Below are 57,671 nucleotides of genomic sequence, written 5' to 3' on the forward strand. Positions count from 1 at the left end.
GCCAACTCAATTCCCCCAGAGCGCCCAACTACCCAGACCCAAGAACCCGATAAAACCCACCTCAACCCCCACTAACACCGCGAAAAAATCCCCAGCAAATCAAGCTGCCAACCTCAGGCCTGCACAGACGCCACCTGCTTCCAATCCAGCGCAAACCGCGCCAGGTACTTACGCAAACGGTCCGCGTCATTCGGTTGCGCCTTGGCCTGACGCGACACGCCGAACAACCGGCGCCCCGCATCCGAGAGGCTGTCGGACTGCCGACACACCTCAATCACCGCCTTCAGTTGCACCTGATCAAACAGATCCAGCTCCGCTGGCAGCAAGGCTTGCCACTCAGCCTGCGGCGCAGACAACCCCCAGGCATAACGCAAACGCTGAATTTCCTCTTCAGCCTGCGCCTCATCAATACGCCCACTGTCCGCCAGCGTGGCCATGCGCGTGATCGAGGCCGACAACTCACGAAAGTTACCCAGCCAGGCGGCTTCGCTGGAGCAGGCAAACGCCAGGTAACGCCGCCGCGCCTCCAGGTTGAAACGCACGCGCCGGCCTTGCTCGCGGGCATGGCGCTCCAGTTCGAAATCGATATTGGGTTCGATATCCTCACGCCGGCCCGCAAGGCCCGGCAGGTCAAAGGTCCACAGGTTGATCCGCGCGTAAAGGTCTTCACGAAACAACCCTTGCGCCACCCGCTCGCGCAGGTCGCGGTGGGTGCCGGCGATGATCAGGAAGTCGCTGCCCACCTCTTGGTCGGCACCCAATGGGTAGAAGCGTTTTTCTTCGATGGCCTTGAGCAGCATCGCCTGCTCATCCAGACCCAGTTCGCCGATTTCATCGAGAAACAGCATGCCGCCATCCGCCGCGCGCAGCAGGCCGTCGCGGGCATTTTGGGCGCCGGTGAAAGCGCCCTTGATGTGACCGAACAATGCCGACATCGCGCCATCGCCGCGCAATGTCGCGCAGTTCACCTCAACAAAACGCCCCTGGAGTTGGTGGCGGCTGTGCTTGAGTGCGTAGATGCGCCGGGCGAGGAGTGACTTGCCGGCGCCGGTGGGGCCGATCAGCAGCATCGGCGCCTTGGAGCGCACGGCCACGCGTTCGATCTGCTCGATGGAGTGGTTGAAAGCGCTATTGCGCGTGGCGATGCCTGACTTGAGAAACGCCAAGCCCTCCAGGCGCTTGTGGGCAAAGCGCGACGCGATGCGGTCGTAGCGCGACAGGTCGAGGTCGATCAGCGTGTGCGTGCCGGTGGCGGGCGCGGTGTCGTCACGGCGGCGGGCCGGTGCGGTCTGGATCAAGCGCGCCGGCAGGTTGCGCGCCTCGGTCAGCAGGAACCAGCAAATCTGCGCCACGTGCGTGCCGGTGGTGATGTGGACCAGGTAGTCCTCGTGCTCGGTGTTAAAGGCATAGTCGGTGGTGAAATCGTGCAGCGCGGCATAGACCTCTTCGAAATCCCACGGGTTTTGCAGCGGCATCGCGTGCAGGCGCACCTCGGTGTGCGGGGAGATCTGCAGGATGTCGGCGCGCACCCGTTCGGCGAGGCTGACGTCGCGGGCATCGACGTCGTGGATCAGCTCCAGGCGATCAATCAGCACATCGGCCTGCTGGCACAGACCGACGCTGGGGCGCCAGTGGTTCCAGCGGTTGGCGCCTTTGCCGACGCGGTCCAGCTTTGACCCGATAAACCCGATGGCCACGGTGCGCTTGTGCTTCATGGCTAGACCAAAATATAAGTGACGATAAGCAAGGATATGAATTGGCAAAGATGCTTGCCATCGATTTTCAGCGTTTAAATTCCATATAGGATGAATATCTATACAAAACAATGAGATAAAGATTTTATCTGGGTTTCGTAAAAAGCTGGCACGCCCGCTGCTATAGCCTGTTCAACGCCGCGATGACGGCTTTCCAAAAAAAGAATCGAGATCATGCAAGAGAAAACCTACCAACTGCTGGAAGTGGCTAACGGCAAGCCGATCAAACTCTGGACCCAAGGCGTGCCGGTTGAGCCTGAAGCCCGCCAGCAATTGATGAACACCGCCAAGATGCCGTTTATCTTCAAGCACCTCGCGGTGATGCCGGATGTGCACCTGGGCAAGGGTTCGACCATCGGCAGCGTAATCCCCACGGTGGGCGCGATTATCCCGGCGGCGGTGGGCGTGGACATCGGCTGCGGGATGATTGCCGCGCGCACCACGCTGACCGCCAGCGATTTGCCCGACAACCTCCACGGGCTGCGTTGTGCCATCGAGGCCGCCGTGCCCCATGGTCGTACCCGCAGCCGTAAAGGGCGTGACAAAGGCGCCTGGGAGGACGTGCCGGCCCAGGCCGATCAGGTATGGGCGATGCTGCACCCCAGGTTCAAGGCAATTACCGATAAGTACCCGCAGCTTGAGCACAGCAACAACCGCCAGCATTTGGGCACGCTCGGCACGGGTAACCACTTTGTCGAGGTGTGCCTGGATGAAGTCAACCGTGTCTGGTTCATGTTGCACAGCGGTTCGCGCGGCGTGGGCAACGCCATCGGCAACCTGTTTATCCAGTTGGCGCAGGCGGACATGCGCCAGCACCTGGCCAATTTGCCGGACCGCGACCTGGCCTATTTCGAAGAGGGCAGCCAGCACTTCGATGACTACGTGCAAGCCGTGGGCTGGGCGCAGGATTTTGCCCGGCAGAACCGCGAATTGATGATGCGCGCGGTGGTTCAGGCCACGCGCCAGGTGATCAGCAAGCCGTTTGAGGTGGTGCTGGAAGGGGTGAACTGCCATCACAACTACGTGCAGAAAGAGCGGCACTTTGGTGAAGAGATCCTGGTGACGCGCAAAGGCGCGGTGTCGGCGAAAAAGGGCGAGCTGGGGATTATTCCGGGCTCCATGGGCGCAAAAAGTTTCATCGTGCGCGGCCTGGGCAACGAAGAGTCGTTCTGCTCGTGCAGCCACGGCGCCGGCCGCACCATGAGCCGCACCAAAGCGAAAAACACCTTCACGGTGGCCGACCAGATCCGCGCCACGGCCCACGTGGAGTGCCGCAAGGACGCCGATGTGATCGATGAAATTCCGATGGCCTACAAGGACATCGACGCCGTCATGCATGCCCAGCGCGAGCTGGTTGAAGTGCTGCACACCCTGCGTCAGGTGGTGTGCGTAAAAGGTTAAGAGGAGCACAACGATGGAAAGGGAAGAACGCCACCCACTCAGCGACGCCATGCGCGCGCGGGTGCTGGATGAGTTGGAACGCATAGAGCGCGAGCGCAACGTGAGCGTGCTGTATGCCTGTGAGTCGGGCAGTCGCGCCTGGGGGTTTGCGTCTACCGACAGCGATTACGACGTGCGCTTTGTCTACGTGGAAAAACCTGATTGGTTTATGCAGGTGGATGCGCCGCGAGATGTAATCGAGCGCCCGCTGGATGACGAGCTGGATGTCAGCGGATGGGAGCTGCGCAAGACCTTGGGGCTGTTGCGCAAGTCCAACCCTACGTTGCTGGAGTGGCTGGATTCGCCCCTGGTGTATCGCCAGGAAACTGAGGCGACGGCGCAATTGCGGGCCTTGGCCGAAACGTTCTACAGCCCGCCGGCGGCGCGTAATCACTACTTGTCGATGGCCAGGAAGAATTTTTGTGGTTACCTGCAAGGCGAGGAGGTGCGGTTCAAGAAGTACTTCTACGTGCTGAGGCCGTTGCTGGCAGTGCGTTGGATCGACCTGGGCCTGGGACGCCCGCCGATGACCTTCGCCGACTTGCTTGGCACGGTGGATGACCCGCAACTGCTCGACGAAGTGGCAACGTTGCTGGCCCTCAAGCGCAATGCCGGCGAGGCCGCTTATGGACCACGGCGCCCGGCGCTGCACGCATTTATCCAGCGCGAGCTGGAACGCGAAGTGCCGGTTTTGCCACGCACGCAGGCAGACGCAAAGCGCCTGGATCATTACCTTCGACACACGGTTAACCGCTACGCATAAGGACGAACATGAAACAGGACGTGATTGAACTCGACGGCGCCATTGGCGGTGGCCAGGTGTTGCGCAGTGGCTTGAGCCTGGCAATGGTGACCGGGCTGACGTTGCGCATCAAAAACATCCGCGCCAGGCGCAGTCGGCCAGGCTTGATGCGCCAACACCTGACCGCCGTGCTGGCCGCCGCCCACGTGTGTGGCGCCAAGGTGCAAGGGGCTGAGCTGGGCTCGCAGAGCCTGCTGTTCGAACCCGGGCCGATACAAGGCGGCGAGTACCGCTTTGCGATCGGCACGGCCGGCAGCTGCACCCTGGTGCTGCAGACGTTGCTACCGGCGCTGTTGCGCGCGCCAACCGCCAGCCGCGTGACGATCAGCGGCGGCACCCATAACCCGCTGGCGCCGCCGGTGGACTTTTTGCAGCGGGCCTGGCTGCCGCTGTTGCGGCGCATGGGCGCGCGCGTCGAATTGAACCTCATACGCCATGGTTTCGTCCCGGCAGGCGGCGGCGAAGTGGAGGCGTTTATCCAGCCATCGGACCTGCAGGCGTTGCAGCTGATGCAGCGCGGCAAGCTGCTGGAAAAACGCGCCATCGTCCTGAATGCCGGGCTGGCGGATCAGGTGAGTGAGCGTGAATTCAAGCGCGTCCGCCAGCGCCTGGGGTTTACCGAGGCGCAGCTGTTCCCGGTAGACATTGACCCGCAGCAAGGACCGGGCAATGTGCTGATGCTGGAATACGTCCACGCGCAGGTCACCGAAGTATTCAGTGCGTTCGGCATGACCACCGTGCGGGCCGAGGCCGTGGCCGATGAGGCCATCAACCAGGCGATGGAGTGGCAGGGCACCGACACCGCGGTGGGTGAGCACCTGGCGGATCAACTGCTGTTGCCGATGGCGTTGGCCGGCGGCGGACGTTTTACCACGCCACACATGAGCGAGCACTTGCACAGCAATATGACGGTAATTCAACGCTTCCTGCCGGTGGTGATCGAAAGCCGTGTGCGCGAGGAGGGCGGGTTGCTGGTCGAGTGTCGCAGGGTCTGATCTGCTAACCTGTGCGGGTCAAAACCGCCCTTAGCCTGTGGATGTTCATCATGAATACGTGCCCCGTTCAGCCACCCCTTGAACCGCAGTCCGTCTGCCACCCCATCACCAGCAGCGCGATTTTCATGGTCGCCACCCTGACGCCCGGCAATCTCGACACTGTGCGGGCCTGGTGCGGTGACATAGCCGGGCTGGTGCGTTCGGTCGGCAAGCGCGTACCGGCAGGCAACCTGACCTGCGTCTGCGGGTTTGGCTCGGATGCCTGGGACCGGCTGTTCGGCGCCCCGCGCCCGGCGGCGTTGCATCCATTTCGCGAGTTTGGTGTGCAAGGGCGCAAGGCCGTCTCGACCCCTGGCGACATCCTGCTGCACATCCGTGCCGAGCAGATGGACCTGTGCTTCGAGTTGGCGACCCAACTGATGGCGGCCCTGGGCGACAGCGTCCAGGTCGTGGATGAGGTCCAGGGTTTTCGCTACTTCGATATGCGCAGCATCATCGGCTTTGTCGATGGCACCGAGAACCCGGTGGGGCGCAAGGCGGTGGGTTTCACAATCGTCGGCGACGAAGACCGCGAATTCGAAGGTGGCAGCTACGTGCTGGTGCAGAAATACCTGCACAACATGGCGGCCTGGAACGACCTGACCGTGGAAGCGCAGGAGAAGGTGATCGGGCGCACCAAGCTGGCGGACATCGAACTGGATGAAGAGACCAAACCGAGCAACTCACACAGCGCGTTGACCGTTATCACCGACGAGCACGGTGAAGAAGTGAAGATCCTGCGCGACAACATGCCCTTTGGCCGCCCGGGCGCCGGTGAGTTCGGCACCTACTTTATCGGCTACGCGCGCTCGCCGAAGCCGCTGGAGCAGATGCTGGAAAACATGTTTGTCGGCCGCCCCGTGGGTAATTACGATCGCTTGCTGGACTTCAGCACGGCGGTCACCGGCGGCCTGTTTTTCGTGCCCTCGGCCGACCTGCTCGAAGCGTTGGCCGACCGCCAGCCTGGGGCTTAGCTCGGCACGGTTTAACTCAAAAAGCCGGTGCTGACCGCCACGATCAGGAAAATCCCCAGCAGCGCGCGGTAGATCACGAACGGCCAGGTGGAGAACCGCTCCAGAAACTTCATCAGGCCCCAGATGGCGAAGAATGCCGAGACGCTGGCGACCACCAGCCCAAAGATCAAGTGCGACCAGGCGTGGGCGGGCATGTCGGCGTGCAGCAGCACCCACAGTTCTTTCAAACCGGCGAGGGCGATGGCCGGCAGGCCCAGCAGGAAGGAAAAGCGCGCAGCTTCTTCACGCTTGAAGTTCAGGAACAGCGCGGCGGTGAGTGTCGAACCGGAGCGCGACACTCCAGGAATCAGCGCGCCAATCTGCGCGATACCGACAATCAGCGCATCGCGCAGACGCATTTCGCTCATCTCACGGGTGTGGCGCGCGCGCACTTCGGCCACTGCCAGCAATACCGCCATCACCACGCAGGCAATCCCGATCACCATCAGGCCGCGTAGCGGCGAGTTGCAGGTATTCAAGGTCGAAGACAGCGCCAGGCCGGCAATCCCAATCGGGATAGTGGCCAACACAATCGCCACGGCCAGTTTGAACCACCGGTCGTTGTAGTCGCCGCGGCGCACCGCACTGATGCTGCCGGTGGTCACCTGGCGCACGTCACGCCAGAAATAACTGACCACCGCCGCCAGCGCCGCCAACTGCATGGCCGCGGAAAACGCCGAGCCCGGGTCTTGCCAGCCGAGCAGGGCGGGCACCACTCGCATATGGGCTGTGGACGACACCGGCAACAGCTCGGTAATGCCCTGGATTACGCCCAGGATGAAGATCTGCAGGTAGTCCAGGGAGGCAAAGCCCACATCCAGGCCGGCGGAACAGACGTTTGTCAAAATACGTGTCCTTGAAAAAAGGGGCTTTTGAAGAATCAGTGGGCGAAGTTTATTCTAAATGTTTCAGGATATTGGACGCGGAAAAGCAAATTCGCAATCGGTTCAGCAAACAGAAAGGTTATGCAATGTATTGGCGTGTGTATCACTTTTGTGAACAATGGGGCCTTGCGTATTTTCACCGAGAGCCCAATGCCTGAAACCACCGTCGAATTGATCCAGACCGGCCCCGATGCGTCTGAGCTGATCCGTAATCTTTACCAGTACTATGCCTATGAGTCGTCAGACTGGGAGCAGGAAGATGTGGAGTCGGATGGCCGTTTCTACATCCATGACGAACACCTGACCCGCTACTGGCAAGACCCGCAATGGAGCGCCAACCTGCTGCTGGTGGATGGCTACATCGCCGGTTTCCTGCTGATCGAAGGCAGCGAACTGCCGGGCATCGACGCGCTGGAACTGGCCGACCTGTTCATCCTCAAGCGCTACCGCCGCAAGGGCATTGGCCGCGCTATCGCCACCCAAGTGCTGCGCAGTGGCGAGGCCAATTGGCTGGTGCGGTTCTACGATCAGGATGAAGTGTCGCAGGCGTTCTGGCGCGCGGTGCTCGATGACCTGCCGCGCCCGGTGCAGATGCTTGAGCTGGATGACGATCCGCAGTTGGTCAGTTACTTGATTACGCGGGCCGCGCTGCATTAAACACGATGTTGAACTTAGCCGGGCACGGCCGCACTTGAACTCGTCGGCCGGTTTCGCCCTGAATGGCACACGCCCAAGGGCGTCGCATCTGTCTATTCGCAGTGCGTTTTGCCTGAATATCCGAAGGGCACGGTGACCAGCCCTGACCGGGATACGGGTAAAAAACCTAAAAGCCAAGCCCTGGTCAGTGCCGCTAGGCACCCGCGTTGAACAACACTTGCTGCATCGCTTGCGGCGGCTGCCCGAATGCGCGCAGAAACGCCTGGCGCATGCGCTCGCGGTCACCGAAGCCGGTTTCGCGGGCCACCACTTCGACCGGGTGACGGCTGGTTTCCATCATTGCCCGGGCAGCTTCCACCCGCAGCGACTCGATGGCCTTGGCCGGCGTTTGCCCGGTTTCTTCGCGGAATACTCGGCTGAATTGACGTGGGCTCAGCCGGGCCACCTCGGCCAAGGCTTCCACCGACAGGTCGTGGGTCAGGTTTTCGCGCGCGTAGGCCAGGGCCAGTTGCACGCGGTCGGATTTGGGGTCCAGTTCCAGCAACGCCGACAATTGCGATTGCTCACTGCCGCGGCGCTGGGCAATCACCAGCTTGCGGGCGATACGCCGGGCGAGGTCGCTGCCCAGGTCGGCTTCCACCATGGCCAACGCCAGGTCGACTCCGGCGCTCATGCCGGCGCCGGTCCAGACCTGGCCGTCAACCACGAACAGTTTGTCTTCTTCGAGCTGAATATCCGGGTAGCGCTTGCGAAACGCCGGCGCGTGGATCCAGTGGGTGGTGGTGCGCTTGCCTTCGAGCAAGCCGGCTTCGGCCAGCACAAAAATGCCCATGCACAGCGAGGCCACGCGCCGCGACTGCGCAGAGGCGGCTTTGACCAATTCCAGCAGGTTGGCCTCGGGCAGGCGAAATTCCAGGTAGCCGCTGACGATCAGCGTGTCATAACCCTGTGGCCGAATCGGGCTGGTATTCACCGAAAAGCCCTGGGAGGTCATGACGGCGCCGCCGCTCTCCGAGACCAGATGAAACTCATAAGCCGGTTCACCGCGCAGCAGGTTCGCGCACTCGAACACCGAACCCAGGCTGAGGCTCAGGGACTGGAAATTCGGGTAAACCATCAGCGCAACGCTGTGCATCGTCATTCTCCAAAGGGCGCGGGAGAGGGGATTGTCGGCGGGTGCCAGGCAAACGGCAACCGACTTTGTGCCATGTCCGAAATCCTTGCGGATATGACATTGTTGAAGTTTTTTTCGACGCCTAACATCCCCTCAACGAACTAGACGACTGGTCTAATCGGGACGGGATAAATAATGACTAACGCGACTAACAGTACAAGGCAGACCATTCTGGATACGGCGCAATTGATTGTGAGCCGCAAAGGATTTTCTGCGGTGGGGTTGAACGAAATACTTCAAGCCGCCGATGTACCCAAAGGTTCGTTTTATCACTACTTCCATTCCAAAGATGCATTCGGCGTGGTCTTGCTCGACACCTATTTCGACCAATACCTCAAAGGCATGGAGCAACTGTTCCAGCAACCCGGACTGTCCTGGGCCGCCAGGTTGATGCGCTATTGGCACACCTGGATCGACAACCAGACCGGCTGCACCGCCGCGGGCAAATGCCTTGCCGTCAAACTCGGTGCCGAGGTGTCAGACCTTTCAGAGCCAATGCGTTTGTCCCTGCAGCGCGGCACCACTCGCACCATCGCCTTGCTGGCCGAGGCCTTGCAGCACGGCATCCAGGACGGCTCGCTGGCGGTTCGGCAACACCCCGACAGCCTGGCTCGGCGCTTGTATGCGCTGTGGTTGGGGACCAGCGTCATGAGCAAGATCACCCGAACATCCGCGCCTTTTGACGAGGCGCTGCTGCTGACCCGACAGTTATTGGGCTGCCCTGAACTGCTGATGCATACACCTACTGAAACCATCGATCGAGGCACTGGAAAATGAAAGTATTAATGGTACTGACCTCTCACGACCAGCTTGGCAATACCGGTCGTAAAACCGGCTTCTGGCTCGAAGAATTTGCGGCGCCCTATTACACCTTCAAAGACGCCGGTGCCGAACTGGTACTGGCATCCCCGGCCGGCGGCCAACCACCGCTGGACCCGGTCAGCGATCAGCCGGATGCACAGACCGAGCAAACCCGTCGTTTCGCTGGCGACCCGGCAGCCCAACAGGCCCTGGCCAACACCGTCAAGCTGGACACGGTCAACGCCGACGACTTCGATACCGTGTTCTACCCAGGCGGTCATGGCCCGTTGTGGGACTTGGCCGAATCGCAAACGTCGATCGCACTGATCGAGGCCTTTGAGCGTGCCGGCAAGCCGATCGGTTTTGTCTGCCACGCGCCGGGCGCTCTGCGTCATGTCAAGGCCGTGAATGGCGAGCCGCTGGTCAAGGGCCGTCGCGTTACCGGCTTCTCCAATGCTGAAGAAGCTGCGGTTGGCCTCACCGATGTGGTGCCGTTCCTGATTGAAGATGATTTCAAGGCGCTCGGCGGCCACTATGAAAAGGGCGCTGACTGGCAGTCTTTTGTGCTCGAAGACGGCTTGCTGGTGACCGGGCAGAATCCTGCCAGTTCCAGTGCCGTGGCCAAGGCCCTGCTCAAACTCACCGCCTGAATTAATCACACACTTTATTGATTGGCGGCTCCTTGGAGCCGCCAATGCTTTTGCTCGCCCTGAATTTGGAAGTTTCACATGACTCATCATTTAAATACCCCGGTAAAACTGGGTCATCACACGCTCAATAACCGTGTTGTCTTGCCGCCTCTGACGCGTCAACGCAGCGCGCAACCCGGCAATATCGCCACCGACCTGATGGCCGAGTATTACCGCCAGCGCGCCACGGCCGGTTTCATGGTCAGCGAAGGCACGCAGATCGAACCGCGCGGCCAGGGTTACGCCTGGACGCCGGGTATCTACAGCCCGGCGCAAATCGACGGCTGGCGCAAAGTCACCGACGCCGTGCATGCCGAAGGCGGCGTGATCTTCGCCCAGCTGTGGCATGTGGGGCGTGTGTCCCATAATGCGCTGCAACCGGAGGGCGCCGCACCGGTCGCGCCGTCGGCCATTGCGGCGGAACAGGCGAAAGCCTTTATCGAAACCGGGCCTGGCGTCGGCGAGCTGATGCAGCCGCCCGTGCCGCGTGCCTTGAGCAGGCTGGAAATTGAAGAGTTGGTAGGGCACTACGCACAGGCGGCGCGTAATGCGCTGGACGCCGGTTTTGACGGGGTGGAAATCCACGCCGCGAATGGTTACCTGGTCAACCAGTTCATCTCCGCCCACGCCAACCAGCGTGACGATGAATACGGTGGTTCGCTGCACAATCGCCTGCGCTTTCTGCGCGAGATCGTCGAAGCCGTGACCGCCGTGGTCGGCCCGCAACGCCTGGGTGTGCGTTTTTCTCCGTTGTTCAGCGGCACGGACCAGGACCGCGTGTACATCGGCCTGGTCGAGGAAGATCCGCATCACACCTACATTGAGGCGATCAAGGTGCTCGAGGCATCGGGCATTGCCTATGTGTCTATCGCCGAGGCTGACTGGGACAACGCTCCCGACCTGCCCGAAACTTTCCGTCAGGCGGTGCGCAGCACGTTCAGCGGGCGCATCATCTACGCCGGTCGCTATACCGCTGAGCGCGGGGCAACACTGGTGGAGGCGGGGCTGGCAGACTTGATTGCCTTCGGCCGTCCGTTCATTGCCAACCCGGACCTGCCGCAGCGACTGTTCAACGGCTGGCCGCTGAACCCGCTGCGGGCGCAGGGCATGTACGGCGGCTCGGAACAGGGCTACACCGACTACCCGGCGTTCGCCGAGTAACCATTCGATGCCCCGGCACAGCTGCGTTGTCGGGGCCGTCGAGCAATAGCACGGCGGCGAAGGCGGCGGGGCAGGCAACAACAGGGTGACCCTGCCGCCGCCATCGCAGCCTTGCTGGCTCTACAGCTGCCACCGTTGATCTTCAGCAGGGCAGATGAGCGTCATTCCACGCGCAACACGATCTTGCCAATGTGATCGCCGCCTTCCATCCGCGCATGGGCCTGGGCGGCGTCGGTGTATTCGTACACCTTGTCGATCATCGGCAGGCAGCGTCCGGCGGACAGCACCGGCCACACGTATTCGCGCAGTTGTTCGGCAATGGCAGCCTTTTCGTCCTTGGTGCGTGCGCGCAGCAAGGAGCCGGTGATGACTGCGCGCTTGCCGAGGATGGTCAGCAGGTCGACGTCATTGGCCTTGCCGCCGCCGAGGAAGCCCAGCATCACCAGGTGCCCGTCCATGGCCAGGGACTTGAGGTTATTGTTCAGGTACGAGGCGCCCATGATGTCGAGGATCACATTCACGCCCTTGTTGTCGGTCTTCTGCGCGATGACCTCGGCGAAGTCCTGCTCGCGGTAGTTGATCGGCTCGGCGCCCAGCTTGGCGATCGCCGCACATTTGTCGGCGCTGCCGGCGGTGGCGAACGCCTGGATACCGTACTCGCGGCACAGCATCAAAGCGGTGGTGCCGATGCCGCTGGTGCCGCCGTGGATCAGCACGCGCTGGCCGGTATGAGCGTCACCCAGGCCAAACAGGTTGGCCCAGACGGTGAAAAAGGTTTCCGGCACGGCGGCGGCTTGAATCCAGTCCATGCCATCCGGAATCGGCAAGGCCTGGCTGGCAGGCACTGCACAAAATTGTGCATACCCACCGCCGTTGGTCAGGGCACACACCTTGTCACCCAGCGCGTACTCGCTGACACCTTCGCCCAATGCAACCACTTCGCCGGCCACTTCCAAACCTGGAATGGGGCTCATGCCGGGCTTCATCGGGTATTTGCCGGCGCGTTGCAACGCATCCGGGCGGTTGACGCCGGCTGCGTGCACGCGAATCAGGATTTCACCGGGACCTGCCACCGGCACATCGGCCCGGCGTGGTTGCAGGACCTCGGGGCCGCCAGGGGCGGTGATTTCGATCAGGGTCATTTCTTTTGGCAGTGACATGTGCGATTACCTGCAGCGATGAGCGTATGGGTTGGGACCGCGTCGGGCAGTCGCCGGTTCAGCCGCATCATACCGAGGGTCAGCGCCGGTCGAAAAAAAAGCCGGGCAAGCCCGGCAAAATAAGGAGAGGGTGATTCACTCGCTTCAGCGATTGAGGAACGCCAACAAGTCTTCGTTCAACTGCTGGGTGTGGGTGGCGGCAAAACCGTGCGGCGCATCCTTGTACACCTTCAGTTGCGCGCCCTTGATCATCTCGGCCGCGACTTTGCCGGTGGTTTCGAACGGCACGATCTGGTCGCCGTCACCGTGGATCACCAGGGTTGGCACCTCGATCTTGGCCATGTCAGGGCGGAAGTCGGTCTCGGAGAACACGGTGACACAATCCACGGTCGATTTAAGCGACGCCAGCAGCGCGACCTGCAAGGTCTGCGTCAGCACGCCCTGGGAGACTTGCTGGCCCTTGTTGATGCCATAGAACGAGACATTGAAGTCGCTGATAAATTGCGCGCGATCCTTCAGCAGCCCGGCCTTGATGCCATCGAACACTGCGGTAGGCACGCCCTGCGGGTAATCCGGTTTTTGGCCGAAGATCGGCGTGACGGCGCCCAGCAGCACGAGGCCGGCCAAACGCGAGTTGCCGTGGCGAGCGATGTAGCGCGCCACATCGCCGCCGCCCATCGAGAAGCCCACCAGGGTCACGTCTTTAAGGTCCAGGTGTTCGATCAGTTGGGCGATATCGTCGGCGAAGGTGTCGTAGTCGTTACCGGTCCACGGTTGGTCCGAGCGGCCAAAACCCCGGCGGTCGAAGGCGATGGTGCGAAAGCCACGGCTGCTCAGGTATTCCATCTGGTATTCCCACATGTCGGCATCCAGTGGCCAGCCGTGGCTGAACAGCACGGGCTTACCGCTGCCCCAGTCCTTGAAATAGATCTGGGTACCGTCTTTGGTAACGAATGTGCTCATGGAAAACTCCTTGGGGGTCAGGGGGCAAATGCTAAATCTCACTATCGCGTTAAACCGGCCCAGGGGCTTGTACGGATGTGCTCGGTTGAACGCTTGCGCGTCTGCGTTGGTCCACTGACCTCTACCGTCAGTTCAACAGGTGAACCAAATGGCCAAGACTTACAGCTACGCCGCTCGGGATTCCAGGGATGCACTCAAGCCTTTTACCTTCGAGCGCCGCGCGCCGGGGGCGGACGACGTTCAGATCGATATTCTCTATTGCGGCGTGTGCCACTCCGACCTGCACACCGTGCGTAACGAATGGCACAACACCTTGTACCCGTCGGTGCCCGGCCACGAAATCGTCGGCCGCGTCACGGCAGTCGGTGCCAACGTGAAAAAATTCAAGGTCGGTGACCTGGCCGGTGTCGGTTGTATGGTCGACAGCTGCCAGCACTGCGCATCCTGCGCCGAGGGCGAGGAGCAATACTGCGAGAACGGGTTTACCGGCACCTACAACGGCCCGGTGTTCGGCGGCGAAAATACCTTTGGCGGCTACTCGGACAATATCGTGGTCAAGGAGAAGTTCGTGCTGCGCATCTCCCACGATGATGCGAACCTGGCGGCCGTGGCGCCGCTGCTGTGCGCCGGCATCACCACTTACTCGCCGCTGCACCACTGGAAGGTGGGGCCCGGCAAAAAAGTCGGGGTCGTCGGCCTCGGCGGGCTAGGGCATATGGCGGTGAAGATCGCGCATGCCATGGGCGCGCATGTCACGCTGTTCACCACCTCGCCGAACAAGCGCGAAGACGGCCTGCGCCTGGGTGCCGATCAAGTGGTGGTGTCGAAGGACCCGGACGAGATGGCCAAGGTCGTCAACAGCCTGGACTTCATCCTCAACACCGTTGCCGCGCCCCACGACCTCGATGCGTTCCTCAACCTGCTCAAGCGCGATGGCACCATGACGCTGGTCGGCGCCCCCGACAGCCCGCATCCATCGCCGACGGTGTTCAACCTGATCTTCAAACGCCGCAGCCTGGCCGGTTCGTTGATTGGCGGTATCCAGGAAACCCAGGACATGCTGGACTTCTGCGCCAAGCACAAGATTGTCTCGGACATCGAGATGATCGACATCCAGGGCATCAACGAGGCGTACGAGCGGATGCTCAAGGGCGACGTGAAGTATCGCTTCGTGATTGATATGGAGAGCTTGAAGAAGGAAAGTCACGCGGCTTAAAACGCTGCAGACCTGCTGTGGGAGCCGTTAAGCCGACAAATGCTCGTAGAGAATCGTCGCACCCACCAGCATCAACACCACGCCGCCGACCATTTCGGCGCGCTTGCCCACCACCGTGCCCAGCACCCGACCGAGCATCATGCCGATGGTTACCATGGTCATGGTCGCCAGGCCGATGGCTGCCGACGCCACCAGAATATTCACATCAATGAAGGCCAGGCCCACCCCGACGGCCATCGCATCAATGCTGGTCGCAAAGGCGGTGAGGGCCAGGATCATGAAGGAATGCTGGGTAGGCTTTTGCGCCTCCTCATCGTCCGCCTTGAGCCCGTTATAGATCATGTGCAAGCCCAGCGCGACCAACAGGGTAAAGGCGATCCAGTGATCCCAGTCCTGCACCCAACGCGTGGCCGCATGGCCGATGGCCCAGCCGATCATCGGCGTAATGGCTTCGATCACACCAAAGATCAGGCCGGCGCGCAGTGCTTCGACCAGACGCGGTTTGTGCAGGCTGGAGCCTTTGCCGATGGCCGCCGCAAAGGCGTCCGTGGACATGGCCAGGGCGAGAAAAATCAGAGAAATGGGGTTCACGGTGAGGCTTCCAGTCGGGCTGTATGAGTCAACGACACAACCACACGCCCGACTTTAGGCATGGATGTGTCGCTGGTCTCACCAACCTCAACGGTGTTCGTACCACGGCAGGTTGCCGAATATGTTGATACGAACGCTTCTGAGCGGGTCAGAAGCCGGTTACTCCCCAACGAAGGGGCGCATCATAGACAGCCCAATATGAAAATTGCGTCAACGCCCTTCAAATACCGGTGGACGGCGCTCGGCGAACGCCGCCAGCCCTTCACCGAAATCAGCACTGGCGCACGCCTGGCGGCGCAGTTCGGCGATGTGCTCCATGGCTTGCACGGGCATCGGCTGCAGGTCTTCGAGGATGCGCAGTTGTTCCTTGACCGCCTGAATCGCCAGCGGCGCCTTGGCCGCAATGCCCTGGGCGTATTCCAGGGCGGTGGCCTCGAGGGCATCGGTAGGCACCAGCCGGTTGATCACGCCAAAGCGCTCGGCCCGTTGGGCGTCGAGTTTTTGCGCGCAGAAGAACATTTCCTTGAGCACATGAATCGGCAGGTTATTGAAGAACCGCAACAGGCCGCTGGTGGTGTAGGGCAGGCCGATGTTGGCCGGGGTCATGGCGAAGCTGGCGCTGGGGTCCGCCACCACCAGGTCGCAGCTCATGGCCAGGTCCACGGCGCCGCCCCAGGCCGAGCCCGAGATCAGTGCGATGACCACGCCAGGGTAGGCGCGGATACGCCGCAGTACTTGCTCCAGCGGTTTGCCGTAGGCGACGGGGTCGCGGTCACGTGCCACTTCGCCGATATCGTGGCCGGCGCTCCATACGCTTTGGCCGACGTCGGCGCCGAGGATCACCACGCCGACGCGCTGGGCGGCGAGGGCGACCAGGCTTTCGTCCAGGCTGTCGAGCAGCTGCGCGCTCAGGGCATTGCGCTGGCTGGGGTTGCTGAAGGTCAAGCGCGCAATGCGCGTGTCGATGAGCTTGAGTGACACAGTGGCAGTCATGGTGCAGTTCCTGTTGAACGGTCGGGTGGAGTGGCCTGCAACAGCACGTTGGCCTGCAGCAAGGTTTGCACCGAGGCCGGATCAAAGCCGGCTTCGAGCAACACCTCGACGCTGTGTTCGCCTAACAACGGCGGTGGCCGCTGCGCGCCGGCCTGTGCGGCCTCGGTGAACACCGGCGTCACCACCTGGCGTAATGCGCCCAGAGTGGGATGGTCCAGGGTTTGGGTCAACCGGCTGTGCAGCACCTGTGGGTCGGCGAACACTTCGTCAAGGGTGTTGATGGGGCCGGCGGGCAAGCCGGCGGCGGTGAAACGCTCGGTCCAGTCGCGTTTGCCGCGGGTTTTCAAGCGGCTCTCCAGCAGCGCTTTCAACGCATCGCGGTGCTCCACGCGCGCTTCGTTGCTGGCAAAACGCGGGTCGTCCGGCAGCTCGGGCAGGTCCAGCAGCACACACAGCTTGCTCCACATGGCCGAGGTGATCGGCGCCAGGTTCAACGGGCCGTCCAGGGTCTGGAACACGCCGTATGGCGCGATCACCGCGTGGGCATTGCCGGTGCGCCGTGGGACATCGCCCAGGCTCAGGTAGCGCTGGCCGTGCACGCTGAGCAAACCCATCAGGCTGGCAAGCAGCGAGGTGTGTACGTGTTGGCCACGACCGCTGCGTTCGCGCTCCAGCAGCGCAGCGAGGATGGCGGTCACCAGCCACATGCCCGACGTCAGGTCGCCGATGGCGGTGCCGGTACGGGTAGGGTCGCCGTCGCTGAAACCGGTGAGGCTCATCAGCCCGGAGTAGCCTTGGGCGATCTGATCGAAGCCCGGCCAGCTGCTCATCGGGCCGTCACTGCCAAAGGCGTTGATGCTGCCCAGAATCAGCCGTGGGTTGCGGGCGCTGAGCACCTCGAAACCCAGGCCCATGCTCTGCAGGGTGCCGGGTTTGAAATTCTCGATCACCACGTCGGCGCCGTCGATCAATTGCTGGATCGTGTCCAGGCCGCGGGGGTTGCGAAAGTCTACGCACAGCCCGCGTTTGTTGCGGTTGCACGACAGGTAGTACGTGCTCACGCCACGGTCGAACGGGCCCCAGGTGCGGCTCATGTCGCCGGCGGGGCCGGGTTCGACCTTGATCACGTCGGCGCCCAGGTCGGCCAGCACCATGCTGCAGAACGGGCCGGACAACGCGCGGCTGAGGTCAATGATCTTGATGCCTTGTAACGCTTGCATGGGCGTCTCCAAATAGGGTTACTGCGGCAGGGTCTGGTGGCGGGTTTCAACCGCAAACGGCAGGATCAGCACGCCCAGCACGAAGGCGGCGGCGGTCCAGGCAATGGGTACGCCGATAGAGCCGTACGCATGGATGGCCGCGGCCAGCAGGAAGTTGACCCCGGCACCGATAAAGCGCCCCACCGAGGCATTGAACGCAAAGGCTGTGGCGCGGATGCGGGTTGGGTATTGCTCGGGCAACCACAGGGAAAAGATCGCGAAGTTGCCGCCGAAGAACCCGAGGAACACCAGCGAAATCATGAATAGATGCAAGCCGTCGTCGAGGTAGAACACCCAGCCGAACGCAAACACGATGGCCGCCGCCATGCCGGTAAAGTACAGGCCCAAGGCGTTGCGTCGGCCCACGCGTTCCGCCAGCCATGGCGCCACCAGGCAGCCCAGAATCGTGCTCAGCGACAACACCGCCGCGCCGATGGACGCCAGGTGCACGGCGCCGACGTGATCGATACCGGCGCGGGTGGCCAGGGTGACCACGGCGGTGGCTTCGTACACCGAACCGGCCCACAGGCCGACAATCGCCACGCCGACCAGCGCTGAACTGGTCAAGGTGCGGCGGCGAAAGGCGGGCGCAAAGATTTCCCACCAGGGCGTGCGCGGGGCGGCCTTGACGATGTGGCGCTGCGGTTCCTTGACCTTCAAGGCGGTGTAGATCGCGACCACCGCCGGGAACAACCCGCACAGGAACATCACGCGCCAGCCATAGGCGGCGCCGACGGTGTAGTTGAGCAACGCGGCGATGAAGAAGCCCAGGTAATAGCCGGTTTGCAGGTAACCGGCGCCCATCTTGCGGCGGTCCTCGGGCCAGCTCTCGGCCACGTAGGTGCCTGCCAGCGCCCATTCACCGCCCACACCGATCCCTGCGATCAAGCGGAAAATCGCCAGTTGCCAGAGGTTGTCGGAAAACGCCGCCGCGCCGGTAAACAGCGAATACACCAGAATGCTCGCTGCCAGCACCTTGACCCGGCCGAAGCGGTCGGCCAGCGGTCCCCAGATGAACGACAAGCCCCAACCGACCAGAAACAGCCCGAACATGATCGAGCCGTACATGGCGATATTCGCGGCAGTGGGGGCCAGGCCCGAGCGCGGCAGCAGTTCGGTAAGGGCGGGGATCAGCACCAGGGCGAAGATGACGGAGTCCACGCCGTCCAGGACCCAGCCGAGGTACACCGCCCAGAAGCCGCGAATCTGCTCGCGGGACAACGGTGTTTTGTAGGGTTTTACCCGCATCGCCGACGCGGTTAACGTTTTGGACATGACGACCTCCCATGGCCCTGAGCGGGCCTTTTTGTTGTGAGGTCAATCTAGGCTTGAGGGTCATAAGCAACAAATATGAAATTCCTTTGGTGACATCGGATTTTTATATAGAGTCGAGGCTTTCCGGGAGGCTCCCATGGACCTGCGCCAGTTGCGGTACTTCGTCAAAGTGGTCGAGTGCGCCAACATCACCCGCGCCAGCGAGGCGTTGCACATCGCCCAACCGGCGATCAGCCAGCAGATGCGCAACCTGGAGCAGGACATGGGCATGCAATTGCTGGAACGCAGCGCCCAAGGCGTGGTGCCCACCGCCGCCGGCCAGACCTTGTACCGACACGCCGTCGACCTGTTGCGCCAGGCCGATGCTACCCATGAACTGTTGCGCCAGGACGCCGAGTACCCGCAGGGCAAGGTCTCGGTGGGCATGCCCTCGAGCACTGCGCGGATGCTCGCGATGCCGCTGGCACGCACGATTCGCAGCCGTTATCCGGGGATCAAACTGGAGCTGATCGACGCGCCAAGCGCCGACCTCGCAGGTTTGATCACCGTGGGGCGCGTGGCGCTGGCGGTCGAAGTTGATGGCGTGCCGACACGCGGCGTGGTGTCCCAGCGGTTATTCAGTGAAACCCTGTACCTGGTGGCATGGCCGGAATTTGAATTGCCGCAGACGTCGGTGAGCCTGCAGCACCTGGCGCAGATGCCGTTGGTGTTGCCTTGCGTGCCCAACACCATTCGCAGCCGCGTAGAGTCCGCCATGCAGGAAGCCGGGCTGCCATTCGCCGTGGAGTTTGAAGCCAATTCCACTGATCTATTGTTCTCGGCGGTACGGGCGCGGCTTGGGGTAACCATCCTGCCGTGGGCGGCGGCGCACGTGGAGTTGGCGCAACAGTCGCTTAAGCTGGCGAGCATCGATCACCGCTTGTTCAGCCGCGAACTGTCGTTGTGCTGGCCGGATACGGCGGTGCACAGCAATGCCGTGCAGAAAGTCAAAGAGACGATTCTGGAATTGTTCGAAGCGTTTGAGCAGCAACAGGGCTGGGCGGCGGCCAGCTGATTGCGAACCGGCCGCCACTGCCCCTTGGATCACTTGGGTTTTTGGGTGTCGAGTGCCGTTGCAATCACGCTGCCCATGGGCGTCGGTTTGGGCGACTGACGGTGCAGCACGGCATTTACCGCCCACTCTTCTAGGCGTACGCGGTCACGCTGGAACACCATCATGTGAGTCGAGCCGCCGAACTCGAAGTGACCGATTTCGGTGCCGCGTGTGATCTTCACCGGCGTGCTGCCTTCGTCGACGATAAACCCCGGTTCGATGATGCAGGTCGACACTTCAACCATGCCAATGCAGATCAGCGCCACGTACCCGCAGGTGGGGTGTTCGAAGATGAAAATGGCGCGCGCAGCCACATGGCCCAGGTAGGGCTGCGACTCGGTGCCTTCCCACGTGCCCGGGCCTTCTTTCTGCGCCGGGCGTTGGGCGAAGTAGGTGCCAGGTTGCACCCACGAACGCAGCAGCGTGCCGTCCAGCGGCGCGTTCCAGCGGTGGTAGTGGGTGGCGGAAAGGAAACCCTGATACAGCTGCCCACCTTCAAAGTGCCTGGCCCAGTCACGTTGGCCGGCGAACAAGTCCAGCAGTGAGTAGTTGACGTCCTTGATCCAGAAGTCGCTTTCGAAGGCGATGTTGTTCTGGTACGCCCACGGGGTGGTTTCGCAGCCGATATCGACCTGCGTCTGCGCGTTGCCCTGGAACGGTCGGGCGCCGGGCACGAACTTGCGGATGAAAAACGCGTTCCAGGAATCGTAGCCGTAGCCGGGCTTTTTCGGGTCGCATTCCATCTGGTCCCATACACCGGCTGCCCAGGCGGCCTTGGAGATCCACGAGCCGGGTTTTTCCGGGTTGTTGATGTCGAGTTTGTCCAGGGATTGCGGGCTTTTGAGGTAGGCGTTCCAGGTGTTGAGCACGTTCTTGAATTGCTCATTGAAGGTGGTGTCATGGAACAGCGCAACGCCGGCTTCGGTGGCCATGGAAATCGCCAGGAAGGCATTCATGGGCGTGCCGACCTGGGCGGTGTCGTTGAACGAGGACGAGGTGGTGACAATTTCGTTGAGGATCTCGAAAAAACTGTCGTAGTCCTTGATCCACACGACGTCGCCGTCCTGGGTCTTGATCTGGTCGCGAGTGTGCGGCGGCAGGGTCAGCACGAACGCGTTGGACTGCTCGATCAACGACATGACCCACATGCGGTACACGCTGTGGGTGGTCACCCAGTGTTTGAATTCCACCAGTTGCGGCTGCATCGGCGCGAGGGTGCCAGCCTTTTTCATGGCGTCGATGTAGTCGCGCAGCGGCACCAGGAAGTTGGCGGTGGCCCACACGCGGTTGGGCACCCAGAAGCCCATTTGCACGGGGCCGGCGTTGTCCAGGGTGAGCAGGTTTGAACCGCTGCCCTCGACGGGTGGCGGAGTCTTGCGAGGTTGGGTGGCGGGCGAAGAACGGTCGGAGTGCGCCATATCATTAGTCCTTTAAGCGTAACTGCGTGGGAAAGCTCCTTTTGAGCATTCTCAGCGTAGCTAGCGCGGGACCGGGGTTTGTAATGGTTGGCTATAACCAGGCGCGCCCGCCGACGAAAATCATTTTCGACACCAGCTCCACGATGTTTTTCACCTCGAGTTTCTTCATCAGCCGTGCCCTGTGCACTTCCACCGTACGGTGAGAGATCGCCAGGCGCTGGGCGATCTCCTTGGATTTAAGGCCGTTGACGATGTGCATGGCGATTTCCCGCTCACGTGGCGTCAGGTCGCCGGTGCCTTGGTGCGTGCGGTCCAGGCGCTCGAAGTGCCAGATCATCAGCTTGAACGGGTCTGTGGGCGTGAGGGTGTAGCCGTGGGACTTGGCCCAGAACACCTCGCCGCTTTTGTGCTGCATGAAGCGTTCATCGGAGTAGAAGCCGTTCTCGCTCTCCAGCAGCCAGTCGTGGCTACGCTTGCCGATGGCGTGATAATCGGCCTGGGACGGGTAAATCAGCAGGGTCAGTTGGTTGACCAATTCGTCGCGCGAATAGCCGAACAACTGCAGGAAGGCCTCATTGCAATCGACCATCACGCGGTTGCGCGTGACCAGTTGCGGGGCCGGGGAGAGCTGGAACGCCAGGCGTTCGATATCTTGAAGTTGCTGGGTAAACGCGTTCATTGGGCATCCTGCCTCGTTGCTTTTCTCACCGGGCCTACTTATCCATGTAAGTAGTTACACGAATTGGCGAGCGCTCAGCGGTGCGTCATTGTAGGTAAATGTCCGCATCAAAAATAGAAGAAAATTGATTATGCCAGCTGATTGCGTCTCCATTGTTGCCGCCGGTCATTCGCGTTTTGGTCGCCTGGAAGGCACCACCCTTGAAGACCTGATCGTGCAGGTTACCCGCGAAGCCCTGGCCGACGCGGCCATTGATGCGTCACAAATCGATGCGTTGTTCCTGGGTCACTTCAACTCGGGGTTGGTGCCTGACGGGTTTGCCAGCTCCTTGCTGTTGCAGGCCGACCCGGGCCTGCGCTTCAAACCGGCCACGCGCTGTGAAAACGCCTGCGCCTCTGGGTCGGCGGCGATCCAGGCCGGGGTCAATGCGATCCTCTCCGGCAGCGCCGACCTGGTGCTGGTGGTCGGCGCCGAGAAGATGACCCACACGTCCACCGCCGAGGTTACCCAGGCCCTGGCCGGCGCCGGTTATCAGAATGATCCGGCCGAAGCCGGCTTGAGTTTCCCGCAGCTGTTCGGCCGTGCGGCGCGCCAATACACCGAACGCTACCACTGCCCGCTGGGCTCGATGGCCGCCATCGCCACCAAGAACCACACCAATGCCATGGCCAACCCGTTGGCGCAAATGCACCGGGTAATGGATTTTGAACACTGCAACAACGTGTCCAAGAGCAACCCCTTTGTGGCCGAGTCGCTGCGCCTGACCGATTGCTCGTTGATCAGCGACGGCGCCGCCGCGATCATCCTGGCCTCACCCAAGCGGGCGCGCGCGTTTCGTCGGGATGTACAGATTCGCGCAATGACCCAGGTCAACGACTGCTTGCCCATCGCCCAGCGCGACATCCTGGCGTTTGAAGGCCCGCAACGGGCCATCCACTCGGCGCTGCGCGGGGCGAATATCACCCTGGCCGACCTGAGTTTCGCCGAGGTGCACGACTGCTTCACCATCGCCGAACTGCTGATCTACGAAGCCATGGGCCTGGCGCCCAAGGGCGAGGGCCATCGCGTGCTCGACAGTGGCGTGGTGCGCGCCGGCGGGCGGCTCCCGGTGAATCTTTCGGGTGGGCTCAAGGCCAAGGGGCATCCGGTGGGGGCCACCGGCGTGTCGATGCACGCCTTGGCGTTCCGCCAATTGACCGGCGAACCGATTGGCCTGGCGGTGCCCAACCCGGAGTTTGGCCTGGTGTTCAACATGGGCGGCATGGCAGTGGCCAACTACGCCTCGGTCCTGCACGCGCGCCGGTACTGACCCATGAACATTGCCAACTGGTTGCACGACACCCAGCGCCGCGACCCGCAGCGACCGGCATTGTTCGAAGGCACGCGGCAAGTGGCCGACTACGCCACCTTTGTTGCGCATGTTCGCCAGCGCGCCGCGCACTTGGTAGACCAGCACGGCGTGGCGGCCGGTGATGCGGTCGCCGTGCTGATGAAGAACAGCTGCGATTACCTGGAAGTGCTCTACGCCATCTGGTGGCTGGGCGCAGTGGTTGTGCCGATCAACGCCAAATTGCACCCGGCTGAGGCGGCCTGGATCGCCGATAACGCCCAGGCGCGCCTGATTTTTACCGACGGCGGCCGAGTATTTTCGGCGTCGCGGGACTTGCCCCCGCCCTGTAAGGAACTGGACGGCCACACACTGCCGCCGACACGTGGCTGGCCATCCCTGGCACAGCCCGAGCCACGCCAGGACCAGGACCTCGCATGGCTGTTTTACACCTCCGGCACCACCGGGCGCTCCAAGGGGGTGATGCTGTCGCATGGCAACCTCATGGCGATGTCGTTGTGTTACCCCACTGACGTGGATCCGGTCAGCGCCGATGACGCGGTGCTGTATGCCGCGCCAATGTCCCACGGCGCCGGGCTCTACAACTTCATTCATGTGCGCTGCGGCGCGCGGCATGTGGTGCCGGCCTCCCACGGTTTCGACGCCGCCGAGCTGTTTGGCCTGGCGGCCGAGCTGGGCAACCTCTCACTGTTTGCAGCGCCGACGATGGTCAAGCGCATGGTCGAACAGGCGCGGCGCCAGGGCTATCGCGGCGAAGGCATCAAAACCATCGTTTACGGCGGCGGCCCGATGTACGTGGCCGATCTGTGTGAGGCCGTCGACACCTTCGGCCCGCGGCTGGTGCAGATCTACGGCCAGGGCGAGAGCCCGATGACCATCAGCGTGCTGCCTCGCGCGCTGATCGCCGACCGCCAACGCGCAGACTGGGCCACGTTGGCTGCCTCCGTCGGCCACGCGCAATCGTGCGTTGAAATCCGCATTCTCGACGCACAGCACCAGCCGGTGCCGACGGGCGAGCGCGGCGAAATCGCCGTGCGCGGTGCCACGGTGATGCAAGGCTACTGGCGCAACCCCGAGGCATCGCGCCAAACCCTGGTCGAGGGCTGGCTGATGACCGGTGACGTCGGCTTTCTCGACGCGGCGGGTTACCTCACCCTCACGGACCGTTCCAAGGACGTGATCATCAGCGGTGGCAGTAACGTGTACCCGCGTGAAGTCGAGGAAGTGTTGGCGCAACATCCTGAGGTGTTCGAGGTGTGCGTCGTGGGGGAGCCGGATGCGCAATGGGGCGAATCGGTGGTGGCGTTTGTGGTGACGCGCAGCGGCCAGCCCCTCGATGAAGCCGAGCTGACGGCATGGTTTTTACAGCGCATGGCCTCGTTCAAGAAACCCAGGAAGTACCTGTTTCCCGGCGAATTGCCAAAGAACAGTTACGGCAAAATCCTCAAGACTGACTTGCGGCAGTGGCTGAAAGAAGCGAGTATCGCCGCGCTTCCCTAGACCCGTTTTTCATGGACAGAACATCAGACAAGGAGTCCCTTCGATGGGCAATCAAGCGCAAGACACGGTCCGCAAGCGGCGCCGTGCGTTTCTCGGTGCCACTTCCGGTCACTTGATCGAGTGGTACGACTACGGCGTCTACGGCTTTCTCGCCGTGTACATCGGCCAGGCATTTTTCGTCTCCGATGACCCGACCACCAGCTTGCTGGCCAGCTTCGCAGCGTTTGCCCTGAGCTTTTTCATCCGGCCACTGGGCGGGCTGTTCTTCGGTCCGCTGGCGGACAAGATCGGGCGCCGCAAAACCCTGATCATGGCGCTGGTGATGATGACCGGTTCCACCGTCATGCTCGGCCTGTTGCCCACGTACGCCACGCTGGGCATTGCTGCGCCGGTGCTGCTGATTCTGGTGCGCTGCGTGCAGGGTTTCTCGGCGGGCGGCGAGATCGGCACGGTGACCAGCTTTATCTCCGAATACGCCGGCCCCGGCCGACGCGGCTTTGCCACGTGCTGGCTGATGGTCACCGCCGTGCTCGGCCTGTTGCTGGGCGGCGCCGTTGCCAATGGCATGACCTGGATCCTGGGCGCCGAGGTGATGCAGGAATGGGCCTGGCGCGTGCCGTTCCTGATCGCCGCACCGTTGGGTTTTATCTCCATGTACATCCGCCTCAAGCTGGAAGACAGCCCGGAGTTTCTCGCCTTGCAGCGCGCCGGGCAGACTTCCCGTGCACCGTTGCGCGAAGTCTGGCAGTGGAAGCGCGCGATTGCCCTGGTGTTCTTCATCATCACCTTGCACAGCTCGATCTTTTACCTGGTGCTGACCTTCGCCTCGACCTACATGGCCAAGATCCTCAAGTTCGACAGCGGCACCACGCTGCTCTATGTGTTCGTCGCGAGTTTCTCGGCCGCGTTCGTGATGCCGTTTGGCGGTGCGTTCACCGATAAATACGGACGTAAGCCGTTTCTGATGGTGATCGGCACCCTGGCCACGCTGGCGATGTTCTGGCTGTTCAAGTCGGCGCCGACCGCCACTGCTGCATCGTTCTTCGCGCCATTGATGGCAGTGGCGATCCTGTTCGGGCTGTATGCCTCCTCGACCTATGCGCTGATGAGCGAGCTGCTGCCCACGCGCATTCGCTCCACCGGGATTGCCGTGGCGTACAACGTGCCGGTCGCGGTGTTTGGCGGCAGCGCGCCGCTGATCTCCACCTGGCTGATCAAGGTGACGGGCGACATCACCTCACCCTGGTATTTCTATGTGGCAACCGGTGTGGTGTCGTTGATCGCTCTGGTGGTGCTGCGCAAGGAAGATTTCGTCGCCAGTGGCAGCCCGTTGGTGGCGCCGGCGGGGGCCGTGCTGGCCACCGCCGCCTGATCGACTGCGGTTTTCGAAAACCCGACTACGCTGTTTCAGGCGCCTATCATTGATCTTCAAGGAAGACCTGACCATGAGTGAACTGATCAACAGCGTTACCCCGAAAAGCCTGACTGAATTGCTGCAGGAAGCCGGCTATCGCGTCAACCAGACCGAACAGAACGGCATCGTGCAATTGCTCAGCGCGAGCCAGGGTATCGGCTTTGCCGTGCGCTTCGGCAACCCGGCGGCAGAGCAGGGCAGTTACGTCGACTTCACCTACAGCTGCGCCCTGCGCGTGCAAGGCGAATTGCCCGAAGGCCTGGCCCAGGTATGGAACGCATCGCGCCGTTTTGCGCGGTTGTCGGTGCAGGGTGAGTTCCTGCTGATGGAAATGGATGTGGTGGTGGCCGGTGTAGGCACCACGCACCTGCGCAGCCAGCTGGAACTGTGGGATCGCCTGCTGCAGGAATTCATCGTCTACCTGCGTGACTACAGCCAGCAGGCGGCTCAGTTGCAGGCCCAGGCCGCCACCGCTGTGGCCAGCGAAGAAGCGCCCGTCGCCTGACACTCAGCGCTGCAGCACGCCGCGAAACGTTGCGCTCAACGCGCGCAACGTTTCGCGCGAGCGTGCATCACTGATCCGGCTGTACAGCAGCACTTCACTGACGGGTAATGCGGGCAGGCCGTATTGCTCGCTCACGTCCACCGCCCCGGCCGGGGCCACGCGTGGGGCGAGGGCGGCGACCCCCAATCCGGCGCTCACGGCCGCGCCTACCGCCATCACACCACCGCCGACAAACACTTCGGTCCAGTCGATACGCGCTGCATCCAATGCTCTGACCGCCAGGTGCCGAACACCACAGGGCGCGGCCATGGTCGCCATGCGCAGCGGTGTGCCGGGGCTGTGTTGCCAGTGGGGCGCGGCGAACCAGCCAAAGCGTTCGACCGCCAGCACTTCGCCGTCCTGGCGATCGCCTTCGTTGCGCACGATCACCGCGTCCAGTTCATTGCGATCAAACGCGGCCACCAGGTCGCGGGACGAGGCGATGCGCACCTCGAGAATCACCAGCGGGTCGTAGGCCGCGAGGCGGCTGAGCCAGGTGGGCAAGTCCGGCCCGGCCACGTGGTCGCTGATGCCGATCACCAAACGCCGTGGCGCGTGGGTGCCCAGGTCCGCCAGTGCCCGCTCATGGGCATTGAGCAGGGCACGCGCGGCCACGATGAACTGCTCGCCCTGGGGCGACAGTTGCACATGGCGAGGCGTGCGTAGCAACAGGCGGTAACCGAGGCGTTCTTCCAGGCGCTTGAGCTTCAAGCTGATGGCGGCCTGGGAGGTGTCGAGCGCCTCGGCGGCGCGGGTGAAGCTGGCAAAATCAGCCACCAGCACGAAGGCGTGCACGGTGTCGATGTCCAGGGGTTTGAGCGCGTCAGTCATATCCAATCCTTATCGCACTTATATTCGGCCATATCTTGTTGAAATCATCGCCAGTGCGCAAGCTCAGACCACATCTTGCACAGGAGCTTTGCCATGTTTGCCAAACAGTATTCACACCGCCTGCCTGCCGACTACGACATGGACGTGATACGCCGGCGCGCCGCGCAATTGGGGCCGTTGTGGGACGACGCGCAAGGGCTGCTGTTCAAGGCGTTTATCGCGCAGACGCGTGGGCAGGCGCCGGGCAATGTGTATGCGTCGGTGTACCTGTGGGCCGACCCGTTGCAGGCCGCCGACTTTCTACTGGGCGAGCGTTTTCAAAAGGTGCTCGACAGCTTTGGCCGTCCGCACATCGAAAGCTGGTTGCCGCTGGATGTGCAGCGTGGGCCCGCGCAGCATGCGTTGAGCCTGTACCGAGAAGAGTGGCCGCTGGTGCCGGGCGCGGATCGAGCCGGGATCGTCGCCGAGGAGAAACGGCGCAATCAGCAGGTGGCCGACAGCCGCGACACATTCGCGGTGTGCCTGGCGCTGGATGTGCAGGCGTGGCGGCTGGTGCGCATCACCTTGTCGGGCAAGGCGCTGGATGCGGCGCATCCCGGAACGGGCTATGAGGTGTTGTACCTGGCCCGCCCCGGGAGTCAGTTCAAGGGTTGAAGCGCGCTTTTGGCTGGCTGAGCTTGCGCTCGGCCACCGCGCCAAACACCAGGCCGAGGGTGGTCCACAGCACCAGCTGGATACCCAGCGACGCTACGCGGAACTTCCACAGCAGCACGGCCGAAAACGCCTCCGGCACTTCGTTGATCACCGGGAACAGGCTGCCGGCCACCGACACAATCACGATGTACAACGCCACACCCAGAATCGCCCCGGCCCAGATGCCACGGCGGGCAATCAGCTTGCGTGCGGCGTTGATCGCAATCACCGCGGCCGCCACTGACACCAGCAGCATGAGGAAGAACAGCTTGGTGCGCTGCGCGATGGTTTCGGGGTCGCCCACCGATGGCGGGTTGGCCGGGTACTTGAGCCCTGGCACCACGGTAATTGCCACACATGCCGCCAGTGCCAGCAGCGCCGCCAGACCACGCGGGCCGACCTTGCCGATGCGGCCCAGGGCGTAAGCGAACACCAGGGCGAAGAGGCCGCCCAGTGAGACGCTGTACACGACCACGCCGGTGAACAGGCCAAAGGTGCTTTGCACCTCGCGGCTCACCAGTTCCTCTTCCGGCGCATCGCCGTGCATCTGTGCCATGTGGTCTTCAAAGGCGATGGCCTTGTCGATCTGCGGTTCACCAAAGGCCTTGGCGAAGCCGAAAGCCAGCACGCCGGCGAGCAAGCCCACCAGCATCCCGCGTAGGAGTAAATGCCCTGTCATGTCGTGTCTCTCTTATCGATTAATGGCAGGGGAAACCCAGCAGGTGGCGGCCGTCGTGCACAAATTCATGCACATACATGCCTTTGAACACAGTGGTGGCGCCTTGCTCGGCGCCGACAAAATAGAGCGCCAGCAGCAACAACAGGCCACCGAAGATCGCCCAAGGCAGAATTTCGCCCAAGGGCAGGGTGGGTCCATACACATCAGGGTTCGTTGCAGCAGTGTTAGCCATGAAAACCTCCAGGGATGACGCGTCCCGAAATGGATTGCGATTGGGCTGAAACAGGGTCTGGCTTACGGCTAAAAGGCCGAATACAGTGGCGCGACCGCGCCGGATTCGAACCGGCTTCCTCCTTCATGTTCGTTGTAACATGTTGAAACAACTTTGCCAGTCTACGCCGACTGCGCGTCGAAACAGAGTGAATTGTGATGCAGGCCACCCGCTTGACCTTGATATGCCATGCCGCCACGCCGTTGCAAAAACAGGGGCGGTTTCCCGATGACGAATCGGTGGCGATGCAGTGGCAGCCCGCGGCGTTGTCCCTGGCGGGGCGTTTCAAGAAAAGCTCGCGACTGGTGTGTGGGCCCGAGGCCCGAACCCGACAAACCGCGGGCTTGTTCGGTGATAACGCGCAGGTCGAAGACGCGTTGCGCGACGGTGATTTTGGCACCTGGAAAGGCCAGGCCATCGCCCAGCTCGACAGCCATGCATTGAGTGACTGGATGACCAACAGCGCCAGCGCGCCTCACGGCGGTGAGTCGGTGGAGCAGATTTGCGTGCGAGTCGCTGACTGGATGAAAAGTCTCGAAACCCAGCTCGGGCACGTAGTGGCCATCACCCACCCGTTTGTGATTCGCGCCGCGATGCTGTACGTGTTGCAGTTCCCTGTCTCGATGTTCTACCTGATTGACGTCGAGCCGCTGTCCGCCACTGAACTGCGCTTTAACAACGTGTGGCGCCTGCGTCTGGAAACTCACGCCTGAGCGCGTGAACATGGCAAAATCCACGCCCCGCAATGAGAGCAACCCATGAAACGCATCCTGATCATCGGCATTGGCGCCGGCAACCCTGACTACATCACGATGCAAGCCGTCAAGGCGCTGAACCGCACTGACGTGTTTTTTCTGATGGACAAGGGCCAAAGCAAAGACAAGCTGATCGACCTGCGCCGCGAGATCTGCCAAACCTATATCACCGAGCCAGGCTACCGTTTCGTCGAGGCCGACTGCCCCGAGCGCGTGCGCGGCGATATCGATTACACCACCGCCGTGCAGGACCTGAATCGCGACAAGCAGCAGACCTTCGAGCACATGATCAACGAGCAGATGGCTGACGGTGAAGTGGGCGCGTTCCTGGCCTGGGGCGACCCTGCGCTGTACGACAGCACCATCCGCATCCTGCAGGCGATTCTGGCCAGTGGCCGCAGCGTCTTCGAGTTCGAAGTGATCCCCGGCATCACCAGCGTGCAGGCCCTGGCCGCCCAGCACAAGGTGGCGCTGAACCGCATCGGTCGGTCCATCGAGATCACCACCGGGCGCCGGTTGGCGGCGGGGCAGGCGAGTGATGCGGACAGTTTGGTGGTCATGCTCGACGCCGAAGATTCCTACCGCAGCGTGGCCGATCAGGATATGGATATCTACTGGGGCGCCTACCTGGGCACGCCGGACGAAATCCTCATCAGCGGCAAGGTCAGTGAAGTGGCTGAGCAAATCCAACAGGTGCGCAAGGCGGCGCGTCTGGAAAATGGCTGGATCATGGACACTTACTTGTTGCGCAAACCCTGAGGTCACTTTCCCATGCTCAAACTGTTTGCCCTGGCACTGACCCTGATGGCCAGCGCCGCCCACGCCGACTCCACGCTGCACACCGATCTGCCCCTGCCTTATCTGGAACAGACCCAGAGCGATGCGCGCAATCAGCCGTTGGTGATTTTCCTGCACGGTTTTGGCAGCAACGAGGAAGACCTGTTTGGCATCAAGGACGCGCTGCCGTCCACCTGGACCTACCTGTCGGCACGTGCGCCGATGCCCGTGGACCCCCAGGGTTATCGCTGGTTTACCAAGACGCCGGGTGACGGCGACTACAATGGCGAAACCGCCGACCTGCAACGCAGCGCCGCGCTGATCGAAGATTTTGTCGGCAAGGCCACAGCCAAATACCACACGCACAGCGATCGGGTGTTTCTGGTGGGGTTCAGCCAGGGCGCGATCATGTCGTACGAGGTGGGCTTGCGAAAGCCCGCGTTGGTGCGCGGCATCGCGGCCTTGAGCGGCAGTGTATTGCCGGTGCTCAAGGCTGAACTCAAGCCCAGCGAATCCTTGGGCAAATTGGCGATCTTTATCGGTCACGGCACTCTCGACCAGGCGCTGCCGTATGCCTCGGCGACGCAGGCCAATGAAGTACTGGTGGGCCTTGGATTGACGCCGGAGTTTCACGGGTATCCGGGCATGCCGCACACCGTCAGTGAGACCGAAGTGCAGGACCTTAAAGCCTGGCTGGCGAAAAGCCTGAAGTGAACCGGCGGGTGAGGGCTGCTGCCATAGTCATTATTCGTTTGCTAGCTTTGAGTGCCTGCTGGTTGCTGCGCTAATGGCCGTTCTGTGCGAGCAGGCTTGCCCGCGATGCAGGCGCCTTGGTGCATCAGGCATACCCAGTGGATGCCTTCGCAGGCAAGCCAGCTCCCACATTGTCCGGGTATACCCTTGATTGGGTGCACAAAGATCCAACTGTGGGAGCGGGCTTGCCCGCGATGCGAGCGCCTCGGTGCATCAGGCATACCCAGGTGATGCCATCGCAGGCAAGCCCGCTCCCACAAGTTGACCGCGTTCAACTGCCAGTAGCGCAGTGCTTGGCTTTTTTGTGGGAGCTGGCTTGCCTGCGATGCAGGCGCCTTGGTGCATCAGGCATACCCAGTGGATGCCATCGCAGGCAAGCCAGCTCCCACCTTTGATTGAGTTTAGCCTTCAAGGTCAGGTCGGCTGTCAGGCCGCCTCGGCTGTGCTTTTGCTTCTACCACTCAGGTCGGCTACTAGGCCGCCGTGCTGTAGATTTTGATCTTGATCTTAGGCGCCCCGTTAAACCACGCTGGCCGAACGCAGGTAGTACGGAGCGGCTAAACCGGCAGGACGCCGGTTTAGCCGCGACGGGGCAGGGACGCCCCGTCGCGGCGGCCCGCTGCGTAGTACCTGCGTTCGGGCACACCGAGCCTAGGCGAGGTGCCGAGTGGTGGGGCAAGAGCGTTTTGGTTACTTTTGCGCTTTTCAAAAGTGACCCGCTGTAAGAGCGGAACCGATATCCGCCATCACCCCCACAACGGATATGCCCCCGGCCCCCTGCAACACCCCGCACTACTCACCGCCCATCACCCCTCAATCACCCGCAAAACCCGACTACTTACTCCCAGTAATCTGCTTCACCAACTCCGCATGCCCCTTCACATCATCCGCCCGCGAAATCGCCTGAATCACCAGCAAGTGATTGCCCGAGCCACCCAGGAATGTCGAGTTCAACGTCTTGCCGCCACCCTGGGTGGCCGTGCTGTCGACCTGACGCAGGCCAAGACCTTTGAAGGTCAGTTTCTTCTCGTTCTGCTTCTTGAAATCAGGCAGGGCAGCGCTCTGGTCCTTGACGAAATCAGCCACGGCGCCATCCAGAAACTGCGGGTCATTGTCTTTGATTGTGGCCCCGTCGTTGCGCACCGTTTCAGCCACGATCACCACACTTTTCGTGGTCGAGTTGGCGTACAGCGTGCCCTGGGTGTCGGCGGTGCCATCCTCAACCTTGCCGGTCGGCAGCGTGTCGGCGACGTAAGCCTTGGGCAAGTTGAAGGTGAACTTGCCACCCAGCGTCGAAATGGTTTGTGTAGCGGTCGGCTTGGTTGCCGCGAACACGCCGCCGGCGGTAAGCGCCAGGGCCAGCAGGACGGCGGTCTTGGTGAAAGTGGCCATGAAGCGCTCCAGTGGATGAACGAAATTGCGGCGTATTCTGTCAGAAAACTCGCCAGATCGTTCATCCCTGTCCTCACACTTTGTCGGACTCTTCCTCAAGCCGATCCATCTCAAACAGCCGCGCCAGTTCCGTACGCGCTTCCTGGGCGGTTTGCATGACCTTGGCCGCATCGTCATATACCGCGTGTTGCGCAGCGAGCACTTGCAGGTCGTGGTTTTTGAAACGGGTGATGCGCGCATCGGCCTGGGCCTGGGTCAGACCGAGACCCACCAGGGTGCGGCGGCTCATTTCCAGGCTGGAGTAAAAGGTTTCGCGCACCGGTGACGCGTCCAGGTCGACCAGGCGGTGTACGTGTTGGCGGTTACGTGCACGGGCGATGATTTTCATGTGCGGGTAGAGGTTGCGCACCAGTTCGGCGGTCTTGATGTTGATCTCCGGGTCGTCCATGGCAATCACAAAGAACTCGGCCTGATCGACCTTGGCCGCGTGCAGGATTTCCGGGCGCTGCGGGTCGCCGTAGAACACCGGCATACCGCCGAAACTGCGGGTCAGCTCGATGGTTTCCACCGAGGTGTCGAGGGCGATAAACGAGATGTTTTGCGCACGCAGAATCCGCGCCACGATCTGGCCCATACGGCCCATGCCGGCAATCACCACACGCGGTGCATCGCTTTCGATGGCGCGGTATTCCTCCGGCACTTCCACCGGTTTGACCTTGGGCTTGAACAGCTTTGGGCACACCAACAGCAGCAGCGGCGTCACGGCCATGGACAGCGTGATGGTCAGCACCAACACATCGTAGAGGTGCGGTTCGAACAGGCCCTGGTCGCGCCCGATCTTGAACACCACAAAGGCAAACTCACCGCCGGCGGCCAGCACCACGCCCAGGCGCAACGCGCTCTCGCGATTGAGGTCGCCTGCCATCCGGCCAACCGCATACAGCAGCGGCAGCTTCAAGCCGATCAACAGCAGGGTCAGGCCGATCACCACCAACGGCGAACTGAGCAGCAGGCTGAGGTTGGCGCCCATGCCCACACTGATGAAAAACAGGCCGAGCAACAGGCCCTTGAACGGTTCGATCTGCGCTTCGAGTTCGTGGCGGTATTCGGAGTCAGCCAGCAGCAGCCCGGCGAGGAAGGCGCCGAGGGCCATCGACACGCCCACCAGCTCCATCAACCAGGCCGTGCCGATCACCACCAGCAGCGCGGTGGCGGTGGACACTTCGCGCAGGCCGGTCTTGGCGACAATGCGAAACACCGGACGCAGCAGGTAGCGTCCGCCGATGATCACCACGGCAATGCTGCCGAGTATCTGCAGCACGTGTTGCAAGCCCTGGGCTTCAGTGGTCGGGTGATCACTGCCGGCCAGCAGCGGCACCATCGCGATCAGTGGAATCGCAGCGATGTCCTGGAACAACAGAATCGCAAACGCCAGGCGCCCGTGCGGCTGATTCAGCTCTTTGCGTTCGGCCAGGCTTTGCAGCCCAAACGCGGTGGAGGACAGCGCCAGGCCCAGGCCCAGCACAATGGCACTGTTCCAGGCTTGGCCAAACAGCCACAACGCCACCACCGCCATCACCAGCCCGGTCAGCAGCACTTGGGCCAGGCCCACGCCGAACACCGCTTTGCGCATCACCCATAAACGCTTGGGCGACAGCTCCAAACCGATGATGAACAGCAGCAACACCACGCCCAATTCAGAGAACTGCGCCACGCTTTGCGGGTTGCCGATCAGACCCAATACAGAGGGACCGATGATCACACCCGCGAACAGATAACCCAGCACTGCGCCCAGTTGCAGACGCTTGGCCAACGGCACGGTCAGCACGGCGGCGAGCAGGAACACCACAGCTGCTTGTAACAGGTTGCCTTCATGGGGCATTGCGAACTCCAGGATCTTTAAAGCTAATCAACAGGGCGCCATTAGAGCGCTTTTTTACATTTCGAAACTTGTATTTTTGACGCGACAGGCAATGGATATTGGCTGTAGTCCCATTCTTACCGGGCGCTTACGAAAGTATTAATACCATTTAATTCAATGACTTTTCTGTAGGTCTACTACCGTTTCGACAAACTAGATCAGTTGTCACCACGGTCAGGTATTTCGAATTCGATGCGTGTGGGTCAATAGCGTTGGGCTTCTGCGCATTCATGGATGAAAGCTTGAACCACGAAGGAGTTGGACGTGGATAGAAGACTTGCTGCTGCCGGTGTATCGCGTATCGCCCCTCTGAACATGGCCATTCGACTCGGGATTGTCGGGTTGATGGTTGGCCTGGCAAGTCCTGAGGCATTAGCCACCTGCTCGACGGCAGGTTCTACCGTGACCTGTACGGGCGTGCCGAGCCTGCCGCTGTTTCTGAATAACTTCAGCAGCGCCACCAACGGCTTGACCGTGAACGTCAACGCGGGCGCGCAGATGAATGCGACGCTGGGCGGCCACGTGCTGGACCTCACCGGCGTCAACATCAGCCTGAACAACTCGGGCACCCTCGACCCGGCACTTCTGGGCCTCGTGTCGGTACTCAGTGGTGGCGCTTTCATCGGCACTGGCGCGTCGAGTACGGTCAGCGTACTCAACAATGCCAGCGGGATCATGCGCGGCACCGGGATGTTGCTTGGGCTCAATCTCACGAGCCTCGGCGGCCTGGCGCTTTCAGTTAACAACGCAGCGACCGGCACCACGAGCATCACCAACAACGGCACGATTACCTCCACCGGTTTGTCGGTGGGCGGCATAACGCTGGCCGACACGCCGGTGGTCGGGGTATACGGCGGTTCCCAAGTCAACATGGTCAACAGCAGCACCGGCGTTATCAATGGTCGGGTGGCGTTCGAAACCTCTGCGGCGGGCAACACGTTCACCAACGCCGGTGCGATCACGGGCGGCGTCTCGATGGGGGCGAACGGCACCAACACCTTCACTGCCGTTACCGGCTCCAGCGTGAGCGTGGGCGACGGTGTCCAGGTCAGTGTGGGGTTGGGCGGCCTGGCTGGGATCAATTTGACCTTTGGCCCGACGGGCACGGTCGATGGCGGTGCGGGGGGCGTCAACTCGCTGATTCTGCAGAACCCTGTCGGCGTCGGCGGCGGTACTACGGGTGTGGGCACTGCGTCGAGCGCCAATTACGTCAACTTCAACAACCTGACGATCAACAGTGGCACCTGGACCCTGCAAGGTCCGCTGGTGTCGGGCAGTACCACGCTCAATGGCGGGGTTGCGCAGTTCAATAACAATGCGTCATTTGGCAGCGGCGTGCTGACCTCCAACGGCGGCGTCCTGCAGGCGAGCAACGCGGGCTTGAACGTCAGTAATCTGGTGTCGCTCGGCGCGGGCGGTCTCACGGTCCAGGGTACCAACGCCACGACGTTGTCCGGCGTGGTCTCAGGCGCCGGGGGCTTGATCAAGGTCGGCAGCGGCCAACTGTCCCTGACCGGCATCAACACCTACCTCGGTAACACCACGCTCAACGGCGGCACGGTGCAACTGGGCAATAACCAGGCTTTCAGTACCGGCACGGTGACGTTCACAGGCGCGACGTCACTGTCGGCGCCCGGCACGATCAACCTGAACAACCTGATCACCCTCAACGGTGCCATGACGGCCACCGGCACCGGCGCCCTGACGCTGGCCGGCGCGATCAGCGGCGCGTCGGGCATCAGCAAAACCGGCGCTGGCAACCTGACCCTCAGCGGCAACAACAGCGGCTACACCGGCACCACCAGCCTGGGCGCCGGTACGTTGGTGTTGACCAGTGGCAATGCCCTGGGCAGCGGCGCCTTGAGCGTGACGGGCAATGCCAGCCTGGACGCCAGCGGGGCGCCGACACTGAACAATAACCTGGCCCTGACCGGCGACCTGACGCTGACCGGCACCAACCCGCTGACCCTCGCTGGCGTGATGTCCGGCGCCGGTGGCTTGATCAAAACCGGCGCAAGCCTGCTGACCGTGACCGGCAACAACACTCGCAGCGGGCTCACCTCGCTTAACGGCGGTGGCCTCGTGGTGGGTTCCAACACCGCCTTGGGCACGGGCGCGCTGAATACCGCAGCGGGCACCTCGCTGGACGCCAGCACCGCTGTCACCCTCGGCAACGCCGTCAATCTGACGGGCGCGTTGACGGTTGGCGGCACCCAGGCGCTGGGCCTTGGCGGCATCATCTCCGGCAACGGAGGCCTGATCAAAAACGGCGCTGCTGCATTAACCCTCACGGGTGCCAACACCTTCACCGGCAACACCAGCCTGAATGCCGGTGCGCTGGTGCTGGGCAACAACACGGCATTGGGCACAGGCGGCACGCTGACCACCGCCGACAACACCACGCTGGATGCCAGCAGTGCAATCAACCTCAACAACGGCCTGAACCTGACCGGCAACCTGAACATTGCCGGTAGCAATACCCTTGGCCTGACGGGAGTCCTCAGTGGCGCAGGCGGGCTGACCAAGAATGGCACGGCCGCGCTGATTCTCAGCGGCGCCAACACTTTCCTCGCCGGCACCACGCTCAATGGCGGCACGTTGAACGTCGGTAACGACCTGGCCTTGGGCACTGGCGCGCTGAGCGTGGCCGGTGTATCGACGCTGGATAACGCGGCGGGTGTCAACCTGGCAAATGCCATCAACCTGGGCGCCGACCTGACCCTGGCCGGCACCACCCCATTGACCCTCAGCGGCGTGATTGATGGCGCCTCGGGCCTGATCAAAAACGGTGTTTCCAGCGTCGTGCTCAATGCTGCGAACACCTTTCAGGGCGGCACCACGCTCAACGGCGGTACGCTCACAGTGGGCAACGCAAGCGCGCTGGGCACCGGTGCCCTGACCGTAGGCGGCGCAGCCAGCTTGAACAGCAACGCGGGGCTCGCCCTCAATAACGCGATTACCCTCAACGCCAGCCTGACGGCAGGCGGCGTCAGCCCGCTGACCTTGAACGGCATCATCAGCGGCGCGAATGGTTTGGTCAAAACCGGCACATCGAGTCTCACCCTCAACGGTGTCAATACCTACACCGGCCCCACTGCACTGGGCGCCGGTTCGTTGGTTGTTGGCTCCAACACCGCGCTGGGCACTGGCGCGTTGAACGCAACGGGCGGCACCACACTGGACGCCGGTGCTGCGGTGAGCCTGAGCAACAACGCAAACCTGGGCGGCACCGTGACCGTGGGTGGCAGCAACGCGCTGACCCTCAATGGCGTCGTCGCGGGCATTGGTGGCTTGATCAAAAACGGCCCGGCCGACCTGGTCCTGAACGGTGCCAATACATTCCTGGGTGATACGGCGCTCAACGCCGGCAAGCTGGTGGTCGGTGCCAACACCGCGCTCGGCGCCGGTACGCTGAATGCCGCCGCCGGTACCGGCCTGGACGCCAGTACCGCAGCCAGCTTGAACAACGCGGTCAACCTTGCCGGTGCGTTGGCTATCGGCGGCACTGCCGACCTGACACTGACCGGGCTGGTCAATGGCGCAGGCAGCCTGGTCAAGAATGGTGCGGCTAACCTGATTCTCAATGGCGCCAATGGGTTTCTGGGCGGCATCACGCTCAATAACGGCACGTTGACGGTCGGCAATAACACCGCCCTGGGGCTTGGCGACTTGACGGTTGGCGGCGCCGCTACCCTGGACAGCGGCGTGGCTGTCAACCTGGGCAATAACGTAGCCCTCAATGCCGGCCTGAGCGTGGGCGGCACCAATGGCCTGACCCTGGGCGGCGTGATCAGCGGCACTGGCCCCTTGATCAAAAACGGCGCCGCCAACCTGACCTTGAATGGCATCAACACCTTCAGCGCCGGCACCACCCTCAATGCCGGGGCCTTGACCTTGGGTAACGCCAATGGCCTGGGCAGCGGCGCGTTGACTGTCGGTGGCGCGGCGACCCTGGACAACAGCGCATCCTTCGGCATCGGCAATGCCATTGCGCTTAATGCCGACCTGACCGTCGCCGGTAACAACAACCTCAACCTGAACGGTGTGGTCAGCGGCGCCGGCAACCTGATAAAAAATGGCCTGGCTGACCTGACATTGAGTGGCACCAACACCTTTACCGGTGCGGTGAATATCCTCTCCGGCAGCGTAACCACGCTCAGCACCGGTGCCCTGGGCAACACCTCCGGCGCCAACATCAGCGCCGGGGCGGCACTCAACCTCGGCGTGGACAGCAGCCTTGCAGCGTTGACCGGCAGCGGTTCGGTGCAGCTCGGCACAGGCACCACCCTGAGCGTCGGCGGCCTCAACACCACCAGCACCTTTGACGGCGACCTCAGTGGCGGCGGCGGCCTGACCAAAGTCGGCATCGGCACCCTCAACCTCACCGGCATCAACGGCCTCACCGGCAATACCGCCATCAATGCGGGCACCCTGAACCTCAGCGGCTCGTTGGGCAGCAACCTGGTCGATGTCAACAGCGGCGGCACCCTGACCGGCACCGGTTCGCTGTTGGGCACAGTCAACATCAACACAGGCGGGCACCTGGCGCTGAGCAGCGGCAATACCTTGTCGGCCGGCGCGCTGGCATTGGGGGCGGGCGCCAATCTGGATGTGGCCCTGGGCGCACCGTCGACGACATCCTTGCTGAATGTGGGCGGCAACCTGACCCTCGCCGGCAACCTGAATGTGACGGATGCCGGTGGTTTCGGCGTTGGCGTCTATCGCTTGATCAACTACACCGGCGTGCTCACCGACCTGGGCCTGAATGTAGCGAGCGTACCGGTCGGATTTGGCCTGGGTGACCTGGTGGTGCAAACCTCCGTGGGCAACCAGGTCAACGTGCTGGTATCGGCGCCCAACGCCAATATTCGTTTCTGGGACGGCAGCCAGACCATTCCTAACGGTACCGTGGATGGCGGCACCGGCATCTGGACCAGCGCCGGCACCAACTGGACCAACGTCAACGGCACGCTCAACCAGGCCTGGGCCAGCGACTTTGCGGTGTTCCAAGCCGCGGCGGGGACCGTCACGGTGCAAGGGCCGCAACTGTTCACGGGCATGCAGTTCGCCACCGACGGCTACACCCTGGTCAGTGGCGCCGGCGGGCAACTGACGGCTGTCAACGGCACCACCGGCAACACTGCCATTCGTGTTGACCCAGGTGCCACCGCGACCATCGGCGTGAACATCGACGGCATCGGCACGCTCAACAAACTCGACACCGGCACCCTGGTCCTCAGTGGTGCCAACACATACAGCGGCGGCACCACGCTCAGCGGCGGCACGCTGGTGGTTGGCAGCAACACCGCGCTGGGCAGCGGTGTGTTGACGACGGTGAGCGGCACGACACTGGACAGCAATGCCGCAGTGACCCTGGGCAATGCGCTGCTCCTGAACGGCAACCTGAGCGTGGCGGGCAGCAATGCGCTGAGCCTCAACGGTGCGGTCAGCGGCGTCGGCGGCTTGATCAAGAACGGCACGGCCAACCTGACATTGGGCGGCACCAATACCTTCCTCGGCCCGGTGGCCTTGAACGCGGGTGGGCTGATCCTGGCTTCCAACACGGCGTTGGGCAGCGCCACCCTGAATGCGGCCAACGGCACGACGCTGGACGCCAGCACTGCGGTCACGGCCAATAACGCGATCAATCTTGCCGGTAACCTGGGCATCGGCGGAACGGCCGACCTGACACTGGCGGGCAGCATCAACGGTGCGGGCAGCCTGACCAAAAACGGCGCGGCCAACCTGATACTCGCTGGTGCCAATGGCTACCTCGGCGGCGTGACGCTGAACGCGGGTACCCTGACCCTGGGAACGGGCACCGCCCTGGGCCTGGGTAACCTGAGCGTCGGCGGTGCCTCGACCCTGGACAACAGCGCCGCGCTGGCCGTGGCCAATAACGTGGCGTTGAACGCCGCGCTGACGGTGGCCGGCAGCAATGACTTGAACCTGGGCGGTGTGCTCAGCGGCAACGGGGCGCTGGTCAAGAACGGCGCGGCCAACCTGACGCTCGCTGGCGTGAATACCTATCAAGGCGGCACCACCCTGAATGCAGGCACTCTGACCCTGGGCACCGCAACCGCCCTGGGCACTGGCGCCTTGACCGTCGGCGGTGCAGCCAGCCTGAACACCGCTGCTCCTTTGGTGCTGGCCAATGCGGTCAACGTCAATGCCGCGTTGACGGTGGGCGCTCTCAATAACAACCTGGGCCTGACCGGCGTGCTGGCGGGCAGCGGTAACCTGATCAAGACTGGCACCGGCGACCTGAATCTGGCTGGCAACAACAGCTTCTCCGGCCTCTTCGATGTACAAGCCGGCAGCCTGACCACGGTGGGCAATGGCGCGCTGGGCGTAGGCGCCGGGGTCAACCTCGGCAGCGGCACGCAACTGAACCTGGGCGGCTCCGCCAGCCTCGGCGCCCTGAGCGGCAACGGCGTGGCCCAGGTCGGCACCGGCAACACGTTGAGTGTGGGCGGCAACAACCTGGATGGCAGCTTCGGTGGCGTGCTCACCGGCGCGGGCAACTTCACTAAAATCGGTAGCGGTGCATTGACCCTCGGCGGCGTCAGCTCGCTGACCGGTGATACTCAGGTGAATGCCGGCAGCTTGCTCGTCAACGGTTCGCTGGGCAGCGCCACTGTGGGCGTCGCCAGCGGCGCCACCCTGGGCGGTACCGGCACCTTGGCGGGCAACGTGAACATTGCCGATGGCGGCCATCTGGCGGTGAACTCGGGCAATGTCCTGACCGTCGGCTCGCTGGTACTCAATGGCAACTCCAACCTCGATGCGGGGCTGGGCGCGGCGTCCACCGGCGGCACGGCACTGATTAACGTGGGCGGTAACCTGACCCTCGACGGCACGCTGAATGTGCACGATATCGGTGGCTTCGGCGTCGGTCTCTATCGTCTGATCAACTACACCGGCAGCCTGACCAACAATGGCCTCGCACTCGGCAGCGTGCCGGTGAATGTGTCGCTGGGCGATCTGGATGTGCAGACCAGCATCGGCAACCAGATCAATTTGCTGGTCAATGGCAGCACCAACGTGCAGTTCTGGGATGGCAGCCAATTGTTGCCGAACGGCACTGTCGATGGCGGCACCGGCAGCTGGAATGCCGGCGGCACCCACTGGACCAGCCTCAACGGCCTGGCCAACACTGCCTGGAGCCCCAACAGCTTCGCGATCTTCCAGGGCGCGGCGGGTACCGTCACCGTGGACGGCGCTCAAGCAATTACCGGCCTGCAATTTGTCACCGACGGCTACAACCTGGTCGGCGGCGCGGCGGGGGCCTTGACCTTGTTCAACGGCACCGGCGGCAATACGGCCGTGCGTGTTGACCCTAACGCCACCGCGACGCTGGGCGTCACGCTCAACGGTGGCGGCACGTTGGCCAAACTGGACGCGGGCACTCTGGTGCTCAACGGCGCCAACACCTATACCGGCGGTACTGCGCTCAACGGCGGCACCTTGGTGGTCGGCAATAACAGCGCGCTGGGTACCGGTGCGCTGACCACGGCCAACGGCACAACCCTGGACAGCAACGCTGCGGTCAGCCTGGCCAACGACGTGACTGTCAACGGCGCGCTGACGGTTGGCGGCAGCAATGCGCTGACCCTGGCCGGCACGGTGGCGGGCACCGGCAGCCTGATCAAAAATGGCATCGCCAGCCTGACCTTGAGTGGCAACAACAGCTATGCCGGGCCTACCGCGCTGAATGCCGGCGGGCTGATTCTGGCTTCCGACACCGCGTTGGGCGCCGGCGCCTTGAATGCCGCTGCCGGAACCACCCTCGACACCCGTTCCGCCGTGACCCTGGCCAATGCGGTGAACCTGGCGGGCAACCTGGGCATTCTCGGCAGTGCCGACCTGACCCTCAACGGCCTGGTCACCGGTGCCGGTGGCCTGACCAAAAGCGGCGCGGGCAACCTGACGCTCAACGGCAACAATGCCTACCTCGGTGGCACGCAGTTGAATGCAGGCACCTTGATCCTGGGCAACGGCGCGGCACTGGGCAGTGGCGCGCTGGCCGTCAACGGTGCGGCAACGCTGGACACCAGCACCGCACTGGCGCTGGCCAATAACACCACGCTCAATGCTGCGCTGACCGTTGGCGGCACCGATGGCCTGAGCCTTGACGGCGTGGTGGATGGCAGCGGTTCGTTGAGCAAAAACGGCACCGCCAACCTGACACTTAATGGCGCCAACACCTACAGCGGCGGCACCACCCTCAATGCCGGTACGCTGACCGTTGGCACCGCCACCGCCCTGGGCTCGGGCGCGCTGACCGTGAGTGGCGCGGGCACGCTGGACAACAGTGCGCCGCTGGTACTGGCAAACGCGGTGAATCTCAACGCCGACCTCAGCGTGGCCGGCAGCAATGACCTGACCCTGGCCGGTGTACTGGCGGGCAACGCGGCGCTGATCAAAAACGGCGCTGCAGACCTGCTGCTCAGCGCCAACAACACCTTCACCGGCCCGCTCACGGTGGTGGGCGGCAGTGTGACCACCGTGGGCAATGGAGCGCTGGGTAACACGTCGGGCGTCAACGTTGGCGCGGGCACCCGTCTCAACCTGGGTGGCAATGCCAACCTCAACAGCCTGGCCGGCAACGGCACGGTTCAGGTGGCGGGTGGCACTACCCTGGCGGTGGGCGGCAGCAACCTGGACAACACCTTCGCGGGTGCGCTGAACGGCGCCGGTAACCTGGATAAAAACGGCACCGGCGCGCTCAACCTGACCGGCGCAAACGCCATCAGCGGCGCCGCCAACGTCAATGGCGGCACCTTGAATGTCAGCGGCTCGCTGGCCAGCGGCACCGTCGCGGTCAACAACGGCGCGACCCTGACCGGCACCGGCTCATTGGCGGGCGCCGTGACGGTGGCCGACGGTGGTCACATCGGCCTGAACACCGGCAGCACCTTGTCGGTGGGCTCGTTGGTGCTGGGCGGCAACGCCAATCTGGACGTCGGACTCGGCGTTCCGGTGGTGGGTGGCGGTAATGGGCTGCTCAATGTCGGCGGCGACCTGACCCTGGGCGGCAACCTTAACGTCACCGATGTCGGTGGTTTTGGCAGCGGCGTCTATAACATCATCAATTACGGCGGGGCCTTGACCAATAACGGCCTGACCCTCGGCACGCTGCCCGGCAGTGTGATCCCGGGTGACGTAGAGGTGCAGACGGCCATCAGCAACAAGGTCAACGTGTTGGTGACGGCGCCCAATACCACCGTGCAATTCTGGGATGGCGGCAACCTGATCGGCAATGGCGCCATCGAAGGCGGCAACGGTACCTGGGGCACCGGCCTCACCAACTGGACCAATGTCGATGGCACGCTCAACCAGAATTGGGGCAGCAGCTTCGCAGTGTTCCAGGGCGCTGCGGGTAACGTGAGCGTGGATGGCACGCAAACGATTACCGGCATGCAGTTCGTCACCGACGGCTATAACCTGGCCTCCGGCACGGCGGGCGTGCTTAATCTGGTCAACGGCGGCACCGGCAACACCGCGATTCGGGTCGACCCGAACGCCACCGCCACCCTGGGCGTGACCCTGGCTGGCGCGGGCACCCTGGCCAAACTCGACAGCGGCACCCTGGTGCTCAACGGCAGCAACACCTACACCGGCGGCACCGCGCTCAATGGCGGCACGCTGGTGGTGGGCAGCAACAGCGCGCTGGGCACGGGCACGCTGACGGCCGCTGACGGCACCACGCTGGACAGCAACGCAGCCGTCACGCTCGACAACGCTGCGGTACTCAACGGTGCATTGGCCATTGGCGGCAGCCGTGCGCTGACGCTCAACGGCCGGTTCAGCGGCAACGGCAGCCTGTTGAAAAAAGGCGCGGCGACACTGACCCTCAACGGCGCCAACACTTACAGCGGTGGCACCGGCTTGAATGCCGGCCAACTGGTCCTGGGCAACAACGCAGCGCTCGGCACCGGCGCGCTGACCGTTGGCGGCGCTGCCGCTCTGGATACCAGCACCGACCTGCAGCTGGCCAACGCCATCAACCTGGGCGGCCCGCTGACGCTGGCCGGCAGCCATGACCTGGCCCTCAACGGCGCGGTCAGCGGCACCGGCAGCCTGGTAAAAAATGGCACTGGCGCGTTGCTGCTGACCGGCGCCAACACTTACAGCGGTGGCACCACACTCAATGGCGGCAACATCACCGGCAATACCACCAGCCTGCAAGGGGCGATTGCCAACAACGCGACACTGACCTTCGAGCAGGGCGCCGATGGCACCTACACCGGCAACCTCACCGGCGCCGGCGTGTTGAATAAAACCGGCACCGGCGCGTTGCTGCTGACCGGCAATAACACCTTCACCGGCAACACCAACGTCAACGCAGGCAGCGTGCTGGTCAATGGCACGTTGAACAGTGCGGCGGTACAGGTTGCCAACGGCGCGACGCTCGGCGGCAGCGGCACGCTGGGCGGCACGGTGAACATGGCCGATGGTTCGGTGCTCAAGGCCGGGGCGGCGACGCCGCTGTCGGTCGGTTCGCTGGCGTTGTCGTCCGGCACCACGCTGGACTTCACCCTCGGCGCACCGGGTGCGTCGACCACGGCGGTGAATGTGGCGGGTAACCTGACCCTGGATGGCACGCTCAACGTCACTGACGCGGGCGGCTTTGGTGCCGGCGTTTATCAACTGTTCCGCTACGGCGGCAGCCTGACCGACAACGGTTTGACCCTTGGCACACTGCCCGTCGGCGCAGGCGACCTGACCTTGCAGACGGCACTCGCCAACCAGCTCAACCTGCTGGTGCAAACCGCACCCGGGCAAATCCAGTTCTGGAACGGCGGCACCACCAACCCCGACGGCACCATCACCGGTGGCAGCGGCACCTGGGGCCCTGGCACCAACTGGACCGATCCGACCGGCACCCAAGGCCAGGCGTCGAACAACCAGTTTGCCGTGTTTGGCGGGCAGGGCGGCACGGTCACCGTGGTCGGCAACCAAGGCTTTACCGGGCTGCAATTTCTTGACCCTGGCTACACGCTGACGGCGGGGGCAGGGGGCACCTTGTCGCCTACCGGCACGGCGGTGGTGCGGGTCAATTCGGGCGTCACCACGGAGATTGCTGCGCCGATCGTGGGCGGCGGGGCGATCAACAAACTTGATGCCGGCACCTTGTTGCTGACCGGCGCCAACACCTACACCGGTGGCACTACCGTCAGCGGCGGTACGTTGGCCGGTAACACGCTCAGCTTGCAAGGCCGGTTCCTGAACAATGCGCGCATGCTGTTCGTGCAGGCCACCAATGGCACCTTCAAGGGCACGTTGACCGGCACCGGCAGCCTCACCAAACAAGGCGCAGGGGCGCTGTTGCTGACCGGTAATCAGCCGTTCAGCGGCACCGTGGCGGTGGATCAAGGCGTGCTGCAAGTCGGCAACGCGGCCAATCCGGGCACGGTGTTCGGCGGGCAGGTGACGGTCGCCAATGGCGCGGGCCTGACCGGTAACGGCAGTGTCGGTTCGCTGGTCAACAACGGCAGTGTGACACCCGATGGCGGCAAGCTGACAGTGGCCGGTAACTTCACCAACGCCAGCACGGGCGCACTGAACCTGGTCATCACGCCTTCGGTCAGCAGTTCTCTGGCGGTCGGCGGCACGGCTAACCTGGGCGGCACCCTGAATGTGATCAACCTGGCGCCGTACACCGGGGCAACCACCTACACCCTGCTGACAGCCGGCGCGGTGAACGGCACTTTCAGCAACACCAACCTGGAGAACCTGGCGTTCCTCTCCACCTCGCTAGACTACAGCCCCACTCAAGTGGCGTTGGCGGTCAGCCGCAATAACGTCAGCTACGCCAGCGTAGCGGCCACCGGTAACCAGCGTGGCGTGGCGGCTGCACTGGACAGCGGCGCCGCCGTGGGCGGGGCCGCGGTGCAAAATGCGTTGCTCAACACCGATGCTGCCGGGGCGCGTGCCGCTTTTGACAGCTTGTCCGGCGAAATCCACGCCAGCACCGCCAGCGCAATGCTTGAGGATTCGCGCTACATCCGTGACGCGGTCAACGAGCGCCTGCGCCAACCTGGCTGCTATCGCGAGGACGACCCACGCAACAGCCTGGCGCCAAGCGAAAACCGCTTGAGCAGTGCCGGTTGCCACGGCGAGATGGTCGGCTGGATGCGCGTGCTTGGCACCTGGGGCCACATGGGCGGCGACAGCAACGCCGCCAAGCTGGACCGCAACCTTGGCGGCTTCCTGCTTGGCACCGACAAGCAAGTGGATGACGCCTGGCGTGTCGGCGTGGCCGCCGGCTACACCCGCAGCGACCTGGACGCCAAGCGCCGCAGCTCCAGCGCCGACGTCGACAGCTACCACTTGATGGCCTACACCGCTTACCAACAGGAAGCATTCGCCGCGCGTATGGGCGTGGCCTACAGCTGGCATGACATCGAAAGCAAACGCGACGTGGCGGTCGCTGGCGAAGGTCAGCGTCTGAAAGCCGATTACAAGGCACGCAGCGCGCAAGTGTTCGGTGAAGTGGGCTACACCCTCACAGCCGGCAGCGTGGCAGTCGAACCGTTCGCCGGCCTGGCCTACGTCAACTACGACAGCGACACACTCAAGGAGAAAGGCGGGTCGGCGGCGCTGCGCGGCGATGCTGATCAGGACGTGACCTTCTCCACCTTGGGCGTGCGTGTTGGCCAGACCATCACCCTGGGCAACGGCTCGAAAATTACCCCTCGGGGCAGCATCGGCTGGCGCCACGCCTTCGGCGATACCAAGCCCGACGCCGACTTGAGCTTTATCAACGGCGGGGGTTCGTTCAGCACCCAAGGTGTACCGATTGCCAAGGACAGTGCGGTTCTGGAGGCAGGCCTGGATTACCAGATCAGCCAGAACGGCAAGCTGGGCCTGGGCTACTCGGGTCAACTCTCGCGTAACGATAAGGACCACGCGATGACCGTCAGTTTCTCCCTCGGTTTTTGATCAAGGCCGAGCACCTTTAACCGCCCGTAAGGGCGGTTTTTTTTGGGGTTTTTGATGAGCCCAGTGCCGAGGCACGCTCTTTGTGGCGAGGGGGCTTGCGCTCCGTTGGGTTGCGAAGCAGCCCTTCAAACAAGGATGCGATGTGTCAGATACTCCGCAGCGGCTGAATCCGGGGCTGCTGCGCAACCCAACGCGGGGCAAGCCCGCTCGCCACACGCTGTGTTTCAATCTGGGAATACGCCCATTAAAAATAGTCAATCGCGACGTTTGCCGGTGGCGAGGTCATGATCGACAACTTCGCTGACTAAGTCGCATTGAGGCACTCACATGAACCAACTTCTCGCCCTGCGCGCCTTCGTCCGTGTCGTCGATACCGGTTCGTTCAGCCGTGCGTCCGACCAGCTGGCGCTGCCACGCTCCACGGTCAGCAAGCTGATCACCGACCTTGAAAAACACCTGGGCCTCAAGCTGATACACCGCACCACCCGCGCCTTGGCGCCGACGTCCGAAGGGCTCGAATACTATGGCCATGCACGGCGGCTGGTGGCTGAGCTGGATGAAGTGGACAGCGCCGCGCGCGGGCAAATCCTCAAGCCCGGCGGGCATCTGCGCGTGGACGCACCGGCCTCGTTTGCCAATTGCCTGTTGATCCCGGCGCTGGTGGATTTTCATCGGCAGTACCCCGACATCACTATTGCCCTGGGGATCAGTGACCGTGCCGTGAACATCGTCGGGGAGGGCGTTGACTGCGTGATCCGTGCCGGCACGCTGGACGACATGGCGATGATCGGGCGCAAGGTGGCTGACCTTGAGTACCTCACCTGCGCGGCGCCCAGTTACGTTGCCCGTAGAGGGCTGCCGGCCTCGCCCGAGGACCTGCAGAACAACCACCTCAAAGCCGGTTATTTCTTCACCGGCTCGGGCAAGCCGGAGCCGCTGATTTTCGAGAAGGGCGGGCAGCGTATCGAGGTCAACGGCTGCGCCTTCTCGACCAACGAAGGCAATGGCCTCAAGGAAATGCTGCTCGCCGGCCTTGGCGTCGGGCAGCATGTGACCTCCATCGTGCAGTACTACCTGGACACCGGCCAGTTGGTCAGCGTATTGCCGGACTGGTCGCGCCCGCCCACGGCGCTGCACATCCTTTACCCGCCCAACCGTCACCAGAGCGCACGGCTCAAGGTATTTACCGAATGGGTGATGCGTACGTTCGGTGTCAGGGAATAATCGCGGTCACACGAATCTCTACACGCATGGTCGGCAGCCCCAGCGCCTGCACGCCGACCTGCGTCCAGATCGGCGCGTGGTCGGGCATGTAGCGCCGGTACTGCTTGACCATCGCCTCGTTGACCTCCGGTGGGAAGCCACCGACGTGGTAGGAGTTGACGTGAATCACGTGCGCCCACTGCGCGCCAGCGCTGGCCAGGGTGCGCTCCAGGTTATGAAAGGCCCGGGCGATTTCTTCGCCGAGGTCGGCAGGGATCTGGAAGTCATCATCCCAACCGCCCTGGCCGGAGGTTTCCACGCGGTTACCGACTTTGACCGCCTGGGAATAGTGCAGGTGTTCGCGCAGGTAATCGCCATAACCTGGGGTGACAAAAAACTCGGGCGTGCTCATGGTGTTTCCTCGGTTCAGTACAAGACTGAGCGAATGCTAGTGGACTGAATGCGCGAACAACATCCCGGTTTTTTGCCATGACTATCTATCGGTTTGCACAATCGGCTTGCGGTAAAGCCCTATCGCCAGGCCGCTGATAATGACCATGATGAAGACCAGGTGGGGCGTGGAAATGCGCTCGCCCAGTATCAGCATCGAACTGCCGATGCCGAATACCGGTATCAGCAACGACAGCGGCGCCACGGTCGAAACGGGGTAGGCCTTGAGCAACGAATTCCAGCCCCAGTAGGCAAAGTGCGTGGCCAAATAAACCTGAAACAGGATCGACATCACCGCGGTGAGGTCAAGGCTGGCGGGCACGTTCTCGAACGCGGTGCTGCCGTGCATCCACCAGGCCATCAGACACAACGGCACCGGCGGAAACAGGCTGGCCCACACCATGAACGAGAAAATTTCCTTCACCCCCGACGCCTTGATGATGATATTGCCGATGCTCCACGCCAACGCGCTGAGCACGATCAGCAGCACGCCGAGCACCGCATGCTCGCCGTCTTGGGTGCAGATGATCCCCGCCAGCCCAATCAAGGCGAGCAACGCGCCGACCCACTGCGCACGGCGAATGTGTTCCTTGAACAACAGACAGCCCCAGCCCAGCGTGAAAAACACGCTGAGCTGAATGATCAGCGAGGCGATTCCAGGGCTGACGCCTGCCTGGATGCCGTAGTTGATCACGCCCCACATGCCCAGCCCGAAGATAACGCCATAGGCCGCCACATAGCCGAACTTGACGGCGGGGCGCTTGATGAAGAACACCAGCGGCAAGGCGGCGAGGGCAAAGCGGATGCCGGTCAGTACAAACGGGTCGATTGAGCGCAAGCCCAACTGGGTAATGGGGAAGTTCAAACCCCACACCAGGGTGACGAGCAGGGCGAGGGCGAGGTGTTGCTTGTGCATGAGCGGGCCTTTGAATGGGTTGATCCGGGCCATCATGCTAGGGCGGGGCCGTATGGCCCGCTTGCTATGTCAGGTCATAATTTGACACTATCGGGCCATGATCCCGACATTTGAAGCCACTGACCCTGAAGCCGTTGTCACGCTGCGTGACTATGCGTGCGGCACCGTCTTCGAGCGGCATACCCATGCACGCGGGCAATTTGCCTACGCCTCTACCGGTGCGTTGAAGATGTTCACCGACCTCGGCAATTGGGTGGTGCCGCCGCAGCGGGCGATCTGGGTGCCGGGCGGTGTGCCCCATGAAATGCACATGCGCGGCGATGTGGTGATGCTCAATACCTACCTCGATGACCAGGCTGCCAAGCGGGCAGGGCTGCGGGATCGTTGCCAGGTATTCGAGGTGTCGCCATTGCTCAGGCATCTGTTGGAAGCGGCACTGGCGATCGCGCCGTCGGCGGCGATTACGGTCCGTCAGCAGTGCATATTGACGCTGTTGATCGACGAAATAAGCGCCATGCCCGAAGTGCCCCTCAGCGCGCCGTTGCCTGCCGAGCCACGTTTGGCCCAGGCTTGCCGGCGTTTTCTGCAGGCCCCTGCGCAGACCATCTCCCTGGATGAGATGGCCCAGTGGTCGAACATGAGCCGACGCACCTTCACTCGCCATTTCCACGAAGGCACCGGCATGACGTTTGTGGCCTGGCGTCAGCAGGTCTGCCTGCTTGAAGCCACTGCGCGGCTCAGTCATGGCGCCTCCATTACCGAGGTGGCGTTGGGGTTGGGTTTCAGCAGTTCCAGCGCCTTTACCGCGGTCTTCCGCCGAAACCTGGGAGACGCGCCCGCGCGCTACCTGGCCAAATCCAGGGCAGCGTCTGCGTTCTGAAAACGGCACACGTCGGTCAGGATTCACCTTCACCAAGGTCATGCTTTGTTACTATCGCCGTCCATCGTCACCAGGAGTCACCGGCCCATGCAACACCAGTGGGATGAAATGCACCGCACCCGCAAGCCCACGTTTGTACTGTGCGGCGAGCCTCAGGGGGATGTGCTCAATCTCTACGTTCACGGTTATTCGGCCTTCTTCAACCGCCAGCAACTGGGCAATTTCAAGCAGCAGCTGGCGAGCATCGAAGGCTCGACCAACCTGATGCTGTTCTGGCCGGCGGGGCATTTTCTCGAAAACCTGTTTGCGCCCTTCAAGGATGTGATCACCTCGATGCTCGGCGGTGGCGGCCTGGGCGCCGCGACGGTGGGCGTGGGCAAAGCGATTGCCTATTTCCTCGACCATTACAAAAGTGTCGAGGCGCGCGTCGATGAAGTGGCCAAGACCCTGTTGCCTGAACTGGCCAGTTACCTGCACGCCGAGTCGCTGGAGGTACGGCGCATCAACCTCATCGGGCATTCGCTGGGCGCGCGCATTCTGGTCAAGAGCGTGCTGGCCAGCCCCGAGGTGGCTCGCGAACTGCCGCTGAACAACCTGTTGCTGATGGGCGGGGCGATCTGTACGTCGAGCCCGTGGGATGAAGTGTCGGCGCCGCTCAAGGGCCGTGTGATCAACTGCCACTCCAGCAAAGACTGGGCGCTGGCCATGAAACCGGACACCGAACGTTGCATTGGGCGTTATGCAATTGATGTCACGCCAGCGCTCAAGGCCAAGGTCACCAATGTGCACCTGGCGACGTTCGACCATGCCGCCTACTGGCCGCAGCTGAAAACGGTGGTGCAATACACCGACCTGTTGCAGGAACGGCGCGGCATGATCCGCGCCGATCAGCGCAGCACTGAAGTTCGCTTTGCCGAGGAGGACGTGGAGTTGTTCCCCGCGTTGGTGCAGGCGCGGCCGGACGAGTTGAAGTTCCTGGCCGAATTGATGGCGCAAAAACGCAGTGCATCGATCGATGCCGGCGTGCGCGAACCGCTGAAACTGGCCATCGAGTTGCAGCGCATGGGCGGTGACAGCTTTATGAACCTGGCCCGTGGCCATGGCGTGAGTTATCGCCAGATCGCCGAAGATGTGGCGCAGCGCCTGGGGATCAAGTTTGACCAAGCGCTGGAAACCGTTGCGCTGGCGGACATCGAGGCCCAAGTCGCGGAGAAACTGATCGAGCAATACAAGGACAAGCTCAGCCGTGCGGACCGTCAAGCCTTCGACGCGGAACTCAAGGCGGCCGCGCAAAAAGAGCAGGGCTTGTTCAACCGCTTCGATGTAGGCCGCTCGGCCACCACGGCCTTAAGTGGCACGGCGTTGGCGGGGTTGACCGGGTTTATCGTGCGCCGCGGTGCCGCCACGGCGATTCCCGTGGTGGGCCAGGCATTGGCCGCGGCGATGCTCCTGGTGACGGGCGTGCGGGCGTTTTCCGGCCCGGCGTACTCGATTACCACCTTATCGGTGTTGATGATCGGCATGATTCGCCAGCGCATGGCGCGCGAGGCGCTGAACCAGGAGATGGACCTGGTGGTGCAGGTCGTGGACACGTTCCACCTGCCGCGGGAGACGGTGATGCGCACGGTCGTGTCGGACTGATAAGCTGCGGCTCTGACTTGTATGTTTGCCTGGGATACCGCGTGAAATTCAGCCTGCCGAAAATCGCTACTGCCCCATTCTGCCCGCCGGAAGTGGCCGGCTCCGTCATCGTTGACCCCAAGGCTTCGTTTTTCAAACGGGCGCTGATGTTCGCCGGCCCCGGCCTGCTGATTTCGATTGGCTACATGGACCCCGGCAACTGGGCCACGGCCATCGAGGCCGGCTCGCGCTACGGGTACAACCTGTTATTCGTGGTGCTGCTGGCCAGCCTGGCAGGCATGGCTGTGCAATGCCTGTGTTCACGGCTGGGCATCGCCACCGGCAAAGACCTGGCGCAACTGTGCCGTGAGCGCTACAGCAAACGCTCGGCCCGCACGCAGTGGGTGCTGGCGGAAATTTCGATCATCGCCACCGACCTTGCCGAAGTGCTCGGCTGCGCCCTGGCGTTTCACCTGTTGCTGGGCGTGTCGCTGACCACCGGCATCGTCATTACCGCGTTCGACACGCTGTTGATTCTGGCCTTGCAAAACCGTGGTTTTCGCCGACTGGAAGCGATCATGCTGGCGCTGGTCGCGACCATTGGCGTGTGCTTCTTTATCGAACTGGTGCTGATCAAACCCTACTGGCCGGACGTGTTGAGTGGCTTCGCCCCGTCACTGTCGGCCATCAGCGACGCTGCGCCGTTGTACCTGGCCATCGGGATCCTGGGTGCCACGGTAATGCCGCATAACCTTTACCTGCACAGCTCCATCGTGCAAACCCGGCTGATCGGCAAAGACCTCGCCAGCAAACAGGACGCGGTCAAACTGGCGCGTATCGACACCATCGGCTCACTGGCCCTGGCCTTGTTGGTCAACGCGGCAATCCTGGTGCTGGCCGCCGCTGCGTTCTACAAGACTGGCCACACCGACGTGGTCGAGATTCAGGATGCTTACCACCTGCTCGACCCACTGGTGGGCGGGGCTTTTGCCAGTGTCCTGTTTGGTATCGCGTTGCTCGCCTCCGGGCAAAGTTCGACCTTCACCGGCACGATTGCCGGGCAGGTGATCATGGAGGGTTACCTCAACCTGCGCATTCCCTGCTGGCAGCGCCGCCTGATCACCCGAGGCCTGGCACTGATCCCGGCGTTTTTGGGGGTGTGGCTGATGGGCGACGATGCCATCGGCAAGTTGCTGATTCTGAGCCAGGTGGTCCTCAGCCTGCAGTTGCCGTTCGCGCTGTACCCACTGATCCGCATGACGGGTGACAAGCAATTGATGGGGCCGTTTGTGAACCGCCTGCCCACGCGGCTGTTGGCGTGGTTTCTGTTTGCCGTGATCAGCGGGGCGAACGCGTGGTTGATTGGGCAGTGGTTGTTTTGAATCACCGGTCCCAATACGGCACCGCGCCAAAACACTCGACAAAATAATCAATCACCGTGCGCACCTTCAATGACAGCCGGCGGCTGCCGGGCCATAACGCGGCAATCTGCTGCGGCTCAAGCGTCGTCGCTACGTCGTATTCGGTCAGCACCGCCTGCAAGGTGCCGGCGCGCAAGCCTTCGCCGATCAGCCAGGACGGAAACACCACCAGCCCCAGGCCTTGTTCGGCAGCGTGGGTGAGGGTATCGGCGTGGTTGCCGGTGATCGGGCCTTTGACGCTGTAGGACGTCCAATCGCCCTGGTCGCGGCGGAAAAACCAGCGTTGCTGGCCGGTGATGCCCTTGTAGGCCAGGCACTGATGGTTGACCAGCTCGTCGGGGTGGCGCGGTGTGCCATGCCGGGCCAGGTAGGCAGGGCTGGCGGCGATGCGAAAGCGCTGCGGCGCGAAGATGCGGGCCTGCATGCCGGAATCGTTGAGCACGCCGATACGAAACAGCAAGTCGGTGCCGTCTTGCAGTGGGTCGACGTAGGTGTCGGTTTGCTGGATATCCAGTTGTAACTTGGGATAGCGCCGGCACAGCTCGCCCAGCCACGGCGATAGATGACGCTGGCCGAACACCATCGGCGCGTTGATGCGTACCAGGCCGCTGGGTTCGCTTTCCTGTTCCTGCAACGCCTGGCCGGCTGTTTCCAGTTGTTCCAGCATCAAGCGCGCATGATGACCGAGCAGGCGCCCGGCCTCGGTAGGGCTCACGGCGCGGGTGTGGCGGTACAACAACTGTTGGCCGAGTGCCTGCTCCATCAACTGGATCTGCCGAGAAATGGAGGAGGGCGCCAGGCTTTCCCGGCGCGCGACTTCAGAAAAGCTGCCGTGATCCAGCACCGCGACAAACAGGCGCAACGCCTTGAAACTCAATTCATTCAAGCCCTGCATCATGGTCTCCAAGCTGTGCGTTATGCGCAAAGGTGTTATCCGCATGCTCCCATTTATCGCACAGCACGGCCACCGGATAATGCGCGCCATGTCTACTTCTTGAAGCGCAGGTGATGTATGCAGGCAAGTTCGATCGAGGGTGTGGCTCGGGCCACGCCGAAGAAAAACCTTCTACGGCTGTTGTTGTTGCCGTTGGTGATTTTGGCGGGCATGGGCCTGTCGGTGGAGGCTGGTTTGCTCGGGCCGCTGGGCGTACAGGTAGGCCACTTGTGGGCGACCTTGAGCATCTTCGGCGTGGGCACGGCGATCCTGTTTCTGCTGTTGCTGTTCAGCGGCCCGCAAAAAGGCCCGGCGCTGACCGACCTGCCACGCTGGCAGTTGATCGGCGGCTTCCTGGGGCCGATGTATGTGGTGGTGTTGACGTTGGCCACGCCGCATATCGGTATCGCCATGACCATGATCGCGATCCTCTCGGGCCAGGTGGGCAAGAGTGTGTTGATCGACCATTTCGGCTGGTTTGGCACGGCACGCAAGCGGGTCAATGGTGAGCGCTGGATTGCGTTGGCGCTGATTGTGGCGGCACTTGTTCTGATTGCACGAGGGTAAGGCGATGAATCTGATTCTGTTGTTGGTACTGGTGATTGCCGCCGGTGCGGTACTGAGTGTGCAAGCGGCCATTAACGGCCGCCTGGGCCAGGCAGTGGGCGTATTGCGCAGCAGCTTGCTGACCTTTGCGGTGGGCGCAATCACCACGGCGCTGTTGATTTTCTTTTTCGAGCCGGCCCAGGCCGTCAGCTTGCTCGAGGTGCCCAAGTGGCAACTGACCGGCGCGCTGTTCGGCGTGGTGTACATGATGGTAATGGTCGGCGCGGTGCCCATCGTCGGCACGGCGGTGGCAACGGTGGCGGTGATCGTCGGGCAGTTGGGCATGGGCATGCTGATCGACAACTTCGGCTGGCTGGGTAACCCGGCGATCGAACTGTCGGGCAGCCGTATCGTGGCGATGCTCTGTCTGGCGCTGGCGCTGGTGTTCATGTACCGCAGCAATACTCGTCAGGCCGATTAATGGGCTGAACCTTGCTGCGTTGCCGGGAGTCATTGCTTAAGGTGCTGCGTTCGCAGCACTTGGACGACCATGAAAAGGAGTCTGACCATGCCAGATAAAACCTGTGCTTGCCCACACTGTAAATGTGTACTGGGCGCCGACGCGGTAATGAAGGACGGTAAAGGCTATTGCTGCCAAGGCTGTGCCGAGCACCATGCCCATGGTGAGCCGTGTATGGCGCCAACGGGCTGTGAGTGCGCCAAGTCGGCTCACGGCTAAGCGTGTTGGCGGGAGGCCGGTGTTACCGGCCTCTTTTTAGTGGGGTTTGAGTTCAAACCTGACGCTGTGGTCGGCCAGGCGCTGACGGCCTTTGACCACCGCGCTGATCCGTCGCCCCTGGAGCGCAAACACCACGGTTTGCGCCGCGTGCAGATCATCCGGCAGCGGCTGGAACACCCGCAGCACGGTGCGCTCCGGTGTGCGCTGAACACTCACCTGGCACTCGGCATGCTTGGCCATCGGTCCGAATGAGGTGTCCTGGGTGTAGTCGATGCGCGCCTTGCCATTGACCGGTTCTGATCCGTCCATTGTTAGAGCTCCCTACTCTCAAGGTGTAAGCAAGTGATCGTTGCGGGCAGTAAAAATTCACTCGGATTGTGGGGCGCCGGTCATTACCATGGCGGCTCACCCTTGATGATGTGTAGCCCATGGCCCTGGCCGCGCCCCCCGACCTCAGTGATCACGCCGTGCCCGTGCAACCCCTGGCGCGCACCTACCCGCGTGGGTTGTACGTCGAGCCCCACAGCCACGACTGGGGCCAGTTGCTCTACGCCATGAGCGGCGTGATGTGGGTCGAAACGCCTCGCGAAGCGCTGGTTGTGCCGCCCCAGCGCGCGGTGTGGCTGCCGCCGGGCGTGGAACATGGCATCCGCGTGGTCTCGGACCTGCAGATGCGCAATATCTACCTGCGCCCGGCCCTGGCGGCGACGCTGGACAGCCAGGTGCAGGTGATTGAAGTCGGCGGGCTGTTGCGCGAGCTGATCGTCACCTTGGTCGACCAGGGCGACAACGGCGATACGGCCTACTACGACGCCGTCGTCGGCCTGGCCCTGCTGGAATTGCAGCGGGCCCGTCGTTCGCAGATCCGCATCGCCATGCCGGTGGGCGCCGACCGTCGCTTGATCAACGCCTGCCAGGCGGTGATGGCGGCGCCGTCGCTGGAGGTTCCGTTCGAGCAACACGCCGAGGCCGCCGGTGCCAGCGTGCGCACCCTGGCGCGGCTGTTCCAGAACCACCTGGGCATGGGCTTTGCCGAATGGCGCCGCCAGGTGCAACTGGCCACGGCGGTGGCCGAGCTGA

General features: G+C 62.6%; 47 protein-coding genes and 1 riboswitch (1 of these 48 running past the window's edge). Of the genes, 27 read left to right on the forward strand and 20 right to left on the reverse strand.

All coding sequences use genetic code 11. The features are described from left to right. Nucleotides 1-113 precede the first annotated feature (113 nt). Nucleotides 114-1,715: an RNA repair transcriptional activator RtcR gene (gene rtcR, locus AACU78_RS02130; protein ID WP_106579586.1), complete on the reverse strand. Its 1,602-nt coding sequence runs from the start codon at nt 1,713-1,715 to the stop codon at nt 114-116. 213 nt (nt 1,716-1,928) lie between these two features. Here rtcR and AACU78_RS02135 point away from each other — a divergent pair, with 213 nt between their 5' ends. From AACU78_RS02135 to AACU78_RS02150, 4 genes are read left to right on the forward strand one after another with little or no spacing between them, the layout of a single operon-like run. Then, nucleotides 1,929-3,155, forward strand: a complete 1,227-nt coding sequence (locus AACU78_RS02135) for an RtcB family protein (protein ID WP_106579587.1) — start codon at nt 1,929-1,931, stop codon at nt 3,153-3,155. A 13-nt stretch (nt 3,156-3,168) separates the two neighbouring features. Then, nucleotides 3,169-3,957: a nucleotidyltransferase domain-containing protein gene (locus AACU78_RS02140; RefSeq protein WP_106579588.1), complete on the forward strand. Its 789-nt coding sequence runs from the start codon at nt 3,169-3,171 to the stop codon at nt 3,955-3,957. 8 nt (nt 3,958-3,965) lie between these two features. Next, nucleotides 3,966-4,991: an RNA 3'-terminal phosphate cyclase gene (gene rtcA / locus AACU78_RS02145; protein WP_106579589.1), complete on the forward strand. Its 1,026-nt coding sequence runs from the start codon at nt 3,966-3,968 to the stop codon at nt 4,989-4,991. 50 nt (nt 4,992-5,041) lie between these two features. After that, the gene (locus AACU78_RS02150; protein ID WP_106579590.1) at nt 5,042-6,004 is read left to right on the forward strand and encodes a Dyp-type peroxidase; all 963 of its coding nucleotides are present in this window, start codon (nt 5,042-5,044) and stop codon (nt 6,002-6,004) included. Between the two features lie 11 nt (nt 6,005-6,015). On the opposite strand, the gene AACU78_RS02155 is transcribed toward AACU78_RS02150, so the two are convergent. After that, on the reverse strand, nt 6,016-6,888 hold the full coding sequence (locus tag AACU78_RS02155; RefSeq protein WP_106579591.1) for an undecaprenyl-diphosphate phosphatase: 873 nt from the start codon (nt 6,886-6,888) through the stop codon (nt 6,016-6,018). A gap of 189 nt (nt 6,889-7,077) precedes the next feature. On the opposite strand from AACU78_RS02155, the gene AACU78_RS02160 reads away from it, so the two are divergent. Further along, nucleotides 7,078-7,584 (forward strand): GNAT family N-acetyltransferase, encoded by a 507-nt coding sequence (locus AACU78_RS02160; RefSeq protein ID WP_106579765.1) that lies wholly within the window; start codon nt 7,078-7,080, stop codon nt 7,582-7,584. A 193-nt stretch (nt 7,585-7,777) separates the two neighbouring features. On the opposite strand, the gene AACU78_RS02165 is transcribed toward AACU78_RS02160, so the two are convergent. After that, nucleotides 7,778-8,719, reverse strand: a complete 942-nt coding sequence (locus AACU78_RS02165; protein ID WP_106579592.1) for a GlxA family transcriptional regulator — start codon at nt 8,717-8,719, stop codon at nt 7,778-7,780. Nucleotides 8,720-8,893: 174 nt separating this feature from the next. On the opposite strand from AACU78_RS02165, the gene AACU78_RS02170 reads away from it, so the two are divergent. The 3 genes from AACU78_RS02170 to AACU78_RS02180 all read left to right on the forward strand — a co-directional run bounded on the left by AACU78_RS02170 (nt 8,894) and on the right by AACU78_RS02180 (nt 11,409). Beyond that, a complete protein-coding gene (locus tag AACU78_RS02170) occupies nt 8,894-9,535 on the forward strand; it encodes a TetR/AcrR family transcriptional regulator (protein ID WP_106579593.1) in 642 nt (213 codons plus the stop codon). Next, a complete protein-coding gene (locus AACU78_RS02175; protein ID WP_106579594.1) occupies nt 9,532-10,209 on the forward strand; it encodes a type 1 glutamine amidotransferase domain-containing protein in 678 nt (225 codons plus the stop codon). Before AACU78_RS02170 ends, AACU78_RS02175 begins: the two co-directional genes overlap by 4 nt. Nucleotides 10,210-10,287: 78 nt before the next feature. Continuing rightward, nucleotides 10,288-11,409 carry an alkene reductase gene (locus AACU78_RS02180; protein ID WP_106579595.1) on the forward strand — a complete coding sequence of 374 codons (1,122 nt, stop codon included), beginning with the start codon at nt 10,288-10,290 and terminating at the stop codon, nt 11,407-11,409. A 161-nt stretch (nt 11,410-11,570) separates the two neighbouring features. Here the strand turns inward: AACU78_RS02180 and AACU78_RS02185 are convergent, their stop codons facing one another. Together AACU78_RS02185 and AACU78_RS02190 are read right to left on the reverse strand one after the other, a co-directional pair. After that, nucleotides 11,571-12,569, reverse strand: coding sequence for an NAD(P)H-quinone oxidoreductase (locus AACU78_RS02185; protein ID WP_106579596.1), 999 nt, complete (start codon nt 12,567-12,569; stop codon nt 11,571-11,573). Between the two features lie 144 nt (nt 12,570-12,713). Next, nucleotides 12,714-13,532 (reverse strand): alpha/beta fold hydrolase, encoded by an 819-nt coding sequence (locus AACU78_RS02190; protein ID WP_106579597.1) that lies wholly within the window; start codon nt 13,530-13,532, stop codon nt 12,714-12,716. A gap of 148 nt (nt 13,533-13,680) precedes the next feature. On the opposite strand from AACU78_RS02190, the gene AACU78_RS02195 reads away from it, so the two are divergent. Beyond that, entirely contained in the window at nt 13,681-14,748 is a 1,068-nt protein-coding gene (locus AACU78_RS02195) for an NAD(P)-dependent alcohol dehydrogenase (protein ID WP_106579598.1), read from the forward strand. A 27-nt stretch (nt 14,749-14,775) separates the two neighbouring features. On the opposite strand, the gene mntP is transcribed toward AACU78_RS02195, so the two are convergent. From mntP to AACU78_RS02215, 4 genes are all read right to left on the reverse strand, one after another. Next, nucleotides 14,776-15,339, reverse strand: coding sequence for a manganese efflux pump MntP (gene mntP / locus AACU78_RS02200; RefSeq protein WP_106579599.1), 564 nt, complete (start codon nt 15,337-15,339; stop codon nt 14,776-14,778). 12 nt (nt 15,340-15,351) lie between these two features. Further along, a riboswitch (yybP-ykoY riboswitch) is annotated at nt 15,352-15,519 on the reverse strand. A 30-nt stretch (nt 15,520-15,549) separates the two neighbouring features. Next, nucleotides 15,550-16,332 (reverse strand): methylmalonyl-CoA decarboxylase, encoded by a 783-nt coding sequence (gene scpB / locus AACU78_RS02205; protein WP_106579600.1) that lies wholly within the window; start codon nt 16,330-16,332, stop codon nt 15,550-15,552. Continuing rightward, complete coding sequence (locus AACU78_RS02210) at nt 16,329-17,552, reverse strand: CaiB/BaiF CoA transferase family protein (RefSeq protein WP_106579601.1); 1,224 nt, start codon at nt 17,550-17,552, stop codon at nt 16,329-16,331. Before AACU78_RS02210 ends, scpB begins: the two co-directional genes overlap by 4 nt. Before the next feature lie 18 nt (nt 17,553-17,570). Next, nucleotides 17,571-18,866 carry an MFS transporter gene (locus tag AACU78_RS02215; RefSeq protein ID WP_106579602.1) on the reverse strand — a complete coding sequence of 432 codons (1,296 nt, stop codon included), beginning with the start codon at nt 18,864-18,866 and terminating at the stop codon, nt 17,571-17,573. 136 nt (nt 18,867-19,002) lie between these two features. Here AACU78_RS02215 and AACU78_RS02220 point away from each other — a divergent pair, with 136 nt between their 5' ends. Continuing rightward, nucleotides 19,003-19,920, forward strand: a complete 918-nt coding sequence (locus tag AACU78_RS02220) for a LysR substrate-binding domain-containing protein (RefSeq protein WP_106579603.1) — start codon at nt 19,003-19,005, stop codon at nt 19,918-19,920. Between the two features lie 29 nt (nt 19,921-19,949). Here AACU78_RS02220 and AACU78_RS02225 read toward each other — a convergent pair whose 3' ends face one another. Next, complete coding sequence (locus AACU78_RS02225; protein WP_106579604.1) at nt 19,950-21,377, reverse strand: phosphatidylserine decarboxylase family protein; 1,428 nt, start codon at nt 21,375-21,377, stop codon at nt 19,950-19,952. A 91-nt stretch (nt 21,378-21,468) separates the two neighbouring features. After that, complete coding sequence (locus AACU78_RS02230; RefSeq protein ID WP_106579605.1) at nt 21,469-22,056, reverse strand: LuxR C-terminal-related transcriptional regulator; 588 nt, start codon at nt 22,054-22,056, stop codon at nt 21,469-21,471. Between the two features lie 130 nt (nt 22,057-22,186). Here AACU78_RS02230 and AACU78_RS02235 point away from each other — a divergent pair, with 130 nt between their 5' ends. The 4 genes from AACU78_RS02235 to AACU78_RS02250 all read left to right on the forward strand — a co-directional run bounded on the left by AACU78_RS02235 (nt 22,187) and on the right by AACU78_RS02250 (nt 26,823). Beyond that, complete coding sequence (locus tag AACU78_RS02235; RefSeq protein WP_106579606.1) at nt 22,187-23,365, forward strand: acetyl-CoA acetyltransferase; 1,179 nt, start codon at nt 22,187-22,189, stop codon at nt 23,363-23,365. A 3-nt stretch (nt 23,366-23,368) separates the two neighbouring features. After that, nucleotides 23,369-24,904, forward strand: coding sequence for a class I adenylate-forming enzyme family protein (locus tag AACU78_RS02240; protein ID WP_106579607.1), 1,536 nt, complete (start codon nt 23,369-23,371; stop codon nt 24,902-24,904). Between the two features lie 43 nt (nt 24,905-24,947). Beyond that, the gene (locus AACU78_RS02245) at nt 24,948-26,276 is read left to right on the forward strand and encodes an MFS transporter (RefSeq protein ID WP_106579608.1); all 1,329 of its coding nucleotides are present in this window, start codon (nt 24,948-24,950) and stop codon (nt 26,274-26,276) included. A gap of 73 nt (nt 26,277-26,349) precedes the next feature. Next, on the forward strand, nt 26,350-26,823 hold the full coding sequence (locus AACU78_RS02250) for a YbjN domain-containing protein (RefSeq protein WP_177410121.1): 474 nt from the start codon (nt 26,350-26,352) through the stop codon (nt 26,821-26,823). 3 nt (nt 26,824-26,826) lie between these two features. Here AACU78_RS02250 and AACU78_RS02255 read toward each other — a convergent pair whose 3' ends face one another. Further along, nucleotides 26,827-27,693 (reverse strand): LysR family transcriptional regulator, encoded by an 867-nt coding sequence (locus AACU78_RS02255; RefSeq protein ID WP_106579609.1) that lies wholly within the window; start codon nt 27,691-27,693, stop codon nt 26,827-26,829. A gap of 93 nt (nt 27,694-27,786) precedes the next feature. Here AACU78_RS02255 and AACU78_RS02260 point away from each other — a divergent pair, with 93 nt between their 5' ends. Beyond that, on the forward strand, nt 27,787-28,347 hold the full coding sequence (locus AACU78_RS02260) for a DUF4865 family protein (RefSeq protein WP_106579610.1): 561 nt from the start codon (nt 27,787-27,789) through the stop codon (nt 28,345-28,347). Here AACU78_RS02260 and AACU78_RS02265 read toward each other — a convergent pair. Together AACU78_RS02265 and AACU78_RS02270 are read right to left on the reverse strand one after the other, a co-directional pair. Continuing rightward, on the reverse strand, nt 28,337-29,065 hold the full coding sequence (locus AACU78_RS02265) for a CbtA family protein (RefSeq protein ID WP_106579611.1): 729 nt from the start codon (nt 29,063-29,065) through the stop codon (nt 28,337-28,339). The two genes, AACU78_RS02260 and AACU78_RS02265, sit on opposite strands and share 11 nt — an antisense overlap. 19 nt (nt 29,066-29,084) lie before the next feature. Beyond that, nucleotides 29,085-29,297 carry a CbtB domain-containing protein gene (locus AACU78_RS02270; protein WP_106579612.1) on the reverse strand — a complete coding sequence of 71 codons (213 nt, stop codon included), beginning with the start codon at nt 29,295-29,297 and terminating at the stop codon, nt 29,085-29,087. Nucleotides 29,298-29,494: 197 nt separating this feature from the next. On the opposite strand from AACU78_RS02270, the gene AACU78_RS02275 reads away from it, so the two are divergent. Genes AACU78_RS02275 through AACU78_RS02285 form a run of 3 tightly spaced genes read left to right on the forward strand, consistent with a single transcriptional unit; the run spans nt 29,495 to nt 31,582 of the window. Beyond that, nucleotides 29,495-30,049 (forward strand): histidine phosphatase family protein, encoded by a 555-nt coding sequence (locus AACU78_RS02275; protein WP_106579613.1) that lies wholly within the window; start codon nt 29,495-29,497, stop codon nt 30,047-30,049. Between the two features lie 45 nt (nt 30,050-30,094). Further along, the gene (cobF, locus tag AACU78_RS02280; protein WP_106579614.1) at nt 30,095-30,850 is read left to right on the forward strand and encodes a precorrin-6A synthase (deacetylating); all 756 of its coding nucleotides are present in this window, start codon (nt 30,095-30,097) and stop codon (nt 30,848-30,850) included. A 12-nt stretch (nt 30,851-30,862) separates the two neighbouring features. Then, nucleotides 30,863-31,582, forward strand: coding sequence for an alpha/beta hydrolase (locus AACU78_RS02285; RefSeq protein ID WP_106579615.1), 720 nt, complete (start codon nt 30,863-30,865; stop codon nt 31,580-31,582). 873 nt (nt 31,583-32,455) lie between these two features. Here the strand turns inward: AACU78_RS02285 and AACU78_RS02290 are convergent. Next, the gene (locus AACU78_RS02290) at nt 32,456-33,013 is read right to left on the reverse strand and encodes a hypothetical protein (protein ID WP_106579618.1); all 558 of its coding nucleotides are present in this window, start codon (nt 33,011-33,013) and stop codon (nt 32,456-32,458) included. 73 nt (nt 33,014-33,086) lie between these two features. Further along, complete coding sequence (locus AACU78_RS02295) at nt 33,087-34,895, reverse strand: monovalent cation:proton antiporter-2 (CPA2) family protein (RefSeq protein WP_106579619.1); 1,809 nt, start codon at nt 34,893-34,895, stop codon at nt 33,087-33,089. A 354-nt stretch (nt 34,896-35,249) separates the two neighbouring features. Between AACU78_RS02295 and AACU78_RS02300 the strand changes: the two genes are divergently transcribed. Then, the gene (locus AACU78_RS02300; protein WP_146151460.1) at nt 35,250-47,882 is read left to right on the forward strand and encodes an autotransporter-associated beta strand repeat-containing protein; all 12,633 of its coding nucleotides are present in this window, start codon (nt 35,250-35,252) and stop codon (nt 47,880-47,882) included. Between the two features lie 327 nt (nt 47,883-48,209). After that, a complete protein-coding gene (locus AACU78_RS02305; RefSeq protein ID WP_106579621.1) occupies nt 48,210-49,106 on the forward strand; it encodes a LysR family transcriptional regulator in 897 nt (298 codons plus the stop codon). Here the strand turns inward: AACU78_RS02305 and AACU78_RS02310 are convergent. After that, nucleotides 49,096-49,497, reverse strand: a complete 402-nt coding sequence (locus AACU78_RS02310; RefSeq protein WP_106579622.1) for a RidA family protein — start codon at nt 49,495-49,497, stop codon at nt 49,096-49,098. The genes AACU78_RS02305 and AACU78_RS02310 overlap by 11 nt on opposite strands. An 81-nt stretch (nt 49,498-49,578) precedes the next feature. After that, on the reverse strand, nt 49,579-50,451 hold the full coding sequence (locus tag AACU78_RS02315; RefSeq protein ID WP_106579767.1) for an EamA family transporter: 873 nt from the start codon (nt 50,449-50,451) through the stop codon (nt 49,579-49,581). 97 nt (nt 50,452-50,548) lie between these two features. Between AACU78_RS02315 and AACU78_RS02320 the strand changes: the two genes are divergently transcribed. The 3 genes from AACU78_RS02320 (at nt 50,549) to AACU78_RS02330 (ending at nt 54,333) form a co-directional block, all read left to right on the forward strand. After that, nucleotides 50,549-51,331, forward strand: a complete 783-nt coding sequence (locus AACU78_RS02320) for an AraC family transcriptional regulator (protein ID WP_106579623.1) — start codon at nt 50,549-50,551, stop codon at nt 51,329-51,331. Nucleotides 51,332-51,418: 87 nt separating this feature from the next. Beyond that, complete coding sequence (locus AACU78_RS02325; protein ID WP_106579624.1) at nt 51,419-52,972, forward strand: DUF726 domain-containing protein; 1,554 nt, start codon at nt 51,419-51,421, stop codon at nt 52,970-52,972. Between the two features lie 41 nt (nt 52,973-53,013). Further along, nucleotides 53,014-54,333, forward strand: a complete 1,320-nt coding sequence (locus AACU78_RS02330) for an Nramp family divalent metal transporter (protein WP_106579625.1) — start codon at nt 53,014-53,016, stop codon at nt 54,331-54,333. Nucleotide 54,334: 1 nt separating this feature from the next. Here AACU78_RS02330 and AACU78_RS02335 read toward each other — a convergent pair whose 3' ends face one another. Then, nucleotides 54,335-55,267, reverse strand: a complete 933-nt coding sequence (locus AACU78_RS02335) for a LysR family transcriptional regulator (RefSeq protein ID WP_106579626.1) — start codon at nt 55,265-55,267, stop codon at nt 54,335-54,337. Between the two features lie 117 nt (nt 55,268-55,384). Between AACU78_RS02335 and AACU78_RS02340 the strand changes: the two genes are divergently transcribed. The 3 genes from AACU78_RS02340 to AACU78_RS02350 all read left to right on the forward strand — a co-directional run bounded on the left by AACU78_RS02340 (nt 55,385) and on the right by AACU78_RS02350 (nt 56,591). Then, on the forward strand, nt 55,385-55,873 hold the full coding sequence (locus AACU78_RS02340) for a DMT family transporter (RefSeq protein ID WP_106579627.1): 489 nt from the start codon (nt 55,385-55,387) through the stop codon (nt 55,871-55,873). A gap of 4 nt (nt 55,874-55,877) precedes the next feature. Then, a complete protein-coding gene (locus tag AACU78_RS02345; protein WP_106579628.1) occupies nt 55,878-56,333 on the forward strand; it encodes a DMT family transporter in 456 nt (151 codons plus the stop codon). A gap of 87 nt (nt 56,334-56,420) precedes the next feature. Continuing rightward, nucleotides 56,421-56,591: a metallothionein gene (locus AACU78_RS02350; RefSeq protein ID WP_106579629.1), complete on the forward strand. Its 171-nt coding sequence runs from the start codon at nt 56,421-56,423 to the stop codon at nt 56,589-56,591. A 36-nt stretch (nt 56,592-56,627) separates the two neighbouring features. Here the strand turns inward: AACU78_RS02350 and AACU78_RS02355 are convergent, their stop codons facing one another. Beyond that, nucleotides 56,628-56,900, reverse strand: coding sequence for a hypothetical protein (locus AACU78_RS02355; protein WP_106579630.1), 273 nt, complete (start codon nt 56,898-56,900; stop codon nt 56,628-56,630). Between the two features lie 119 nt (nt 56,901-57,019). Between AACU78_RS02355 and AACU78_RS02360 the strand changes: the two genes are divergently transcribed. After that, nucleotides 57,020-57,671: the 5' portion of an AraC family transcriptional regulator gene (locus tag AACU78_RS02360; RefSeq protein ID WP_106579631.1), read on the forward strand. It continues 113 nt past the right edge of the window; 652 of the gene's 765 nt are visible here — the first part of the coding sequence; its start codon is at nt 57,020-57,022; the stop codon falls past the right edge of the window.

Source organism: Pseudomonas sp. R9.37 (assembly GCF_963878885.1).
Lineage (GTDB): Bacteria > Pseudomonadota > Gammaproteobacteria > Pseudomonadales > Pseudomonadaceae > Aquipseudomonas.

What these genes read in the sequence shown, in the direction of transcription:
- rtcR (WP_106579586.1), bottom strand. Translation starts at nt 1,715, where the DNA reads ATGAAGCACAAGCGCACCGTGGCCATCGGGTTTATCGGGTCAAAGCTG.
- AACU78_RS02135 (WP_106579587.1), top strand. Translation starts at nt 1,929, where the DNA reads ATGCAAGAGAAAACCTACCAACTGCTGGAAGTGGCTAACGGCAAGCCG.
- AACU78_RS02140 (WP_106579588.1), top strand. Translation starts at nt 3,169, where the DNA reads ATGGAAAGGGAAGAACGCCACCCACTCAGCGACGCCATGCGCGCGCGG.
- rtcA (WP_106579589.1), top strand. Translation starts at nt 3,966, where the DNA reads ATGAAACAGGACGTGATTGAACTCGACGGCGCCATTGGCGGTGGCCAG.
- AACU78_RS02150 (WP_106579590.1), top strand. Translation starts at nt 5,042, where the DNA reads ATGAATACGTGCCCCGTTCAGCCACCCCTTGAACCGCAGTCCGTCTGC.
- AACU78_RS02160 (WP_106579765.1), top strand. Translation starts at nt 7,078, where the DNA reads ATGCCTGAAACCACCGTCGAATTGATCCAGACCGGCCCCGATGCGTCT.
- AACU78_RS02165 (WP_106579592.1), bottom strand. Translation starts at nt 8,719, where the DNA reads ATGCACAGCGTTGCGCTGATGGTTTACCCGAATTTCCAGTCCCTGAGC.
- AACU78_RS02170 (WP_106579593.1), top strand. Translation starts at nt 8,894, where the DNA reads ATGACTAACGCGACTAACAGTACAAGGCAGACCATTCTGGATACGGCG.
- AACU78_RS02175 (WP_106579594.1), top strand. Translation starts at nt 9,532, where the DNA reads ATGAAAGTATTAATGGTACTGACCTCTCACGACCAGCTTGGCAATACC.
- AACU78_RS02180 (WP_106579595.1), top strand. Translation starts at nt 10,288, where the DNA reads ATGACTCATCATTTAAATACCCCGGTAAAACTGGGTCATCACACGCTC.
- AACU78_RS02185 (WP_106579596.1), bottom strand. Translation starts at nt 12,569, where the DNA reads ATGTCACTGCCAAAAGAAATGACCCTGATCGAAATCACCGCCCCTGGC.
- AACU78_RS02190 (WP_106579597.1), bottom strand. Translation starts at nt 13,532, where the DNA reads ATGAGCACATTCGTTACCAAAGACGGTACCCAGATCTATTTCAAGGAC.
- AACU78_RS02195 (WP_106579598.1), top strand. Translation starts at nt 13,681, where the DNA reads ATGGCCAAGACTTACAGCTACGCCGCTCGGGATTCCAGGGATGCACTC.
- scpB (WP_106579600.1), bottom strand. Translation starts at nt 16,332, where the DNA reads ATGACTGCCACTGTGTCACTCAAGCTCATCGACACGCGCATTGCGCGC.
- AACU78_RS02210 (WP_106579601.1), bottom strand. Translation starts at nt 17,552, where the DNA reads ATGCAAGCGTTACAAGGCATCAAGATCATTGACCTCAGCCGCGCGTTG.
- AACU78_RS02215 (WP_106579602.1), bottom strand. Translation starts at nt 18,866, where the DNA reads ATGTCCAAAACGTTAACCGCGTCGGCGATGCGGGTAAAACCCTACAAA.
- AACU78_RS02220 (WP_106579603.1), top strand. Translation starts at nt 19,003, where the DNA reads ATGGACCTGCGCCAGTTGCGGTACTTCGTCAAAGTGGTCGAGTGCGCC.
- AACU78_RS02225 (WP_106579604.1), bottom strand. Translation starts at nt 21,377, where the DNA reads ATGGCGCACTCCGACCGTTCTTCGCCCGCCACCCAACCTCGCAAGACT.
- AACU78_RS02230 (WP_106579605.1), bottom strand. Translation starts at nt 22,056, where the DNA reads ATGAACGCGTTTACCCAGCAACTTCAAGATATCGAACGCCTGGCGTTC.
- AACU78_RS02235 (WP_106579606.1), top strand. Translation starts at nt 22,187, where the DNA reads ATGCCAGCTGATTGCGTCTCCATTGTTGCCGCCGGTCATTCGCGTTTT.
- AACU78_RS02240 (WP_106579607.1), top strand. Translation starts at nt 23,369, where the DNA reads ATGAACATTGCCAACTGGTTGCACGACACCCAGCGCCGCGACCCGCAG.
- AACU78_RS02245 (WP_106579608.1), top strand. Translation starts at nt 24,948, where the DNA reads ATGGGCAATCAAGCGCAAGACACGGTCCGCAAGCGGCGCCGTGCGTTT.
- AACU78_RS02250 (WP_177410121.1), top strand. Translation starts at nt 26,350, where the DNA reads ATGAGTGAACTGATCAACAGCGTTACCCCGAAAAGCCTGACTGAATTG.
- AACU78_RS02255 (WP_106579609.1), bottom strand. Translation starts at nt 27,693, where the DNA reads ATGACTGACGCGCTCAAACCCCTGGACATCGACACCGTGCACGCCTTC.
- AACU78_RS02260 (WP_106579610.1), top strand. Translation starts at nt 27,787, where the DNA reads ATGTTTGCCAAACAGTATTCACACCGCCTGCCTGCCGACTACGACATG.
- AACU78_RS02265 (WP_106579611.1), bottom strand. Translation starts at nt 29,065, where the DNA reads ATGACAGGGCATTTACTCCTACGCGGGATGCTGGTGGGCTTGCTCGCC.
- AACU78_RS02270 (WP_106579612.1), bottom strand. Translation starts at nt 29,297, where the DNA reads ATGGCTAACACTGCTGCAACGAACCCTGATGTGTATGGACCCACCCTG.
- AACU78_RS02275 (WP_106579613.1), top strand. Translation starts at nt 29,495, where the DNA reads ATGCAGGCCACCCGCTTGACCTTGATATGCCATGCCGCCACGCCGTTG.
- cobF (WP_106579614.1), top strand. Translation starts at nt 30,095, where the DNA reads ATGAAACGCATCCTGATCATCGGCATTGGCGCCGGCAACCCTGACTAC.
- AACU78_RS02285 (WP_106579615.1), top strand. Translation starts at nt 30,863, where the DNA reads ATGCTCAAACTGTTTGCCCTGGCACTGACCCTGATGGCCAGCGCCGCC.
- AACU78_RS02290 (WP_106579618.1), bottom strand. Translation starts at nt 33,013, where the DNA reads ATGGCCACTTTCACCAAGACCGCCGTCCTGCTGGCCCTGGCGCTTACC.
- AACU78_RS02295 (WP_106579619.1), bottom strand. Translation starts at nt 34,895, where the DNA reads ATGCCCCATGAAGGCAACCTGTTACAAGCAGCTGTGGTGTTCCTGCTC.
- AACU78_RS02300 (WP_146151460.1), top strand. Translation starts at nt 35,250, where the DNA reads ATGGCCATTCGACTCGGGATTGTCGGGTTGATGGTTGGCCTGGCAAGT.
- AACU78_RS02305 (WP_106579621.1), top strand. Translation starts at nt 48,210, where the DNA reads ATGAACCAACTTCTCGCCCTGCGCGCCTTCGTCCGTGTCGTCGATACC.
- AACU78_RS02310 (WP_106579622.1), bottom strand. Translation starts at nt 49,497, where the DNA reads ATGAGCACGCCCGAGTTTTTTGTCACCCCAGGTTATGGCGATTACCTG.
- AACU78_RS02315 (WP_106579767.1), bottom strand. Translation starts at nt 50,451, where the DNA reads ATGCACAAGCAACACCTCGCCCTCGCCCTGCTCGTCACCCTGGTGTGG.
- AACU78_RS02320 (WP_106579623.1), top strand. Translation starts at nt 50,549, where the DNA reads ATGATCCCGACATTTGAAGCCACTGACCCTGAAGCCGTTGTCACGCTG.
- AACU78_RS02325 (WP_106579624.1), top strand. Translation starts at nt 51,419, where the DNA reads ATGCAACACCAGTGGGATGAAATGCACCGCACCCGCAAGCCCACGTTT.
- AACU78_RS02335 (WP_106579626.1), bottom strand. Translation starts at nt 55,267, where the DNA reads ATGCAGGGCTTGAATGAATTGAGTTTCAAGGCGTTGCGCCTGTTTGTC.
- AACU78_RS02340 (WP_106579627.1), top strand. Translation starts at nt 55,385, where the DNA reads ATGCAGGCAAGTTCGATCGAGGGTGTGGCTCGGGCCACGCCGAAGAAA.
- AACU78_RS02345 (WP_106579628.1), top strand. Translation starts at nt 55,878, where the DNA reads ATGAATCTGATTCTGTTGTTGGTACTGGTGATTGCCGCCGGTGCGGTA.
- AACU78_RS02350 (WP_106579629.1), top strand. Translation starts at nt 56,421, where the DNA reads ATGCCAGATAAAACCTGTGCTTGCCCACACTGTAAATGTGTACTGGGC.
- AACU78_RS02355 (WP_106579630.1), bottom strand. Translation starts at nt 56,900, where the DNA reads ATGGACGGATCAGAACCGGTCAATGGCAAGGCGCGCATCGACTACACC.